Below are 56,854 nucleotides of genomic sequence, written 5' to 3'. Positions count from 1 at the left end.
GCGGCGCCGCGCAGGGTGGCCAGTCGGGCCCGGTACTCGTCGGGGTCGATCTCGCCGCGGGCGAGGCGCTCCGCGAGCAGCTGCTCCGGGGTGGGCCGGGCCGGCGGCGCGGCCGGGGGCGCGGCCGACGGCGCCGGGCTGTACGGGGCCGGCCGGCCGAGGTGCCGGACCAGGGCGATCACACCGAGGACCACCAGTGCCCAGAAGAGCAGCATGCTCACGGTCATCAGACCGATGCCCCAACCGTTCATGCCCCCGTCGTTCCAGTACATCATCGCCGTCTCCTCGGCCGTGGCGGGAGGTCGATCACCTCTACCGTGCGGCCGAGGAGCGGCGTGCCGCTTGGGCCGTTCGGCTCCTTCTCCGGGCCCGCCCGGCCCCGCCGGGGCGTCAGTGCGGGCGCTGGTGCTGCTGCTCGGGTTCGGCGTGGGCGGCGATGACGGCGGCCTGGAGGCGCCGTTCGACACCCAGTTTGGCGAGCAGCCGCGAGACGTGGTTCTTCACGGTCTTCTCGGCGAGGTAGAGCTCCTGGCCGATCTGGCGGTTCGTCCTGCCCTCCCCCACCAGGGCGAGGATCTCCCGCTCGCGCGGGGTGAGACCGGCGAGCGCGGAGTCGGTCGCGTTCTCCTCGTGGTGGCGCAGGCTCTCCAGCAGCTTGCGGGTGGTCGCCGGGTCGAGCATGGACTGGCCGGAGGCCACCGTCCGCACCGCGCCGACCAGTTCGGTGCCCTTGACCTGCTTGAGGACGTAACCGGCCGCGCCGGCCATGATCGCGTCGAGCAGGGCGTCGTCGTCGTCGAAGGAGGTCAGCATCAGGCAGGCCAGCCCGGGCATCCGGTCTCGCAGGTCCCGGCAGACGGTCACCCCGTCGCCGTCCGGGAGCCGTACGTCGAGCACCGCGACGTCCGGGCGCAGCGCCGGTACGCGGGCGAGGGCCTGGGCACAGGTGCCGGCCTCGCCGACGACCTCCATGTCCGGCTCGGCCTCCAGGAGGTCACGGACGCCCCGGCGGACCACCTCGTGGTCGTCGAGCAGGAACACCCGTACGGGCTGGGGCGAGTCCATGGCCTGCTCCTGGGGTGCGCGGGGCACTGACACCACCGATTCTCCGCGCCCGGGCCCGCCCCCGCAGCACGTCAGCGGCTCGAGCCCGTCGGACGTCCGGGACGGCGGCCCGGCGGGCGGCGGCCGGGCTCTCCGGGGAGCTGTCGACAGCAGCGGACACGACCGTCTCCGCGCCTCCGCTCAGGCCGGCGCGCCGAGCCGGAGTTCCACGTCGACCACGCCGGGCACGGAGCGCACCAGCCTCTCCAGGAGGGGCCTGGAGAGGGTGCCCGGCAGTTCGCCCGTCAGGGTGATCCGGCCGTTCTCGGAGCGGATGTCGCTCTCGACGGCGGCGTCCGGGCCGAGGGTGGCGACCAGCTCGAAGCGGACCCGGTCGGCGAGCTCGCGGTCGTCGTCGACGTAGACCTTCAGCAGGTCGCCCCGGCTGACGATGCCGACCAGGTAGTCCTCCTCGTCGACCACCGGGAGCCGTTTGAGGTGGCCGCGGGCCATCGCCCGGGCCGCCTCGTTGAGCGGGCTGCCGGGGTGCACGGTGACCGCCGGGACGGACATCATCCGCCCGGCCGTCAGGGCGTCGGCGCGCACGCCGTCGCGGTCCCGGGCGGTGAGCAGGTCGGCCTCGGAGACCACCCCGATCACCCGGCCGTCGCCGGTCAGCACGGGGACGGCGCTGACCCGCCAGCGCTGGAGGGTGTCGGCGACCTCGCGGAAGTCCGCGTCGCGGCCGACGGCCACCACCGCATGGGTCATGACGTCGGCGACGGTGCTCGGTGTGCGGGTCATGGCGGCCTCCTACGATGCCGCGCGGTAGGCGCGGGGGTGTTCCAGGGACCGGTCGGTGTCGTCCTCGGTCCAGTCCAGGGTGGCGTGGACGGCGACCACACCGTCCACGGCGCGGCAGAGCTGTTCGGCGATCGGGACCAGGCTGCGAAACCTCAGCCGCCCGCTCAGGGTGACCACGCCGTCCTGCACCGCGACCTGGACGTCTCCGGGCGCGACCCAGAGGGCCTGTCCCAGCACGTCGTGGTTGATCTCGTCCCGGATCGCCGCGTCGTGGCGCAGGAAGACCTGCAGCAGGTCCCGGCGGCTGACGATGCCGACCAGGCGGCCGGCCTCGTCGACCACGGGCAGGCGCTTGACCTTGTGCTTGTCCATGGCACGGGCGGCCTCGGGGATCGACCATCCGGGGCGTGCGGTGACGGCGGGACTGGTCATCAGGCCGCCGGCCGTCTCCGCCTCGGCACGGGCACGGTCCTTCTCGGCCAGCCAGCGGCCCGGGTAACGGCCCTCCGGGTCCGGCAGGACGGCCTCCTTTCGGATCAGGTCGGCCTCGGACACCATGCCGATCGGGCGGCCCTGGTCGTCGACGACCGGGATCGCGGTGATGTCGTTGCGGTGGAACAGCGCCGCAACCTCCTTGACCGGCACATCGGGCCGGGCGGTGACGACCTCGTGGGTCATCACGTCGTTGACGCTGCGGTGCTGCATCGTCCTCACTCCTCCTCCGGTGGTCCCGTCTTCACTGTCCGCGCGTCCGGAGCCGCCGGACAGGGCCGGTCGGTCCATGCCGCCGGGCCGCTCCGGCCCAGGACAGCACGGCTGGTCGGCAGGACGATGGGGGGAACCTCAGCACCCCTTGGAGGCAGTCATGACGACGGACACCGGCACACCCCGGCCCGGCCTGCTGACCTTCCTGGGCGGCGTGGGCACCGTCACCGGCAGCAAGTTCCTGGTGGAGACCGACCACGCCCGCCTGATGATCGACTGCGGCCTCTTCCAGGGCCTGGCCGAACTGCGCCGCCGCGACCGCCGCCCACTGCCGCTCGACGCCGCCGACGTACGGGCCGTCGTGCTCACCCATGCCCACCTCGACCACTGCGGCTACCTGCCCCGTCTGGTCCGCGACGGCTTCCGCGGCCCCGTGCTCACCACCCCGGACACGGCCCGGATCGCCGAGCTGATCCTCCGTGACAGCGCCCACCTCCTGCGCGAGGAGGCCGACCACGCCAACGAGCACGGCTGGTCCAAGCACCGCCCCGCCGAACCGCTCTACGACGACGAGGACGTCGAGAACGCCCTGCGGATGTTCGACCCCGTCCCGCTGGACACCGATGTCGAGATCACCACCGGAAATGTCCTCCGGTTGCACCGGGCCGGACACATCCTCGGCTCCGCCTGGGCCCACCTCACCCTGGAGGACGGCCACACCGTCGCCGCCAGCGGCGACCTCGGCCGCCCCGTCCATCCGCTGCTGCGCCCGCCCGAACCGTTCACCGGCGCGGACGTGCTGCTCGTGGAGTCCACGTACGGCCACCGGCACCACGAGGAGACCGCCGCGCGCGAGTGGTTCGCCGCCGCGCTGGAGCGGACCCTGGCGCGCGGCGGCACCGTGGTCGTCCCGTCCTTCGCCGTCGACCGCACCGAGGTCGTCCTGCACCAGCTCACCGAACTGCGCCGGTCCGGCCGGCTGTCGGCCAACGTGCCCGTCTACGTGGACAGTCCGATGGCACTGGCCACCCTGCAGATCTACCGGGAGGCCTTCGCCGCCGGCTCCGACCAGCTGCGGCCCGACGTCCTCTCCCGGGGCTCGACCGCCCTCGACCCGGAGCCGTTCACCCTGATCCACTCGCTCCAGGACTCCCTCGCCCTGGACCACGCCCACGGCCCCGCCGTCATCGTCTCCGCCTCCGGAATGGCCACCGGCGGCCGCGTCGTCCACCACCTGCTCCGGCTGCTGCCCGACGCCCGCAACACCGTCGTCGTGGTCGGCTATGCCGCCGCCGGCACCCGCGCCCGCGACCTGGTGGACGGCGCCCGCGCGCTGAAGATGTACGGCACCTACGTCCCGGTCCGTGCCGAGGTGGTCGACGTCCCCGCGTTCTCGGCGCACGCCGATGCCGCCGAGATCATCGAATGGCTGCGCCCCGCCCCGCAGCCACCGAACGCGGTCTACCTCGTCCACGGCGAACCCGAGGGCTCCCGGGCCCTGCGCGACCGGATCGACCGCGAACTCGGATGGACGGCCGTGGTCCCCCGCTCGGGCGAGCGGGTGCTGATCCGCTGATTCAGGCCTTCGGCGCCGGCCCGGTGTCGTCGAGGATGCTGTGCTTCACGGGGCTCACTTCCCTTCGGCGGCCGCCGGGCGGCGCAGCCGCCGCAGGTAGGGATCGAAGGACGGCCGGCGTTCCAGCCGGACCCGGGCGTCCACGCAGAGCGCGCCGTCGGGGCGGAGGATGACGGGGTTGAGGTCCGCCTCGACGAGCTCGGGGAAGTCGTCGGCGAGGTGGGAGAGCCGGGCGAGGACCGACCTGACCGCCGCGAGGTCCACGGCGGGTGCCCCGGCGCTTCCCGTCAGCAGGGGCGCGCTGCGCAGTTCGGTGACCATGGTGGTCAGGTCGCGCTCGCTCAGCGGGGCGAGCCGGGCCGCCCGGTCGGCCAGCACGTCGGCGGCGGTGCCGCCCGCCCCGAGCACCACGAGGGGCCCGAAGACCCGGTCCTGGACGACACCCGCGAGCAGTTCGACGCCCGGCGCGGCCATCGGCTGGACCACCGCTCCGGCCAGCTCCGGGCCGAATCTCTCCGTGAAGTCCCGGTAGGCGGAGCGTACTTCGGCCTCGGTGCCGAGGCCGGTGCGGACGGCGCCGAGCGCGCTCTTGTGCACCTGCCCGGGCCAGTAGGCCTTCAGGGCCACCTTGCCCTCGTGTCCGAGCGTGCGCAGCCCGTTCGCGGCGGCGACCGCCGTGTGCTCGTCGCGGGCCCACACCGCGGTGGTCAGCGGCAGTCCGTAGGCCTCCAGCAGGTCGGCGGTGGACAGCGGGTCGAGCCAGCCGCCGTCGGGATGGGCGGTGAGGTAGCCGTCGATCAGGCTGCGGGCGGTGCTCCGGTCGCAGTCCGGTGCTTCGGCGGGCGCGGGGGGCGCTTCGGCGAGCCGGCGGGCACGGTCCCGGGCATGGGCGAGGGCCCGGGCGGCGGCGACGGAGTCCGAGTAGGCGGGCATCATGCCGCCGTCGGCGCAGGTGCGGTAGCGGACGGGCACCTGCTGGTCGAGCAGTACGGCGGCGATCGGGAGGCGACGCCGGGCCGGGCCCTCCAGCAGTGCGCGCACCGGATCCTGGGCCGGGGTGGTGCCGAGCGCCGTCGGCACCAGGCACACCAGGATCGCGTCGACGGTCGGCTCGTGTTCCAACGCCCGGAGGAAGAGGGCGAGTTCGGTCGGTCCGATCGCCGCCGTGGTGTCCACGGGGTTGCGGACGGAGGCGCCGGGCGGCAGCAGTCTCCCGAGCTCCGCCGGGAGTTCCGGCAGTTCGAGTCCGGCTTCGGCGCAGGCGTCCGCGGCGAGGACGCCGATGCCTCCGGCGTTGGAGACCACGGCGACCGCACCGCGCGGGGCGGGCAGCGGCTGGGCGCGCAGCAGTGCGGCGGCCTCGACGAGTTCGTCGATGCTGCGGGTGGCCGTGATGCCGGCCTGCCGGAACAGCGCCTCCCGGGTGACGGTCGGGGTGGCCGCAGCCGCGGTGTGCGAGGCCGCGCCGCGGCGGCCGGCCGTCGAGCGGCCGGCGTCGACGGTCAGTACCGGGATGCTCCCGGTCACCCGGCGGGCGGTACGGGCGAAGGCCCGCGGGTTGCCGAAGGACTCCAGGTGGAGCAGCGCGAGGTCGGTCCGGCCGTCCGCCTCCCACCACTGGAGCAGGTCGTTGCCGCTGACGTCGTACTTGTCGCCGAGCGAGACGAAGCTCGACACCCCGATGCCCAGCCAGGCCAGCCGCGACAGCAGCGCGATTCCCACGCCGCCGCTCTGCACGGCCACTCCGGCGGTGCCGGGCCTGGGGAAGGCGCCGCCGAACTCGGCGTCCAGCCGGACGGCCGGATCGGTCTGCGCCATGCCGAGGCTGTTCGGTCCGACCAGCCGCATGCTGTGCCGGCGGCAGGCGCGCATCAGCCCGCGGGCCTCCTGGGGGCCGAGCCCGGAGGTGAGCACCACCAGCGCCCGCACCCCGGCGGCACCGCACTCCTCGGCCACCCCGGGGACGGCGCCGGCGGGCACGGCCAGCACGGCGAGGTCCGGCACGGCGGGCAGTGCGGAGACGGACGGGTGGGCGGGTGTACCGGCGATCTCGTCGGCGTGCGGGTTGACCACCCACAGCGGACCGGCGAAACCTCCCTGCCGGATCTTCGTCAGGACCGTCCGGCCGACCGAGCTCTCCCGCCGGGACGCGCCGACCACCGCGACCGAGGCCGGGCGCAGCAGCGCGGCGAGGCTGGCCACGTCGGCGCTGCGCCCGCGTTCGTCCACCGCCGAGCGGTAGCGCTCGTCCCTCTCGTCCAGTGGCACCCTGATCCTGACCTCGCCCTGCGCGTACCGGCGCTCGACGGGCAGACCGAGGTCTGCGAAGACCTGGTGGACGGCGTGGTTCCCGTGCAGGGTGTCGGCCTCGAAGAAGCGGATGCCGGCGGCCCGTGCCGCGTGCACCAGGTGCTCCAGCAGCAGGGTGGCGACTCCCCGGTGGTGCCAGCGGTCGGCCACCGCGAGGGCCAGTTCGGCGGTCTCCGGCGGGCCGTCCAGCAGTTCGCAGTCCGCCTCGCCGACCAGTTCCTCCCCGGCCCGGGCACCGAGCGCCAGCAGACCCGCGCGCGGCGGCCCGCACAGCCGGTCGGCGGCCTGCCGGGGCGCGTTGCGGCTGACGCCGAAGAACCGCATCCGGCGGCTCTCCTCGGACATCCCGGCGGCGTGCAGTTCGAGCACCGCGCGGTGGTCGTCCGGCCCGAGCGGCCGGAGTTCCACGGTGGTGCCGTCGGCCAGCAGGGCCTCGGCGGTGGCGAGCGGCGGACGGACGGTCGACATGGCACACCTCCGGTCTCCGTCTCCCAGCCTCGGCGCCCGGCCCTGCTCCGGGGAAGGGCCGACCGGCCCCGGCCGGACCGCCGAGCGGCGCGGTGCCGTCGTCCGCAGACTGGAGACAGACCGGTCGCACGGAGGTCACGTCGTGGCAGCAGACCCGCCCGCGGGGAATCCCGACATGCCGGACCCGTGGACCCTCCGCTACCAGGGCTTCGACCCGGCCGAGGAGGGCCTGCGGGAGGCGCTGTGCGCGGTCGGCAACGGCTACCTGGTCAGCCGGGGCGCCGCGCCGGAGTCGGTCGCCGACGGGGTGCACTACCCGGGGACGTACCTGGCCGGCTGCTACGACCGTGCGGAGTCCACGGTCGGCGGGCACGTGGTGTCCAATGAGGACCTGATCAACTGCCCGAACTGGCTGCCGCTGACCTTCCGCCCGGCCGACGGAAGGTGGTTCACCGGCCCGCCCACCGAGCAGACCCTCGAACTTGACCTGCGCCGGGGACTGCTGACCCGCACCGCCCTGGTGGTCGATGAGCGGGACCGGCGCACCAGGCTCGTGCAACGCCGCCTGGCCAGCCAGGCCCAGCCGCACCTGCTCGTCCTGGAGACCACCTTCACCCCGCAGAACTGGTCCGGTCCGTGGGAGGTCCGCTCCGGGTTGGACGGCCGCGTCGCCAACACCGGAGTCGCGCGCTACCGGGGCCTGGCCGAGCGCCACCTCGTCCCGGCCGGGCAGGGGGTGGACGAGGGCGGTCTGCTCCGGCTCGAAGCCGATGCGATCGACTCGCAGCTGCGGATCGCCCTCTGCGCCCGCATCCGCGCCGACCGGGAGCACACCGCGACGACCGAGTGCCGCGAGGGCCGGGTGGCCCACCTCCTCGCCCTGGAGGGCTCGGCGGGCCGGCCCGTCACCGTGACGAAGACCGTCGCCGTGCACACCTCCCGCGACCGGGCGATCGAGACCCCGCTGCTCGCCTCCCGCCTGCTCGCCGCCGAGGCCGGCGACTTCGACCAGCTGCTCGTCGAACAGACCGTGCGCTGGGCGGAGTTGTGGCGCCGCTGCCGGATCGAGGCCGACTTCGACGGCGCCGGCCCGCTGCACCTGAACCTGTTCCACCTGCTCCAGACCTGCTCCGAGCACTCCGTCGACCTGGACGTCGGCATCCCGGCCCGGGGGCTGCACGGGGAGGCGTACCGGGGGCACGTCTTCTGGGACGAGCTGTTCGTGCTGCGGCTGCTCAACCTCCGCTTCCCGGAGCTCGCCCGGGCCGTGCTCCGCTACCGCCACCGCCGCCTCGACGCCGCCCGCCGGCAGGCCCGGGAACTCGGGCTGCGCGGCGCGGTCTACCCGTGGCAGAGCGCCAGGGACGGCCGGGAAGAGTCCCAGCAGCTGCACCTCAACCCGCTGTCCGGACGCTGGCTGCCCGACCACAGCCACCTCCAGCGGCACGTCGGCTCGGCCGTCGCCTACAACATCTGGCAGTACTACCAGTCCACCGGGGACCGGGACTTCCTCGCCACCGCCGGTGCCGAGATGCTGCTGGAGATCGCCCGGTTCTGGTCCTCCGCCGCCGTCCACGACCCGGCCCGCGGCCACTGGTCCGTCCGCGGGGTGCTCGGCCCCGACGAGTACCACGACGGCTACCCCTGGAAGACCCGGCCGGGCCTGGACGACAACGCGTACACCAACGTGCTGGCCTCCTGGGTGCTGGCCCGTGCCCAGGACGCCCTGGACGTCCTGCCCGAGTACCGCCGCGACGAGCTGCGCGAGCGCCTGGAGCTCGACGCAGGAGAGCTGGAGCGCTGGCAGGAGGTCGGACGCCACCTGCACGTCCCGTTCCACGACGGCGTCCTGAGCCAGTTCGACGGCTACGAGCGCCTCGCCGAACTCGACTGGCCGCAGTACCGGCGCCGCTACCCGGACCTGCGCCGGCTCGACCGGATCCTGGAGGCCGAGGGCGACACCGTCAACCGCTACAAGGCCTCCAAGCAGGCCGACGCGCTGATGCTCTGGTACCTGTTCTCCGCCCGCGAGGTCCGCGACCTGCTCCGGCGCCTCGGCCACCCGGCGCACCACGAGCTGCTCCGCCGGACCACCGACTACTACCTGCGGCGCACCGTCCACGGCTCGACGCTCAGCTCCGTGGTGCACGCCTGGGTACTCACCCGCTGCGACCGCCGCGCGTCCTGGCACCATTTCCGCGACGCCCTGGTGGCCGACCTGCGGGACAGCCAGCACGGCACCACGGCCGAGGGCGTCCACCTGGGCGCCATGGCGGGCGCGGTGGACCTGCTGCAACGCTGCTACACCGGCCTGGAGGTCCGCGAGGACGCCCTCTGGCTGGACCCTCGCCTGCCCTCCGCCCTCGGCCGCCTGGAACTGGACCTGCGCTACCGCGGCCACTGGGGCCTCACCCTCGCCGTCGACCGCCGCACCGTCACGGTGAGCCTGCGCCAGGACCGCCAGGAGCCGGTCCGCATCCGGCTGCGCGGCACCGAGACGACGGTCCGGCCCGGCGAGACCCGGCGCTTCCGGCTGTGAGCGGCCCGGGCCTCACCGGCGGCACGGACCACCTCGTCCGGGATCCCGGCGTCCAGCAGCTCCCGACGGATGCGTGCGGGTACCGGGGCGAACGGCCGCGCGACCAGGGCCGGCCGGCCCCTGCCGGAGCCCGCGATCGGTGGTGCCATGGAAGTACGGACGGCCGGGCCGTGTCCCCGGCCCCCCGCACCGAGCCAGGGAGGCCGGCATGAAAGCCGCCGTGGGAGACCGCATCATCGTCCAGGGCACCCGGCCGGGCGCGGCCCGCCGGGACGGCGAGATCGTCGGGCTGCACCACCCGGACGGCAGCCCGCCGTACGACGTCCGCTGGTCCGACGAGGACCGGGTCACCGAGTACTTTCCCGGGCCGGACGCCCGGATCCACCACTTCGACCACGAGCCGTCGCCCACTCGAACCGTCCCGCCGCAACCGCACCTCTTCGCCGACTGACGGGCCTGCGCCGTGACCGTCTCCGCCGACCCGCGGGCCCGCGGACTGACCGGCGCCGAGGCCGCACGACTGCTCGCCGAACACGGCCGCAACGAGGTCGCCGCCGACCGCCGGGTGCCGCTGTGGGCCCGGGTGGCCGCCCAGCTGCGCGACCCCCTGATCACCGTGCTGCTCGCGGCCGTCGCGCTGACGGTGGCGATCGGCGACCATCCGGACGCGGTGGTGATCGCCCTGGTGGTCGTGGTGAACACCACCGTGGGCGTGGTCCAGGAGGTCCGGGCGGAGAGCGCCGTGGCGGCGCTGTCCCGGCTCTCCGCCCCCGCCGCCCGGGTGTGGCGCGACGGGGAGCCGCGCAAGGTGCCCTCGGCCGAGGTCGTCCCGGGCGACGTGGTGGCGCTCGCCGAGGGCGACATCGTGTCCGCCGACGCCCTGCTCCTGGAGGCCGCAGCCCTGCTGCTCGACGAGTCGATGCTGACCGGCGAGTCCCTGCCAGTGGCCAAGGAGGCCGGGAGCGGGCCGGCGGGCAACGGGACGCTGCGGGCGGGCACGGTGGTCCTGCGCGGCCGGGCCCTGGCCCTGGTCACCGCCACCGGCGCGGACAGCGCCCTCGGCCGGATCGCCACACTGCTGCGGCCCCGGCCCGACCCCACCCCGCTCCAACGGCGGCTGGCCGGGCTCGGTCGGGTGCTGGCGGCGGTGGCCGTCGGCCTGTGCGCGGTGGTCTTCGTCCTCGGCCTGCTCCGGCACCAGCCGCCCGGCGAGATGGGCGTGACGGCGATCAGCCTGGCGGTCGCCGCCGTACCGGAGTCGCTGCCCGCCGTCGTCACGCTCGCCCTCGCCCTGGGCGCCCGCCGGATGGCCGCACGCCATGCCGTCGTACGACGGCTGCCGGCCGTGGAGACGCTCGGCTCGGTCACCGTGCTGGCCACCGACAAGACCGGCACCCTCACCGAGGGCCGGATGGTCGTCGAGCGCCTCTGGACCCCGCACTCGACGGCAACCGTCACCGGTCCCGGCTACGGCCCTGCGGGCGGGATCGTGCTCGACGGGCCCGGGGATGACGAGACGGCGGCCCTGCTCACCGCGGCCGTGCTGTGCAACGACGCCGCGCTGCGGGCGCCGGCGGACGACGGCGAGTGGCGCGCGCTCGGCGATCCCACCGAGGCCGCCCTGCTGACGGCCGCCGGCAAGGCGGGCCTGGACCACGAACGGCTGCGGGCGGCGCTCCCCCGGGTCGCCGAGACGCCGTTCGACAGCACCCGCAAGCGGATGAGCACCGTCCACCGCCGCCCCGAGGGCACCCTTCTGGTCTGTCTCAAGGGTGCCCCGGAGGCCGTCCTCGACCCTGCGGTCCTGGCCGAACCGCCGGATCTGCTGGAGCGGGCCCGGCAGGCGGCCGCCGACGCCGCCGCCGAGGGCTTCCGGGTGCTCGCCGTGGCCGAGCGGCGCCTCCACCGGGTGCCCGAACGGCCGGAGGACGCCGAACGCGGACTGCGCCTGCTCGGGCTGACCGCGATGGCCGACCCGCCCAAGCCCTCCGCGGCCGCCACCCTGGCCGCCTGCCGCCGGGCCGGCATCCTCCCCGTCCTGATCACCGGCGACCACCCGGCCACCGCCCGCGCCCTGGCCGTCCGGATCGGGCTGCTGGACGCCTCCGCCGCGCCCGGGGCGGTGGCGACCGGGCGGGACCTCGCCACCGGTGCGGTCACCGACCCGACCGGCCCCCGGGTGTTCGCCCGCACCGACCCGCGACAGAAGCTCGACATCGTCCAGGCCTGGCGCGCCCGGGGCGCCGTCACCGCGATGACCGGCGACGGCGTCAACGACGGCCCGGCCCTGCGGCAGGCGGACATCGGCGTGGCCATGGGCCGGCGCGGCACCGAGGTCGCCCGCCAGGCCGCCGACCTGGTTCTCGCCGACGACGAACTCGCCACCGTGGTCGGCGCGGTGGAGGAGGGCCGCCGGGTCTACGACAACATCCGCCGCTTCCTGGTCTTCGGCCTGGCCGGCGGCGGCGCCGAGATCCTGGTGATGCTGGCCGGCCCGCTGTTCGGCCTGGCACTGCCGCTGCGCGCGGGCCAGATCCTCTGGATCAACCTGCTCACCCACGGCCTCACGGGCGTGGCCATGGGCGCGGAACCCGCCTCGCCCGGCGCGATGACCCGGCCCCCGCGCCCACCGGACCAGCACATCCTCGGTTCCGGCGTGTGGCAGCGGGTCCTGCTGCTCGCCGCGGTGGTCGCGGCCGCCGCCCTCGGCGCGGCGCTCTGGGCCCGCGAGGAGGGCCGGCCCTGGCAGACCGTCCTGTTCCTCGCCCTGCTGGCCGGCCAGCTCGGCACCGTCCTGGGCCTGCGCGAACGACTGCTGACCCGCGCGAACCCGTTCCTCCCGCTGGCCGTCCTCGCCTCCACCGCGCTCGCGGCCGCCGCCCTCTACCTCTTACTCCTGCGCGGCCTGCTCGACACCGTGCCGCTCGGCCGGTCCGACCTGGCCGCGCCCGTCCTCGCCGGAGCCGTCGGCTTCACGACCGCCCGGCTGCTCAAGCACGGGATCTGACGACCGGGCCGGTCGGCCCTCGCGGCGCAAGGCGGAGCTGCCTAGCGTGGGAACAGGGTCCACATCATCGACCTCACCGAAGTCACCGGGACCACCGGACCGAGGAGGACCATCATGAACTCCGCAAGCCCCGACGGCCCCGGCCGTCCCGTCGTCCTCGGCGTCGACGCCCTCGACACCGGCTCGATGCCCGCCGCCTGGGCGGCCGACGAGGCCGCCCGCAGGGGCCTGCCACTGCGGGCGGTGCACGCCGTGCCGTCGTTGTACCGCGAGTTCCGGCCCTTCGACGAGGGCCGCTACCACAAGGCCCTGCGCGAGCGGGCCGACCGGGCGCTGGACCGGGCCGCCACGCTGGCCCGGGAGCGCCACCCCGGACTGGACGTGACCACCGTGGTGGCCGAGGACGTCCCGGCGCCCGCACTGTGCCGGGAGTCCCGCAACGCCGCGCTCGTCGTCCTCGGCTCCCGCCGGCTGAGCCGGGTCGAGGAGGCGCTGAGCACCTACTCGGTGGCCGTCCCGGTCAGCGCCCAGGCGCACTGTCCGGTGGTCGTGGTCCGCGACCCCGAGCACACCACCCAGGACCCGCCGTACGTCGTGCTCGGCGTGGACGGCAGCCCGTCCTCGCAGCCCGCCGTCGACTTCGCCTTCGCGTACGCGGACGAGCGCCGGGCCGCGCTGCGCGTCCTGTGGGTCTGGCAGCGCCCGCCGGTGGGCAACCTGGACGAACCCGCCACCGAGCGGATGCTGCGCCGGATGATCTTCGAGTCCACCGCGGGTCACCACGAACACCACCCCGACGTGACCGTGACCCACGAAATCGTGCACGGCCACCCGGTCGAGGAGCTCGCCCTGGCCTCCGAACACGCCCTCGCGGTGGTCGTCGGCCGCCGCGGCAACGGCGGCTTCACCGGCATGCGCCTCGGCTCCGTACCCCACGGCCTGCTCCGCCGCGCGAACTGCCCCGTCGTGACGGTGCCATCCGCTCCTTCCTGAACCGGGAACCGACGCCCGCTCACGTGCGGACATGCCCGCCCGGCGGTCCGATCCGGGCCGACCGGCCCACGTCCTGACCGCCCGCGCGGCGCGAGCCTGGACGTGACGAAAGGTGGAGACCATGCACACCGTGATCGTGTACGAGAGCATGTACGGCAACACCCGGGAGGTCGCCGAGGCGATCGCCGAAGGTGTCCGCCGGACCGACCCGGGGGCGGCCGTCGACTGCCTCCCGGTGTCCGAGGCGAACGCGGACACCACCCGGTCCGCGGACCTGCTGGTGGTCGGCGGACCGACCCACATGCACGGCATGTCCTCCGGGATCAGCCGCCGGATGGCCGCCTCGGCCGAGGGGCACAAGGAGGGTCACGAGGAGGCCGCCGCCGAAGCGCGGGACACCGCCGAGGGCCCGGGCCTACGGGCCTGGTTCCACGACCTTCCGACCACCGAGTCCGGCACCTACGCCGCCGCGTTCGACACCCGGGTCGACATGCCCAGGTCCGGCGGCGCGGCCAACGGCATCGCCCACCGGCTCTCCCACCACCACTACGACGTGGTCGCCGAACCCGAGGGCTTCATCGTGGAGGGCAACGACGGACCACTGCGCGCCGGCGAACTCGACCGCGCCCGCGCATGGGGCGCCGGCCTGGTCTGAGCACGGGTGGCCGGGACGAGGGCCCGGCGCAGGGCCGGGCCCTGGAGCACCGATCCGATTGCCAGGTCGCCCCGCCCTCGCCCCGGGCACCGAGGCACGTCCGCTGCGGCGGGGCGAGACTGGCCGGGGACCGGGAACAGGAGTGAACGGGATGTCTGACGGTGGAGACGGCGGGTACCCCGCCCTCATCGGCGAGTCGGCCGCCTTGGTGCGACTGGCGCACACCGCTCTGCGCGGCGCGACGGCCGTACTGACCGATCCGGCCGACAGCGGGGCTGGGGTCCCGGTTGCGGAGAAGGCCCTCGCGGAACTGCTGACGCGGATCGAGGAGGACGCCGCCGCGGCTCCCGGCGGACGGGCCGGGGTCGTCCTGGGCGTCCACGTAGGGTGCCAGGTCGAGGCCCTGGCGGACCTGGCGCAACGGCTGCTGGAGGCCGCCTGGGCGCGCCAGGAGAGGCAGCCGTTCATCGAACGGCTACGGGCTCCGCTGCACGGGATCGCCGACGCGGCGCTGGACTCACTCGAACGGTCCGCCCACGCCCTGGAATCCGGCGCCCCCGAGGACGTCGCGGACGTCCTCGCGGAGCTGCACGAGGTCGGCCAACGGCAATGGCTCCTGTACGAGCTGCTGCTCCGTACCGAGCGGACGGATCCGGTGGACGCCACCGACCTTGTGCTGCTCTCCTGCTGCTACCAGCAGTGCGCCGACCGTGCGGGAGCGATCGCCCGCCACGCGGCGCTGTTCCCCCGCCCTGGGCCCTGAAACCGCGCGCGGGCCGGGGTCCGGGATCTCACGGCAGGCCCGCGACGGCGGTCGCCTCCATGAGCAGCCTGCTGGTCGGCTCGTGCCGCACCGCGCCCCGGTCGGTCACCAGCATCGGGGCGAGCACCGGGTCCTCCGTGCCGGGGCCGCCCCGCAGCAGGCGTTCCAGCAGCGCCAGCACGTTGTGGGAGTACGCACGCGAGGCGGTACCGGGCACCTGCGCGGCGAGTTCGCCGGCACCGATCACCGTGATGCCGTCACCGACCAGCGTCGTGGTGTCCGGCAGGACGCCCTCGACGTTGCCGCCCTCCGGGCCCGCCGCCAGGTCCACCAGCACCGAGCCGGGCCGGAGCCGGGCCACCGTCGCCGTGCGGAGCAGGACCGGGGGCGTCCCGTCCGGCCCGGTCAGGGCCGTCACCACGAGGTCGTACCGCACCGAGGCCTCGGCCAGCCCCGCCACCCATGCCGCACGGTCCCGGTCGAGGGACTGCCACAGCTCCCGGTCGTCCACCGCCTGGTGCACACCGGACAGGCACAGCAGGTCGGCTCCCAGCGCGGCGGCAGCCGCACGCTCGCGATGCCGCGGTTCGACCGCGCCGACCGGAGCGCCCAGCCGGCAGGCGGTGTCGATCGCCTGCAGACCGGCATGCCCGGCGCCCACCACGAGTACCCGAAGCGGGTCGAAGAGCCCGTCCGTGGTGCCCCAGGGCGGCAGGCAGCGGTCCAGGCGCTCGGCGGCGAGCAGCACCGCCCGGTACCCCGCCACCCTGGCCTGCGAGGCCCCGGCGTCCAGCGGGTACCCGGCCGGCAGGTCGGGCGCCAGGTCGAGGCCGATCGCGGTCACGCCCCGGTCCGCCCACTGCCGGACCAGGAACGGGATCCGCTGCGGCCGCAGCAAAGCGGCCAGTACCTGCCCCGGGCGCAGTTCGCGCACCGGGTCGGTGCTCGGGGGACGGATGCCGAGCAGCACGTCCGCACGGCGCAACACCTCGTCGCGTCCGGCCAGGACGGCACCCGCAGCCTGGTAGTCGTCGTCGTGGTGACCAGCGAGGAGGCCTGCGCCCGGCTCCGCCAGGACCGTCACGCCGAGGCGGCGGACGGCCGGCACCAGATCGGGCACGAGGGCCACCCGGCGCTCGCCCGGTACGGTCTCCCGCAGCACTCCCACCGCCGTGATCGCCATCGCTACGTCCCGCTCTCTCCGGGATCGGCCTTTCACGCCCAGTATGTTCCGTTTGCCCGCCCGGTTCGCCCGGTCGGATACTCGTGCGCAGGGCCACTCACGCACGGGGCGCCACGCGGGCACGGCGGAGGGAGCCGGTCATGGCAGCCAGGGGCTGGCAGTTCTGGGTGGACCGGGGCGGGACCTTCACCGACGTGGTCGCGCTCGACCCGGACGGCCGGCTGCTCACCCACAAGCTGCTCTCCCACGACCCGGCCCGCTACCGGGACCCGGCCGTGGCCGGAATCCGGGCCCTCCTGCCGCCCGGGGCGACCATCGCTTCCGTACGGATGGGCACCACGGTCGCCACCAATGCCCTGCTGGAACGCACCGGCGAGCCGACCGCACTGGTCATCACCCGTGGCTTCGCGGACGCCCTGCGGATCGGCTACCAGAACCGGCCGCAGATCTTCGCCCGCGAGATCGTGCTGCCCGAGCCGCTCTACACCCGGGTGGTCGAGGTGGACGAGCGGATCACCGCCGACGGCGAGGTACTACGACCGCCCGACCTCGACCGGCTCGCCGAGGACCTGCGCGACTGCCTGAACGACGGCATCCGCTCAGTCGCCGTGGTCTGCCTGCACAGCTACCTGCACCCCGCCCACGAGCGGGAGATCGGCCGGCTCGCCGAGCGGCTCGGCTTCGACCAGGTGTCCCTGTCCAGCGAGGTGAGCCCGCTGATGAAGCTGGTGCCGCGCGGAGACACCGCCGTGGTGGATGCCTACCTCCATCCCGGGCTGCGCCGCTACGTCCGGCAGGTGGCCGACCGGCTCGCCGGTGTCCGGCTGCTGTTCATGCAGTCCAACGGCGGCCTCGCCGAGGCCGGGCACTTCCGGGGCAAGGACGCCATCCTGTCCGGCCCGGCCGGCGGCATCGTCGGCATGGTGCGGATGTCCGCGCTGGCCGGCCACCAGCGGGTGATCGGCTTCGACATGGGCGGCACCTCCACGGACGTCTCGCACTTCGCGGGCACGTACGAGCGGGTGGTCACCACCCAGGTCGCCGGGGTACGGCTGCGGGCACCGATGCTGGCCATCCACACCGTCGCGGCGGGCGGCGGCTCGGTGCTGCGCTTCGACGGCGAACGCCTGCGCGTCGGTCCGGACTCGGCCGGCGCCGACCCCGGACCGGCCTGCTACCGCAGCGGCGGGCCGCTGACCATCACCGACGCCAACCTGCTGCTCGGCCGCATCCAGGCCGAGCACTTCCCGCAGGTCTTCGGCCCGAAGCGCGACCAACCGCTCGACTCCCGGCTGACGCGGCACCGATTCATCGAACTCGCCGAACGGATCGGCGGCCTGTCGGCCGAGGAGGCGGCCGAGGGCTTCCTGCGGATCGCGGTGGGCAACATCGCCAACGCGATCAAGCGCATCTCCGTCCAGCGAGGTCACGACGTCACCCGCTACGCCCTGACCACCTTCGGCGGCGCGGGCGGCCAGGTTGCCTGCCCCGTGGCCGAGGCACTGGGCATCCGCACCGTCCTCGTCCCGCCGATGGCCGGGGTGCTGTCCGCCCTCGGCATCGGTCTGGCCGACACCACCGTCCTGCGCGAGCAGGCGGTCGAACGGCCCCTGGCGGAGGAGGAGATGGAAGCGGTACTGGGGCTCGCCGACGAACTGGCGCACGCCGCCACCGACGAGCTGCGCGATCAGGGCGTCCCGCAGGGACGGATCCAACTGGCCCGCCGGGTCCGGCTGGGCTACCGGGGCACCGACACCACGATCACCGTACCGCTGGGGGAACCGGCCGCCATGCGGGCCGAGTTCGAGGAGCGGCATCGCTCCACCTACTCCTTCCTGATGGACCGCCCCCTGGTGATCGAGGCCCTCGCCGTCGAGGGCACCGGCCTCACCGAGCAGCCCGAACTCGGCACCCTCTCCCCCGCGGCCACTCCGGCCGAGCCCGTCGCCGTCCGGCTGTACGCCGGCGGCCGGTGGCGGCGGGTCCCGCTGCTGGAACGCGAATCGCTGCGCGCGGCCGACACCGTCACCGGACCCGCCGTGATCGCCGAGGCCAACGCCACCACCGTGGTGGACACCGGCTGGAAGGCCACCGTCACCGCCGCCGGACACCTCCTGGTCGAGCAGGTCGGGGCCACCGCCGAGGAGGCCGTCCCGACCGCCGCCGACCCGGTGCTGCTGGAGGTCTTCAACAACCTCTTCATGGCGATCGCCCAACAGATGGGCGCCCGGCTGGAATCCACCGCCCAGTCGGTCAACATCAAGGAGCGGCTCGACTTCTCCTGCGCGCTCTTCGATCCGGACGGCAACCTCGTCGCCAACGCCCCCCACATCCCCGTCCACCTCGGCTCGATGGGCACCACCGTCAAGGAGGTGCTGCGCCGTCTGGGCCCGAAGCTGCGCCCGGGCGACGCCTACGCCGTCAACGACCCGTACCACGGCGGCACCCACCTGCCCGACATCACCGTGGTCACCCCTGTCTTCGACCCGGACGGCGACGAGGTCCTGTTCTTCGTCGCCTCGCGCGGCCACCACGCCGAGATCGGCGGCACCTCTCCCGGCTCGATGCCCGCCGACAGCCGCGAGATCCACCAGGAGGGCGTGCTCTTCGACACCTGGCCGCTGGTGGTGGACGGGCGGCTGCGCGAGGAGGAGACCCTCCGGCTGCTCACCGACGCGCCGTACCCGTCCCGCGACCCGGACACCAACCTCGCCGACCTGCGCGCCCAGATCGCCGCCAACCGCAAGGGCGTCGACGAGGTCGACGCGATGATCGGGCACTTCGGCCTGGACGTCGTCCAGGCCTACATGCGGCACGTCCAGGACAACGCCGAGCAGGCGGTGCGCCGCGCCGTGGACGGGCTGAGCGACGGCTCGTACCGCTACGAGACCGACTCCGGCGCCGTGATCGCCGTCTCCGTGCGCGTCGACCGCCGCGACCGCAGCGCCACCATCGACTTCACCGGCACCTCGCCCCAGCTCGACGGCAATCTCAACGCCCCCTCCGCCGTCGTCACCGCCGCCGTCCTGTACGTCTTCCGCACCCTCGTCGCCGACGACATCCCGCTCAACGACGGCTGCCTGCGCCCGCTGCGGATCGTCGTGCCGCCCGGCTCGATGCTCGCCCCGGAGTACCCGGCCGCCGTCGCCGCCGGGAACGTCGAGACCTCGCAGGCCATCGTCGGCGCGCTCTACGCCGCGCTCGGCGTGCAGGCGGAGGGATCCGGCACGATGAACAACCTGAGCTTCGGCAACGCCGAGCACCAGTACTACGAGACCATCGCCTCCGGTTCCGGTGCCGGCCCCGGCTTCGACGGCGCGGACGCCGTCCAGACCCACATGACCAACTCCCGCCTCACCGACCCGGAGGTCCTGGAGTGGCGGCTCCCGGTCCTGGTCGAGGAGTTCGCCGTCCGCCCGGACAGCGGCGGCAACGGGCGCCGGCACGGCGGCAACGGCGTCCTGCGGCGGCTGCGCTTCCGCGAGCCGATGACGGTCAGCCTGCTCACCAGCCACCGCCGCGTCCCGCCGTACGGCCTCGCCGGCGGCTTCCCGGGCACGCTCGGCGCCAACCGCGTCCTGCGCGCCGACGGCACCGTCGAGGAGCTGCCCGGCTGCGGCAGTACCGAGGTCGCTGCCGGGGACGCCTTGGAGATCCGCACCCCCGGCGGAGGCGGCTGCGGCGGCTCTGCCTGACATGGTCCGGCCGGTCGGCCGTCGACGCCGGCGGCCGACCGGGCCCCGCTGCGGGCGATCGCCGTGTTCAGCAACCGCCACCTGCTCGGCGGCATCGGCTTCTCTCTCGCGTTCGCCGCCGCGGTCGTCTACCTCCCGGTGCTGCGGAGGGTGTTCGGCACCGCGGCCCTCCCCCGGGTTCTCACCGTGGTGCCCTTCCCGTTCCTGGTCTGGGGCACGGACGAGTTGCGCCGCGCGGTCGTCCGCCACCGTACGACCGTGCCCGCGCCCGAGACGCCGCCCGCACCGGTACCCGCCGGGCAGCCGGGTCCGCACCATCCGCTGCCGACCCTCCTCGCCCGGCACGGCTGGAGCGCCCACCGGCTCTCCCACGCCCTGGGTATCGGGGAACAGGCCGCCGCCGGGATCGTCGCGCACGCTCACCGGATCTCCGCGGGCCACGGCCGGCGGACGCGGTGATCCGGCTCGGTTCCCCGGCTCCGTCGCGGCCCTCCACGCCCACCGCCTGGGCCCAACGGCCCCGGTCCGACGGCCGACCGGGCCGAGCCCGCGGGGCGTCCGCCCCTCCAAGCTCCCCGCCCCGGGAGGGGACAGTGGAAGGGACGGAGCCCCCGTCGGGTCCGGCGCAGCCGGGTCCCCTACCAGTGCGCCTGGAGGCAGCCATGCGCCGTGTCATCCCCTTCCGCGACCTCGGCCGGGAGGACGTCGGCCTGGTCGGCGGCAAGAACGCCTCGCTCGGCGAGCTGATCAACGCTCTGGGACCGGCCGGGGTCCGGGTGCCCGACGGCTTCGCCACCACGGCTGACGCCTACCGCGAACTGCTCGACGGCGGCGGCCTGCGCGAGCGGATCGCCGAGCAGGTCGACCGGCTCCACAGCGGGGCTCCGCTGCCCGAGGTCGGCGCCGCCATCCGGTCCGCCGTACTGGCCACCCCACTGCCGCTCGCCCTCGAACGCGAGGTCGACGACGCGTACGGTCGGCTCGCCGGAGAGGCCGGACGGGAGGACCCGGATGTCGCCGTGCGCAGCAGCGCCACCGCCGAGGACCTGCCGGAGGCGAGCTTCGCCGGGCAGCAGGAGACCTTTCTCAACGTCCGGGGGCCCGCCGCCCTGCTGGACGCCTGCCGGCGCTGCTTCGCGTCGCTGTTCACCGACCGGGCGATCGACTACCGGGAGCGGATGGGCTTCGACCACCTCTCCCTCGCGCTGTCGGTCGGCGTGCAGCTGATGGTGCGCTCCGACCTCGCGGGCGCGGGCGTGGTGTTCACCCTGGACACCGAGACCGGGTTCCCACGCGTGGTCGTGATCAGTGCCGCCTGGGGGCTTGGCGAGACGGTGGTCAGCGGCCAGGTGGATCCGGACGAGTACACGGTGTTCAAACCGGTGCTCAAGGACCACCGCCTCGACCCGGTGATCCAGGTCCGGCTCGGTGCGAAGCGCCGCAAGGCCGTGTACGCCGAGGACGGCTCGACGACGGCCGTCGACACCGACGCCCTGGAGCGGTCCCGCCCGGTGCTCGGCGAGGGCGACATCCGCACGCTGGCCGAGTGGGCGGTGGCCGTGGAGGAGCACTACGGCTGCCCGATGGACCTGGAGTGGGCCAAGGACGGCATCACCGGTCGGCTGTACCTCGTCCAGGCCCGGCCGGAGACCGTGCAGTCCCGCCGCCAGGGTGCGGTGCTGCGCCGGTTCCGGCTGACCGGTACGGGCGAACGGCTGGTGGACGGCATCGCCGTGGGTGAGGCGATCGGCGCCGGTCCGGTCCGCGCGCTGGGCGAACCGGTCGGCCTGGAGCGATTCCCGCAGGGCGCCGTCCTGGTCACGGAGATCACCGACCCGGACTGGGAGCCGCTGATGAAGCGGGCCGCTGCGATCGTCACCGACCACGGCGGCCGGACCTCGCACGCGGCGATCGTCAGCCGCGAGCTGGGGGTGCCCGCGCTGGTCGGCACCGGTTCGGCGACCACCGTGCTCACCGACGGGCAGGAGGTCACGGTCTCCTGCGCCGAAGGCGCGGAAGGCCACGTCTACGCGGGTCGGGTCGCGTACGAGGCGACCGAGACCGACCTCGGCGCGCTCCCGACCACCCGCACCAAGGTGATGCTCAACCTGGCCGACCCGGGCGCCGCCTTCCGCTGGTGGCGACTGCCGGCGGACGGCGTGGGCCTGGCCCGGACCGAGTTCGTGGTCGCCCACCAGGTCCGCGTCCACCCGATGGCCCTGGTGCACCCCGAGCGGCTCTCCGGCGAGGACCGGCGGCTGGTCGACGAGCTGACGTACGGATATCCCGACCGGACCGACTACTTCGTGGACCGGTTCGCCCACGGCGTGGCCCGGATCGCCGCCTCCCGCTGGCCGGACCCGGTGGTGGTGCGCACCAGCGACTTCAAGACCAACGAGTACGCCCGGCTGATCGGCGGCACGCCGTTCGAACCGGTCGAGGCCAACCCGATGATCGGCTGGCGCGGCGCGAGCCGCTACTACGATCCCGGCTATCGCGAGGGCTTCGCTCTGGAGTGCCGGGCACTGCGCCGGGCCAGGGACGAACTCGGCCTGACCAACATCGTGGTGATGATCCCGTTCTGCCGCACACCCCAGGAGGCCGACCGGGTGCTGGCCGTCATGGCCGACAACGGGCTCGCCCGGGGCGCCAACGGCCTACGGGTGTACGTCATGGCGGAGATCCCGGCGAACATCCTGCTCGCCGAACAGTTCGCCGAACGCTTCGACGGCTTCTCGATCGGCAGCAACGACCTCACCCAGCTCACCCTCGGCGTCGACCGGGACTCGGGCCTGCTCGCCCATCTCTTCGACGAACGGAATCCGGCCGTCACCCGCAGCATCGAGACCCTGGTCGCCACTGCCCACGCGGCCGGCCGCCACGTCGGACTCTGCGGCCAACGCCCCAGCAACGACGCGGACTTCACCCGCTTCCTGGTGCGGGCGGGGATCGACGCGATCTCCGTCACCCCGGACAGCTTCGCCGCGGTCAAGCACGCGGTCGCGGCTGCGGAGCAGGAGACTTGAACCCGACCCCGCAGGCCGGGCGGCAGGAGCCGGCGATGAGCAGCACGCGACCCCTACCGGAGCGGACCTGGGCCTGGGCGGTGGAGCGCCCCGGGCCGGTCGGCGAGCTCGTGCCCGTCGCCCTCACCGCGCTGGACCGCGGCGGCACGCTCGCCGTGGCCGGCATCCACCTCACCGACATCCCGGCGCTCAACTACCGGCGGCACCTCTTCCAGGAACGCACCCTGCGCAGCGTCACCGCCAACACCCGCGCCGACGGACGCGCCCACCTCACCGAGGCCGCCCGCACCCGCCCGGTCGTCCACGTCACCCGCTACCCCCTGCGGCACGCCGACACCGCACTCACCGACCTCGCCGCGGACAGCGTGACGGGCGTCGCGGCCCGCGGCGGTCGACGGCCTTCCGGGGAACCCCGCGCCACGTCGATACGTCACGGAGGGTTGTCAGTCGAGCTGCCCCAAGACCTGCCGGAAGGCCTGGGCGTGGCCGGCCTCGTCACCGGCGTTGTCGAGGAAGAGTTCGGCCGCTTCGGTGTCGCCCGCTGCCCGAGCGCGGTCGGCGAACATCGGGTACATGACGGTCGCCTCGTAGTTCTCGCCGGCGATGCTCCTCCACAGGTCGGACCGAATGTCCTCTACGAGCCCGAACAGCACGGCCTCGGCGGTGAAGTGCTCATGGAGTTCCACCGCGGCGGTGCCCCGGAAGAGCGCGGCGACCGCCTCGTCACCGGACTGCTCGGCCTGCTCGGCCTGCTCGGCGAAGACGGTGTACCGGGCGAACGCCAGCGCCTCACCGTGCAGCGCGGTGTCGAGGTTGGCCAGGGTGCGGGCCGAACGGACCTGAGCCGGGCCGGCCGGCGCCGCCACCGGGTCGACCTGCGGCGGTGCGGGGACCTGGCCGTGGCCGGTCCGCACCACGTCGAGCGCGGCTTTGAACGCCTCGCTGTGGTGGGCCTCGTCGTCGGCGATCTCCGCGAAGAGGACGGCGGCATTGTGGTCCCCGTCCTCCTCGGCCTCCTGGGCGAACCGTGGATACATCGAGGTCGCCTCGTTGACCTCGCCCGCCACGGAGACCGTCAGGTTCGCGGTCTCGTCACCGATCACCCCGGCGAGCAGCGCCTCCTGGTGGAAGTGCTCGTCGAGTTCCACGGCGGCCGTACGGCGGTAGAGGTTCCCGACGGCGGGCAGGTGCTCCCGGTCCGCCTGGTCCGCGTAGAAGGTGTAGGAGGCGTGCGCGAAGGCTTCGCCGCGCATCGAGGCCTGCAGGTCGGCGAGGGTCTGCGGCTGGATCCGAGAGACCGCTCCGGGATGGGCGGCGGTCGGGGTGGCGACAGCGGCGGCAGAAGTGCCGACGGCCACCAGGCAGGTGGCGGTCGCGAAGAGGATCCGGGCGGAGGGTGGCACGTTCGTCTCCCAGCGGGCAAAGGAATGAGGTTGCTCGCGTGGAAGCAAGCCGATCGAAGACGATCGAGTACCGTGCTCCGTTCGCAGCACCCCCGCGTGTCCCGGGGCGGCCAGGTGGCCGCATCCGCTCACCCGACAGTCGGGCGCCCGGTGCCGTGGGTCATCCGCCGTCCTCCGTCGCCTGTCGGGCCGCCTCCGCAAAGCCGGGGGCCTCGGCGTTGAAGGTGCGGTAGAGCCGGGCCGCGTCCGGGCCCGCCACACCGTCGCGGCGCAGCAGCGGCAGCAGGGCGCGGGTGTTGGGTGTCTCCATCGGTCCGAAGCAGCCGTAGCAGCCCCGCCCGTACGCCGGGCAGATGGCGCCGCAGCCGGCCTGGGTGACCGGGCCGAGGCAGGGCGTGCCGTGGGCGACGGTGACGCAGGTGGTGCCGCGCAGCTTGCACTCGAAGCAGACACTGTGGGTGGGGATGTCGGGCTTGCGGTCGGCGAGATAGGCGGTGATGACCTCCAGCAGCTGCCGCTTGTCGATCGGGCAGCCGCGCAGTTCCAGGTCGACCGGCACGTGGGCGGAGATCGGGGTGGAGTGGTCGAGGCTGTCGATGTACTCGGGCCGGGCGTAGACGACGGCCTGGTACTCGGGCAGGCCCACCAGATTGCGCAGCGCCTGGACCCCGCCGGCGGTGGCGCAGGCGCCGATGGTGACCAGGTGGCGGGACTGCTCCCGGACCCGGCGGACGCGCTCCAGGTCGGAAGGCGTCGCGATGGAGCCCTCGACCAGGGACAGGTCGTAGGGCGGCGGCAGTTCACGACTGGAGGCCTCCGGGAAGTAGCCGATCTCGATCTTTCCTGCGAGTGCGAGGAGTTCGTCCTCGCAGTCGAGGAGGGCGAGTTGGCAGCCGTCGCAGGAGGAGAACTTCCAGACCGCCAGGCGCGGGATTCCCATGGCGCTCACCGCTCAGGGGTGGACAGCAGGCCTTCGGCACGGTCCCAGCCGAAGACCGCACCGTCGCGGCAGACGAGGACGGGGCCGAGCTGGCAGTGCCCGCACCAGGCGGTGGCGCAGCGCATGTTGCGCTCCAGCGAGACCTGGATGCGCTCGGCGGGGACGCCTCGGCGGATGAGGTCCCGGGCGGTCGCGCACATCATCGCCTCCGGGCCGCACAGGTAGGCGGCGCAGTGCCCGGGACGGAAGTCGGCGCCGTCCAGCAGAGCGGTGACCAGGCCGGTGGCGCCGCGCCAGCCGGGCTCGGGGTTGTCCACGGTGGCCTGGACGTACGCGCGGATGTGCCAGCGCGGCAGGTCGTCGAGGAAGAGCTGCCCGCCCGGGTCGCGGTACCCGGCGAGCACCGACACCGTCCCGTACGTCTCCGGGTCGGCGAGGACCTCCTCGATCAGCGGTCGCAGCGGGGCGAGCCCGATGCCGCCGGCGACGACCAGGACGTCACTTCCGGGCGGCGGACTCCCCCAGGCCGTGCCGTACGGGCCGCGGGTGCCGATCCAGTCACCGGGCTCGGCCCGGCAGAGCGCCTCGCTGACCTTGCCGACCGCGCGGACGGTGTGGCTCAGCACGGTGCCGTTGATCCGGCTGGTGGAGAGCGGGATCTCACCGTTGCCGAAGGCGTACAGCATCGCGTACTGCCCGGGGCGGAAGGGGCTCATCGGGGCGGCGGCCGGTGCCAGGTCGAGGGTGACGGTGTCGTCGGTCTCACGCCGGCAGGCCAGCACCCGGTAGGGCACGGGGGTGGTCGCGTGCATCACGGTGCTCCCCCGGCGCTCGTGGCCTCGGCCCGTAGGGCGGTGACCTCCTCGGTGATGTCGATGCCGACCGGGCACCAGGCGATGCAGCGGCCGCAGCCGACGCAGCCGGAGGAGCCGAACTGGTCGTACCAGGTGCCGAGTTTGTGGGTGAGCCACTGCCGGTAGCGGCTGCGCGCGGAGGTGCGGACCGGGCCGGTGCCGTGCAGGTGGGAGAAGTCGAGGTCGAAGCAGGAGTCCCAGCGGCGCCAGCGCTCGGCGTGGTCGCCGGTGAGGTCGGTGACCTCCTCGGTGGTGGTGCAGAAGCAGGTGGGGCAGACCATGGTGCAGTTCCCGCAGGTCAGGCAACGGTCGGCCACCTGGTCCCAGCGCTCGGCGGTCATCGTGCCGGCCATCAGCGCCCGCAGGTCGGTGGGGTCCATGCTCCGGCCCATCCGTCCGGCGGCCTCGGCGACGGCCGTACGGGCGTGCTCGCCGTCGGTGGGGCTGGTGGGGAGTCCGGCGAGGACGGCCTCGCCCTCGGGGCTGCCGGCACGGACCAGGTAGTGCGGGCCGTCCGGTTCGACGGTCTCGGTCAGCGCAAGGTCGTACGACGCATCCCCGGTCAGGCCCGGGCCGGTGCCCATCGAGACACAGAAGCAGACCCCGCTGGGCTCGGTGCACTCGGCCACCACGAGGAATGCGCCGGAGCGCCTCGGACCGTACACCGGGTCCGCGTACGCGCCGCCCGTCAGCACCCGGTCCTGCACAACGATCGCGCGCAGGTCGCAGGGGCGTACGCCGAGGAAGGCGTAGCAGGGTGGCGGTTCGTCGTCCTCCCGCACGGCGACGGTGCCGTCCGGCGCCCGATCGGCCTGCCAGAGCCTGGCCCGTGGCGGGTGCAGGAAGGTCTTCCAGGACTGCGGCCCGGCGGAGTGGGCGAACGCCGCCCGGTCCTCGCGCCGGTGCAGCCGGTAGGTGCCCGGCTCCGCCTCGATGCCCCAGCCGTACGGCAGCTCCTGCGCCGAGTCCAGTTCGGCGAGCACGATCGCGCCGTCCCGGACGGTGGGCCCGATCACGGTGAAGCCCCGCTGCCGCAGGGCCGCGACCAGTGCGGAAAGGCCTGCCTCGTCCAACTCCACGAGCGGTGGCGTCGTCCCCATCACGCCCTCCTCGGGCTGCTCCCCGGCGCCGCCCGGACGGCGGCCCCGTGTCCTTCCGCTCTCGGCCGCCCACCGGCATTCCGCATGGGCCGGTCGGTCCCGCCCCACGGATCGGGGTCCACCGGTGCCGCAGACATGGTCCGACCGGCCCTGCACGGCCCGCTCCGCCGCGGCGGACGAGACCGATGGACGCGCCGGCGTGCTCGGAGGAGGTGGAGGCGGTGTCACCGCCGTGGCGGGAGGCGGGGCGGACGGAACCGACGACGCGAGCGGTGGAGGAGCGGCTGGACGACTGCGTGACCGCCCTGATGGGCGCACGGGGCCGAGCCGGGGCGGGCCCGGTAGATTCACTCCCCCACCACCGACCGAGGGAGCACCCGTGCCCGACCGGCCCAGCCTGCTGTACGTGACCGACCTGGCCTACCCGGCCCGCGGGCGGCGGTACGGCGACGAGGACGTCTTCCTCACCTCCCGGCTGCGGGAGTGGTTCGACCTGGCCCTGTGCCACCCGCTGGACGCCCGGGCGCTGATGGGGCGCTTCGACGCGGTCGTGGTGCGCAACAGCGGTCCGGTGCTGCACTACCGGGAGGAGTACGCCCGGTTTCGCGACCGGGCCCTGGCCGACGGCGTACGGGTCTACAACCCGCTGACCGGGCGGGGCGACATGGCCGGGAAGGGGTACCTGCTGGACCTGACCGAGGCGGGCCGCCCCGTCATCCCCACCGTCGACCGGCCGCAGGACCTCGACCGGCTGCCCGCCGCCGACCGCTACGCGGTCAAGCCCAGGGAGGGCGCGGACAGCATAGGCCTGCGCTTCCTCACCCGCGACGAGCTGGACGGGCTCGACGCGTGGGGCGAGGTGCTGGTCCAGCCGCGGATCGACTTCCGCTACGAGGTCTCCTTCTACTTCGTGGACGACGCCTTCCAGTACGCCCTCCACGCACCGGATCCGGCCCGGCGCTGGGTGCTGGAACCGTACGAGCCGAACGCGGCCGACCTCGCGTTCGCACGGAGCTTCGTCGACTGGAACACGCTCGCCCACGGGATCCAGCGGGTGGACGCCTGCCGCGCGCCGGACGGGAGCCTGCTCCTGGTCGAGCTGGAGGACCTCAACCCGTACCTGTCCCTCGACCTGGTCGCCTCGGAGGTCCGGGACGGTTTCGTCGAGGCCCTGGCGGATTCACTGCACCGCTTCCTGGGCTGACCGGCGGGGCGGAACGACGGACCGCCGCCCCGGGAGGCGTCTCCCGGGCCGGCAGCGGCGTACGCGCCGTCAGCAGATCCGCGGCAGCTGCTCGCCCATCGGCAGGTCGACCACCCGGGTGCCGCCGAAGCCGGTGCGGGCCACGACCATCCCCGGGTGCTCCTCGACGCACTCGCCGATCACCACGGCCTCCGCGCCGAGCGGGTGGGCGCGCATGGCGGCTAGCACGGCGTCCGCCGAGCCGCGCGGGACGAAGGCGACGAGCCGGCCCTCGTTGGCGATGTACATCGGGTCCAGGCCCAGCACCGCGCAGGCGTTGGCCACCGGCTCCGGGACGGGGACGGCGGCCTCGCTGAGCACGACGCCCACCCCGGCGGCGGCCGCGATCTCGTTGAGCGCCGCCGCCAGGCCGCCCCGGGTGGGGTCGCGCAGCACGTGCAGGTCGGCGGTGGCCGCAAGCATCGCCTCGACCAGGCCGCCGAGCGCCGCGCTGTCGCTGCGCACGTCGACGCCGAACTCCAGTCCCTCCCGGACGCTCATGATCGCCACTCCGTGCAGTCCGATCGGCCCGCTGACGATCACCACGTCGCCGGGCCTGGCGCGCTGCGGGCGGATGTCGACCCCGGCCGGGACGATCCCGATGCCCGCGGTGTTCAGGTAGACGCCGTCCCCGTGCCCGGCCTCGACCACCTTGGTGTCCCCGGTGGCGATCTCGACCCCGGCGGTGCGGGCGGCGGCGCCGATCGCCCTGGCGACCCGGTCCACCACGGCCATCTCCACCCCCTCCTCCAGGATGAAGCCGCAGGACAGGTAGGCGGCCCGGGCCCCGCTCATGGCGAGGTCGTTGACCGTGCCGTTGACGGCGAGGTCACCGATGCAGCCGCCGGGGAAGAACAGCGGCCGCACCACGTAGGAGTCGGTGGAGAAGGCGAGTCGGGCCCCGCCGAGCTCCAGCACGGCGGAGTCGCCGAGCCCGGCGAGCACCGGGCCGCCGAAGGCCGGCGCGAAGAGGTTCTGCACCAGTTCCGCGGACAGCGCCCCGCCGCCGCCGTGGCCCATCACCACCCGGGGGTGGTCGCGCAGCGGCAGCGGGCAGCTCCAGCCGGAGAAGTCGGGCCGCCCGGCGTCCGCTTCGGTGAGCGCTTCGGTGAGCGCTTCGGTGAGCGCTTCGGTGAGCAGTTCGGTGTCAGCCAACGCGGCTCGCCTCCTGGGTCTCCTGAAGGTCCTGGCCCCGGACGGACGTCGTGCCCGGCACGCCGAGCCGCCGGTACAGGTAGTACGCCGCGCACGCCCCCTCGCTGGACACCATCGTGGCGCCGAGCGGCGTGCGCGGTGTGCAGACGGTGCCGAAGGCCTCGCACTGGTGGGGCTTCAGCAGGCCCTGCAGCACCTCGCCGCTGCGGCACTCGGCGGGTTCGCGGGTGGTGATCCCCGAGACGTCGAAGCGGTGTTCGGCGTCGTGGTCCCGGTAGCGGGGCGAGAGCCGCCAGCCGCTGCGCGGGATCACCCCGATGCCCCGCCAGGCGCGGTCGGCCACCTCGAAGACGTCCTCCAGCATGGCGCGGGCCGCCGGGTTGCCCTCGGGGCGGACGGCCCGCGGGTAGGCGTTGTCGACGGCGTGCTCCCCGCGCTCCAGCTGCCGTACGGTGCGCCGGATGCCTTCCAGGATGTCCAGGGGTTCGAAGCCGGTGACGACGATCGGCACCCGGTGGCGCTCCGCGAGCGCCGGGTACTCGGCGGTGCCCATCACGCTGCAGACGTGCCCGGCGGCGAGGAAGCCCTGGACCCGGCAGTCCGGCGAGTCCATGACCGCCTCGATCGCGGGGGGCACCCGGACGTGGGAGACCAGCATGCTGAAGTTGCGCAGCCCCTGCTTCCTGGCCAGGTGGACGGCCATGGCGTTGGGCGGGGCGGTGGTCTCGAAGCCGATGCCGAAGAAGACCACCTCCTTGTCCGGGTTCTCCCGGGCGATCCGCAGGGCGTCGAGCGGTGAGTACACCACCCGGACATCGCCGCCCTCACCGCGGACCCGGAACAGGTCCCGGTCGGTGCCGGGCACCCTCAGCATGTCCCCGAAGGAGCAGAAGACCACCCCCGGCCGGGCGGCGATCGCCAGTGCCCGGTCGATCATCTCCAACGGGGTGACGCACACCGGGCAGCCCGGCCCGTGGATCAACTCGACTTCTTCCGGCAGGAGTTGGTCGATGGAGTGCCGGATGATGCTGTGCGTCTGGCCGCCGCAGACCTCCATCAGCGCCCACGGCCGGGTGACCGTCGCCCTGATGTCGGCGAGCAGCCCGGCCGCCAGCTCGGGGTTGCGGAACTCCTCCAGGTACTTCACCGTCCGGCCTCCTCGGTCTCGTCCGCCGCTCCGGCCGCACCCGCCGCCGCCCCGGCGGCCTCCCACGGGTCGCCGAACTCCTCCTGCAACAGCCCGAGTTCCTCGAAGAGGGCGAGGGTGCGCCGGGCCGACTCCTCGTCCAGTCGCTGCAGCGCGAAGCCCACGTGGACGATCGCGTAGTCCCCCACCGCCAGGTCGGGCAGGTACTCCAGGCAGACGTCCTTGATCACGCCGCCGAAGTCCATCACCGCCATCCTGGTCCCGTCCCGCTCCCCGATCTCCTTCACCCTGCCGGGCACCGCCAGGCACATCCGCGCTCACTCCTCCCGGGTGGCCGCCGACCGGGCGGCCACCATCAGCTGGCCCAGCGCCAGCCCTCCGTCGTTGGGCGGCACCCGGCGGTGCCGCAGTACGGTGAAGCCGTCCTCCCCGAGCCCGCTCGCGCAGGCGGAGGAGAGCAGCGCGTTGGCGAAGACCCCGCCGCTGAGGGCCACGGTGGTGGTGCCGTGCCGTTCCCGGACGGCGGCGCAGATCCGCCGGACCAGCTCGGCCACCGCGCCGTGGAAGCGGGCGGCGACCAGCCCCGCGGGCGCACCCGCGGTGACGTCGGCCACCACCGCGGCCAGTACCGGCCCGGGGTCGGCGATCCAGCCGTCCGCCCGCGCCGACAGGCCGAACGCGTAGCCACCCGCCCGCTGCGCCGCCCCGTACACAGGACCGTCCTCGCGGCCGAACTCGCAGGCCGCCGCCTCCAGTTCGATCGCCGCCTGGGCCTCGTACCCGGCCCGCTGGCAGATCCCGGCGAGCGAGGAGACCGCGTCGAACAGCCGGCCCATGCTGGAGGTCGGCGCGCAGTTCAGCCCCCGCTCCAACTGGCGCTCCAACAGCCGCAGTTCCTCGCCCTCGCAGGCCCGGACCGGCGGCAGCTGCGGCAGCCGGGGCAGCCCGGCCGCGCGCAGGTGGGCGAGTGCCGTCCGGTAGGGGCGCTCGACGGCCGCGTCCCCGCCGGGCAGCGGCACGTACCGAAGGTGGGCGAGGCGGCGGAACCCGTCGTAGTCCGCCAGCAGCACCTCGCCGCCCCAGATCGCGCCGTCCTCGCCGTAGCCGGTGCCGTCGAAGGCCACCCCGAGCACCGGCCGGCCGCCGTCCAGGCCGTGTTCGGCCATCACCGCGGCGATGTGGGCGTGGTGGTGCTGGACCCGGTGCACCGGCCGGCCGGCGGCGGTCCGCTCGGCGTGCCGCAGCGAGCGGTAGCCGGGGTGGCGGTCGGCGGCCAGCAGTTCGGGCCGTACGCCGCTGACCGTGCCGAGCTGCTCGACCGCCCGCTCGAAGGCCCGCAGGGTGGCCAGGTCGTTCATGTCGCCGATGTGGCCGGACAGCCAGGCGTAGCCGTCCCGGGCCAGCGCGAAGGTGTTCTTGAGGTCGCCGCCGACGGCCAGGACGGGGCGGACGGGCACCGGCAGCGGGATCGGGAGCGGCGCGTACCCGCGCGAACGGCGCAGCGGCAGCTGTTCGCCGTCCACCACCCGCACCACGGAGTCCTCGCAGGGGACGTGGATCGGCCGGTCGTGGGTGAGCCAGCCGTCGACCAGCGGGGCGAGCCGCTCCAGCGCTTCCCGGTCCTCGGTGACGATCGGCTCGCCGGAGAGGTTGGCGCTGGTCATCACCAGCAGGTCCGGCCCGGGGGCGGCGAGCAGCAGGTGGTGCAGCGGCGTGTACGGGAGCATCACCCCGAGGTCGGGGCTGCCCGGGGCCACCGCCTCGGGCACCGGCAGGCCCGTGCGGCGGAGCAGGACGATCGGCCTCACGGGCCCGGTGAGCAGTTCCCGCTCGACCGGGTCGACGGGCAGCAGGCGTTCGACGGTGGCGAGGTCGCGGGCCATCACGGCGAAGGGCTTGTCGCCGCGCCGCTTGCGCCGGCGCAGCAGGGCGACGGCCGCGGTGTCGCGCGCGTCGCAGGCGAGGTGGTAGCCGCCGATGCCCTTGACGGCGAGGACCGCGCCCTCGGCGAGCAGCCGCCGGGCCTCCGTGAGGGCCTGTTCCCCGGCGAGTTCGGGGCGTCCGGGCACGGTCAGCGCGAGTGCCGGCCCGCAGGCGTGGCAGGCGACGGGCTGGGCGTGGAAGCGGCGGTCGGCGGGGTCGGTGTACTCCCGGGCGCAGTCCGGGCACATCGGGAAGCCGGCCATGGTGGTGTTGGCCCGGTCGTACGGGAGACCGGTGACGATGGTGTGCCGGGGGCCGCAGTTGGTGCAGCTGATGAAGGGGTGCCGGTGGCGGCGGTCGGCCGGGTCGGCGAGTTCGGCCAGGCAGTCGGCGCAGACGGCGGTGTCGGGCGGGATCAGGGTGGTGCGGGGGCCGTCGGGGCTGGACGGGACGATGCGGAAGCCGGTGGCGCCGGTGGTGGCGAGCGGCGCGTGTTCCACCGAGTGCACCTGGGCGAGCGGCGGCGCGTCGCCGGCCAGGCGCCGGCAGAACGCGTCCAGGGCGTCCGGGCTGCCCTCGACCTCGGCCAGGACGCCCTCGCCGGTGTTGGTGACGGTGCCGGCCAGGCCGAGTTCACCGGCCAGCGTGTGGACGAACGGGCGGAAGCCGACCCCCTGCACCAGGCCGCGGACGGCGACCCGCCGCCGCTCGCGGTCGAGCCCGGGGTGACCGGCCGTCACGCGCGCTCCCCCACGGCGGAGCGGCCGTGGTGGTGCCCGTGATCGTGTACGTGATCGTGTCCGTCCCCGTGTTCATCCCCGTCGTCGTGCGCGTGCCCGTGGTCGTGCGGCGCCGCCGACATCACCGGCCGGTGCGGCTCGGCCCCCTCCAGCACGGCCAGCGCCCGGTCCAGCAGCGCCCCGACGCCCTCGCCCGTCCGGGCGGAGGTGTTCAGCACCGTCACCCCGGGGTTGACCCGCTGGACGTTGGCCAGGAACGCCGCCTCGTCGAACTCGGCCGCCGCGGCGAGGTCCGTCTTGGTCACCAGCACCAGGTTGGCCAGCCCGAAGGCCGTCGGGTACTTGAGCGGCTTGTCCTCGCCCTCGGTCACCGAGGCCAGCACCACCCTCAGCGTCTCGCCGAGGTCGTAGGAGGCCGGGCAGACCAGGTTGCCGACGTTCTCCACGAACAGCAGCCGGCATTCGGCCGGCAGCCAGCCGTCCAGGTGCCCGGCGAGCATCCGCGCCTCCAGGTGGCAGAGCCCGTCGGTGAGCACCTGCTTCACCGGGGCGCCCGAGCGGGCCAGCCGGCGCGCGTCGTTCTCGGTGGCGAGGTCGGCGGTCAGCGCGGCGACCTCCACCCCGCGCCGCCGGGCCAGCCCCAGCTCGGCCTCCAGCAGCGCGGTCTTTCCGCTGCCGGGGCTGGACAGCAGGTTCACCGCGACCGTCCCCCGCGCCTCCAGCGCCTCCCGCAGCCGGCGGGCGCTGTCGTCGTTGCGGGCGAGGACCGCCTGACGGAGGTCGACCGTGCGGCACATCGGCATCAGCCTTTCTGTTCGGCCCGGACGTCCCGGACCTCGGCCCGGACGTCCCGGGCTTCGGCCCACTGGACGTCGAGGATCTGCAGCTCACGGCCGGACAGCAGCTCGACGCCGCCGCCGCCGGAGCAGCTCGGGCAGCCGAGGTCCGGCGGCATGCCGACCGCCCACTCGACCGCGCAGGGGGTGCAGCGGGCCCGGGCCGCGACGGATTCGGTGTCCAGCACGGCGCCCGCCACCAGCGTTCCGGTGCAGGCGAGTTCGAAGCAGAAGTCGAGGGCCTCGGGCACCACGCCGGCCAGCTCCCCGACCCGCAGGCGCACCCGCGCCACCCCGGGGGCCCCGTGTTCGCGCGCGGCCGTGTCCACCTGCTCGACGACGGCTTCGGCGATCGACATCTCGTGCATGGGTCCCTTCCCGGAACGGGCGGCAACGCGCCCCATTACAGGGCGCGGTGGCGGCGTCGGCCCGCAGCCGCGCCGCCACCGCACGCGGGGCTGCGCCGTTCGCAGCAATCCGCGCCTCACCTCGGGTCGCATCCGGTCACACCGGCTCACATCCGGGAGATGTGCAGGTACCGCTTGATGTCCGGCAGGCTCTGCCAGACCAGTGCGCCGATGCCCGCCAGCAGGGCGACGCAGAACAGTTTCCTCAGCATGGTGTTCTCTCCTTCTCCGGCTGCGCGGCCTCGTCCACGACCCGCAGGACCACTCGGACCGCCTCCTCCACGGCGGCGGCGACGGGCTCGCTCAGCCCGATGCCCTCCTCCAGCGAGGCCGGCTCGCAGCCGACCACCAGCACCCGTTCCGGCGGCTCGCCGCCGGTGCCGGCGGCGAGCGTGGCCAGCAGCGCCAGCACGGCGTCCGGCCCCATCCGGTGCCCGTCCAGGACGGGCGCCTCCAGCGGCTCTCCGGTGTCCGCCTCGATCAGGTAGACGGTGCCGGGCGCCCCGCCCCGGCAGGTGGCGTCCACCAGGACGGCGGTGCGGTAGCCGTCGAGCAGCCGGTAGGCGAGGTCCACGCCGCGCACGCCGACGTCGGCCAGCTCGACGCCGGCCGGCAGCGGGTGGGCGGACAGCCGCCGGACGGTCTCGACGCCGAAGCCGTCGTCGCCGAGGAAGATGTTGCCCACCCCGGCGACCAGCACCGTCGAGCCCGTCGTCACGATCCCTCCAGCGGTGTGACCTCGTCGGGCTGGAAGTAGCGGAACCGCCCCTGGGCCCGCCACAGGTCGGCGCCCGGGTCGTCCTCCACGGTGACGGCCAGGTGCACCGATCCGTCGAGGTCGTGCAGCACGGCCTCCACGACGCCGGTCCGCCCGTCCAGGAAGAGGTCCTGGGCGTCGGTGCGCCGCCGGCCGGGCCGCAGCAGGACCCGGCTGCCGGCGCCGACCTCGTGGCCGTCGACCAGCACCCGGTCCCGCTCGGGGTCGACCGCCGGGTCGTCGCCCGGGTCCCACCAGGGCTGTTCGCCCCCGTCGACGGCGCCGCCGCCGGTGACCTCGCGCAGCCCGCGGACGGCCCCGTGCAGCCGCTCCAGCACCTCGGGGGGCATGGACTCGGCCAGGTCGATCACCGCGCCGGCCCGCTCGTCGGTGCCGCGGGCCTCCCGCTTCTCCTCCTCGGTCAGGGCGGCCGTCCGCAGCGCCAGGATCTCGTCGATCTCGGTGGCGTCGTACAGCGTGCCGAGGCTCTCCGGGGCGATCCGCGGGTGGTCCTCCAGGATGATCGGCGAGGACAGCACCACCGAGCGGTCGCCGTCCGGCCCGGCCAGCACCGGCCAGGTGCGCTCGTTGCGGCACCGCTCGACGGCCGGGCGGGCCCACTCGGGCGGGTCGGTGACGGACAGGAAGCGTCCGTGCTCCAGCCCGAGCAGCAGGTGGGCGGAGACCAGCGAGTGCGGTAGGGCCTGGTCGCGGGTGGCCCCCTGCGGCGGCCTCCAGGGGGAGGTGTTCTCCACCTCCACGGTCAGCCGCTGCGCCCGGTACGGGCCGGGCAGTTCCTCGGCCCGCAGCCAGACCAGGCCGTCGACCTGTTCGCGCCGTCGCACCACCCGGCCGACGACGGCGCCGTCCTCGTGCACCAGAGCGGTTTCGCCGACGCCCGGCAGCCGGAACGGCCGCTGCACCCCTTCGCCGTCCACCTCCTCGACCGGGACCAGGAGTTCGATCCTTTCCTCGGCGCCCTCGTCCCACTCGACGAGATCCCGGTCGGCCAGCTCCAGGCGCTCCACCGACTCGAAGCCGGCCGCGGTGGCCCGTTCGACGGTGCGCCGCTGGACCCGCAGGAAGCGCAGTTCGACCGCCAGCAGGTCCCCGCCGCGCGCCTCCATCAGGCACTCGGTGCGCTGGTGGGAGTGCTCGCCGCCGACCGCGGTGTACTCGGGCGGCACCAGGACGCCGAACTGCCAGCGCAGCCGGTTCTTGGCCGCCGAGGCGCGGTACGGGTAGAGCACGTAGCCCTCCAGCAGCACCGCGTCGGCGACCTGCCGGGCGGCCGCGAAGCCGTGCTCGATCCGCTCCGGGAAGTCGCTCACCGGACCGTCCCCCCGATCGCGGCCGCCGCGAGCAGCTCGCGCACCGTCGCCTCCCAGGAGGGCAGGGCCCGCCGGGAGCGGTAGGCCAGCAGTTCGTCCATGACGTCCTCCGGCAGCCGCAGCCAGCCGCTGCCGGGGAAGTGCCGGTCGATCGCCTCCTGCCAGACCCGCACCGGCATCCGCACCCGGGCCTCCCGGTCCCAGGGCACCGGGCTGACCTGGAAGCCGCCGGGACCGGAGAAGGCGGTGCCGGAGAAGAGCAGCAGCAGCGGCACCTCGCCGCCGTCCAGCGCCCGGAAGTAGCGGGCCGAGGCGACCTCCTGGTCGTAGGTGCAGGGCACCGAGAGGTCGATCTCCGTGCCGCCGGTGAAGCCGGGCACCAGCAGCGGCACGGTGGCGAACTGGACCGGGTTGAGCGTGGTGGCCCAGCGCTGCCGCTCGCCGAACAGGTCGGTCAGCCGCTCGCCCTCGGCGTCGCCGTACGGCCGGCGGCCCGGTTCGATCCGCAGCTGGCACTGGAGGGCGAGGGCGTGCACCCGGGTGTCGGCCGGGGCCGTGATGCGCAGCCGGAACACCAGGGTCGGCCCGGCCGCGTACGGGTCGGACCGCACGCCGGTGCAGGCGAAGGCGAGGGCCGTCACGCCGTCACCTCCGCGGGCAGCGGGCGGGCCCGGTCGGCCAGCCGCGCGAAGAACGCGTCGAGTTCGGCCCGTGCCTCGGCGCCGCCGTCGAAGCCGTGCCAGCACCGCCGCAGCCGGCCGACCAGCTCGTAGCAGACGTCGATCGGCACCAGGAAGCACGTCACGCGTTCCTCGGTGCGGCGCAGCAGCAGCGCCTCCACGTCCGGTTCCAGGGCGTCGGCCAGCCGGCTGGCGCCGAGGGCGCGCTGCCAGGTCGCCTCGTCCAGCTCGCTCTCGGTGGCGCCGGCCGGGCCGGGGTAGAAGGCGAGCAGCTGGTTCATCACCGTGTTGCGGAACAGGAACGCGGTGCCGACCGGGATGCCCAGCACCGACCAGGCCTGCTGGTCCAACTCGCGGGCCGGGTCGGCGAGGTAGCGGTCCGGCACGGTGCGGTAGCGGCCGCCCGCCGCGCCCGGCTGCTGGAACAGCAGGCTGCAGGCGGTGCAGGCGCAGGCCAGCGCGCGCTCCTCGACGTCCACCAGGTGGCGGTGGCCGGCGGGCAGGTCCCGGCCGCAGAACGCGCACTGCTCGGGGCGCGGCGGGGCCGGTTCGCGCAGCCGGTGCAGCAGGGCGGTCCCGTCGCGGGAGATCCGGCGGGTGTTCACCGGGCCTCCGCGGGCTGCGGCGGGCGGGTGCCGATCTGGAGCAGTTGCGGGGCGCGTTCCAGTTCCACGGCGGTCACCTCGGGCGCGTGGCAGGCGAGCACGGCCTCCACCTCCTGTTCGCCGCAGCCGCAGCCGGTGGCCGTGCGGCGCAGCCGCAGGACGCCGGTGGCCGGGTCGAAGCCGGCCACCTCGACCCGCTCGGACAGCGCGGCCAGCGCCCGGTCGATCCGGGCGGGGAGGTCCTCGGGGTGCAGGTCGTGCAGGAGCAGCAGTCCGGCGACGGCCGGGTCGTCCAGCATCCGCTCCAGTGCGGGCGGGGGGAGCGCCGGGACCATCCTGGCCAGGCCCTGGCCGTAGAACTCCATGAGTTCCCGGACCAGTTGCTCGCCCGCCTGCTCGGCGCCGCTGCCGGCCAGGGCGTCCAGGGCCTCGTGGATCCGCTGCCCGGTCCGCTCGGCCGTCATGCGGTGAGCCCGCTCAGGCCGGTGGGCACGTGCATGGTCTGCACGGTGCGCCCGCCGCCGACGTACATGTGCACGCCGCAGGGCAGACAGGGGTCGAAGCTGCGTACCGCGCGCATGATGTCGATGCCCTTGAAGGTCTCCGGGGGGTTCTCCTCGAAGATCGGGGTGTTCTGCACCGCGTCCTCGTACGGGCCGGGCGTGCCGTAGCTGTCCCGGACGCTGGCGTTCCACGGGGTGGGCGGGTACGGGTGGTAGTTGGCGATCTTGCCGTCGCGGATCACCATGTGGTGCGAGAGCACGCCGCGCACGGCCTCGGTGAAGCCGCAGCCGATCGACTCGTCCGGCACCTCGAAGCGCTCCCAGGTCTGGCTGCGTCCGGCGCGGACCTCGTCGAGCGCCTTCTCGGCGAAGTGCAGGGCGGCGGCGGCCGCGTACGCCTGGAAGTAGGTGCGGGCGCGGTTGCGCTCGATGGCGTTGCTCCACTGCGGGATCTTCCACTCGAAGGTGACCTCGGGCTTGGTCATCGAGCGGGGCAGGTTGATCTGCACGCTGTGTCCGGTGGCCTTGATGTAGCCGATGTCGACCAGCCCGGACAGGGCGGTGGACCACAGGCGGGCGATCGGGCCGCCGCCGGTGTCGAGGGCGAGGTGGTCCTTGCCGTCGAACCAGCGCGGGGACATCACCCAGCTGTACTTGTCGTCGAAGTTCCGCTTCTGCGGGGCGGGGATGGTGTGCTGGTTCCACGGGTGGCGGGGGTCGACGGGGTTGCCCAGCGGGTCGTGGGTGACGAACAGGTCCTTGCCCTGCCAGTCCTCGTAGTAGGAGCTGCCGAGCAGGATGCGGATGCCCAGGTTGATCTGCGTCAGGTCGTTGGTGACGAGCTTGCCGTCCACCACGACGCCGGGGGTGACGAACATCCGCCGGCCCCAGTCCGTCATGTTGCGGTAGGTGAAGTCGCAGTGGTCCGGGTCGTTGAGGCTGCCCCAGCAGCCGAGCAGGACCCGGCGCCGGCCGACCTCCTCGTAGCCGGGCAGGGCCTGGTAGAAGAAGTCGAAGAGGTCGTCGTGCAGCGGCACGACCTTCTTCATGAACTCGACGTAGCGCATCAGCCGGGTCAGGTAGTCGGTGAACAGCTGCACCGTGGCAACGGTGCCGACGCCGCCCGGGTAGAGCGTGGAGGGGTGCACGTGGCGGCCCTCCATCAGGCAGAACATCTCCCGGGTGTAGCGGCTGACCTGGAGCGCCTCGCGGTAGAACTCGCCCTCGATGGGGTTGAGCGAGCGCATGATGTCGGCGATCGTCCGGTAGCCGTGGTCGCCGGCGTGCGGGGCCTCGGTGCGCTCGGCCTGCTCCAGGACGCCGGGGTTGGTCTCGCGGACCATCTTCTCGCAGTAGTCGACCCCGACCAGGTTCTCCTGGAAGATGTTGTGGTCGAACATGTACTCGGCGGCCTCACCGAGGTTGATGATCCACTCGCCCAGGTGCGGGGGCTTCACCCCGTACGCCATGTTCTGCGTGTAGACGGAACAGGTGGCGTGGTTGTCGCCGCAGATCCCGCAGATCCGGCTGGTGATGAAGTGCGCGTCGCGCGGGTCCTTGCCGCGCATGAAGACGCTGTAGCCGCGGAAGACCGAGGAGGTGCTGTAGCACTCCGCGACCCGCTTCTGCTTGAAGTCGATCTTCGTGTGGATGCCCAGGCTGCCCACGATGCGGGTGATCGGGTCCCAGGACATCTCGGTCAGGCCACTGCCGTCGCCGGCCGCCCTGGTGGTCGGTGTTGCCATCGTTGCTGTCGTGTCCTTGTCTCTGGGAGCGGGCCCCGGCGAGCGGGCGGGGGGTCGTCGAGCGGGCGTGGGCCGCCGGCGGCCGCACACCGGTCGGTGTGCGGCCCTGCGGCGGTCACCAGGGCGGGCGGTAGCCCGTGGTCAGGTGGCGGCCGGAGTGACGCCACTTCGGTTCCTTGTCCAGGGTGTTCAGCGTGACCGCGCGCAGCCGGCGGATCAGCGCGCCGTACGCGCTGCTGGCGTTGGAGGAGACCCGTGAGCCGGGGGGCGGGTCCATGAAGGGCATGAACTTGTCCGGGAAGCCCGGCATGGTGCAGGCGATGCAGATGCCGCCCACGTTCGGGCAGCCGCCGATGCCGTTGGTCCAGCCGCGCTTGGCGACGTTGCACTTCACGACCGGGCCCCAGCAGCCGAGCCGCACCAGGCACTCGGGCGTGCCGTAGTCGGTGGCGAACTGCCCCTGCTCGTAGTAGCCGCCGCGGTCGCAGCCCTCGTGCACGGTGGCGCCGAACAGCCAGGCGGGCCGCAGCTTGTCGTCCAGCGGGATCATCGGCGCGGAGCCGGCCAGCTGGTACAGCAGGTAGGTGAGCGTCTCCGCGAAGTTGTCGGGCTGGATCGGGCAGCCCGGCACGCAGACGATGGGCAGTCCGGCCTTGGACTTCCAGTCCCAGCCGAGGTAGTCCGGCACGCCCATGGCACCGGTCGGGTTGCCGGCCATCGCGTGGATGCCGCCGTACGTGGCGCAGGTGCCGATCGCCACCACGGCGGTCGCCTTCGGGGCGAGCCGGTCCAGCCACTCGCTGGTGGTGATGGGCTGACCGGTGGCGGGGTCGTCGCCGAAGCCGCACCAGTAGCCCTCCTTCTTGATCTTCTCGTTGGGGATGGACCCCTCGACGACCAGCACGAACGGCTCGATCTCGCCGCGGTCGGCCTTGAAGAACCACTCGACGAAGTTGTCCGCGCCCTGGACCGGGCCGCACTCGAAGTCGATCAGCGGCCAGTGCACCGCGACCTTGGGCAGGCCGGGCAGTGCGCCGGTGACGATCTCCTCGATGCTGGGCTGCATCGCGGCGGTCAGCGAGACGGAGTCGCCGTCGCAGCTGAGGCCCGCGTTGATCCAGAGAATGTGCACCACGTCGGTGTCGGTGGTTGCAGCTGTTGCAGTCGTTGCAGCTGTTGCAGCACCCATGAGGATGCCTCCTCGGGGATGGGAGCCTGAGGGAATGGCTCGAAGCCAGTCATAGCAACGGTCCGGGCCGGGCGCCGGTCCGCGCGGCGCGCGCCGGGGCCCGGGGAGGCAAGCCGGGCGGGGCCGTTCGGGTCACGGTCGCGTGGCGGGCCCCGTCGGCACAGGGCGCTTGTGGACGAACGCGGAACGCAGCGCGTGATACGGCGATTCGGGTGTGAAGAACTGCCGGTGCATGACCGCGAGCTCCTCCTCCCGGTAGGCGTCGAGCGGTTTCGTCCGCTCGTCGGCCTCGCGCGCGGCCTTCTTCGCCGCGATCCGCTGGTGGGCGGTGGGCGAGGCGGCGAGCAGCCCGGCCAGGCGGGCCGTGGACGGCCCGAACTCCTCCGGCCCGCAGGCGAGCACCCGGTCGACCAGGCCGATCCGCTCGGCGGTGGCCGCGGAGACGGGCAGCGCCTGGCGGGTCAGCCGTTCGGCCGCCGCCGCGCCGAGGCGGCGCGGGAGGCTGTACGTCCAGTACTCCGACCCGTACAGCCCCATCAGCCGGTAGTGCGGGTTGAGGACGGAGCCGCCGCGGCACCACACCTCGTCCGCCGCCAGCGCCAGCATCACCCCGCCGGCCGCCGCGTTGCCCCCGACGGCGGCGACCACCAGCCGGTCGGTGGTGGTGAGCACCGCGTCGACCAGTTCGTCCATCGCGGTGATGTTGTCCCAGGACTCGACGGCCGGGTCCGCCGCGGCCTCGATCACGTTGAGGTGGATGCCGTTGGAGAAGAAGTCCCGGCCGCCGCCGAGCACCAGCACCGAGGTCGGGCGGGCGACGGCGAAGCGGTAGGCCGCCAGCAGGCGGCGGCAGTGGCCGGTGGACATCGCGCCGCCCGGGAAGGAGAAGCGCAGGAAGCCCACCGGGCCGTCCTCCTGGTAGCGGACGTCCGACCAGACGGGGCCGTCCTGCTCGCCCGGCATCAGGGGCGCCGCCAGCTCCGGCAGGGCGGGGAGCAGGCCGCCGAGCGCCGTCACGGCGGGGAGCTTGACTCCCGCGGGGCCGCCGGGGGTGCGGCGGCGCAGTTCGGGGATCCACACGGCACCGTCCGTGGTTGCCCGGCACAGGGCCCCGGCCCGGGTGGCGAGCAGGTCGCCCGGGCAGCCGCGCAGCACCGGTTCGCGGTGCCCGCCGTGCAGGTACCAGGTGCCGCCGCACAGTTCGTCGAGCACCCCGGGCCGGGAGTCCGCGGCGCGGAGCCTGCGCAGCACCGCCTCGGTGCTGTCGGCCGCCCAGTCGATCCGGCGCTCCTCCTGGCGCAGGACGGGCCGGGTGCGCACGGCGCCGCTCCAGCCGGGGCCGGACTGCGGCTGCGGCGCGTACGTGCCCGAGGCGACGCGGTCCACGGCGAGCAGCGCGGCCGCCACCGCCGCGTCGGCGACCTCGTTGCGGTAGAGGTCGCTCTTGCCGTACGCCGGCAGCCGGCAGGGCGCCGAGGCCCAGACCGGCCCGGCGTCCATCTCCGCCTCGGCCTGGAGCACGGTGACGGCCCATTCGGTGCGGCCGTCCTGGATCGCCCGGTCGAGGGAGGAGGGGCCGCGGTCGCCCGGCGGGCCGGGGTGGACGATCAGGCAGGTGAGCTGCGACCAGAGCTCCCGCGGGATCGCGGTGCGCAGTATCGGGGCGAGCACCAGGTCGGGCTTGAGCCGGCGCACCGTGTCGAGCAACTCCTCTTCGTCACCGGCCAGTTGGAGGTCCACGGCGTGGAGCCGGTCGCGCAGTTCGGCGTGCAGCCGCTGGCTGAGGCTGTTGAACGCGCTGGCGAGGAGAAGAATCCGCATGTCCGCCTCCGACGGGGGGTGCTCCGGGAACCCGGTGATCATCGCTTCCGCCCTCGCGGCCCCCCGCCGCGTCCGGCATGTCGCGCCGCGCGTTCACCCGAGCGGCCGGAGCCGGGCGACGGCGCCGAGCGGGTAGCATGTAAGCTATGAATCCAAAGATTGACCCTTACGAGCTTCGCCCCGGCGTGCCCGGCGTCGAGGTCTTCCGCCGTCTGCGCACCGACGCCGGCCTCTCCGACAAGGCCCCGGAAGCGGTCGCGCTCGCCCTCCCCAACACCTGGTACGGCGTGGTCCTCCACCACGAGGGCGAGCCCGTCGGCATGGGGCGGGTCATCGGCGACGGCGGCACCGCGTTCCAGATCACCGACATCTGCGTCCACCCCGCGCACCAGGGCCACGGCCTCGGCAAGCGGATCATGGCGGCTCTCACCGAGGAACTGGAGCGCCGGGCCCCCGCCACCGCGTACGTCTCGCTGATCGCGGACGGGCCCGCGCGCTTCCTCTACGAGAAGTTCGGCTTCGCGGACACCGCCACCCACGACTCGATCGGCATGTACCGGCTGATGGGCGGCCGCTGACGGCCCCTCGGTCCGCGCTGTCGGGGGTCCGGCGTGTACCCCGCGGCCGGAGGCGGTGGGGCCGGTTCGACGGCCCGAGCCCGGCGGCCGACGGGGCGTGTCCCAGGTCGGCCGCCGGGCGGGGGTTCACAGCGGCAGGACCTGCCAGCCCCCGAAGGCGGTGGCCGTCGTGCCCGCGCGGAAGCGGACGCGGCCGTCCGTACCGATGGCGAACACGTGGAGCACCCCGCCGCCGTCGACGATCGCGGTCGGGAAGTCGAGGACGGTGCCGCCGAGGTCCCGCCAGCTGTCGTAGCCGGAGTTCGGGGCGGTCTGCGCGGTGGTGCTCACGCCACCGCCGCCGTTGCGCTCGAACAGGACGACCCGTCCGCCGAGGGTGGCCGCGGCCGGCTCGCCCACTCCCCCGTGTCCGCCGAGGGGGGCCGGCGTCGGGCTCCACGAACCGCCGCCGGGCTGGGTCTGGTAGCTGACCAGCATCGCGCCGGTGCCGGCCTCCCGGTAGGCGAGCTCGATGCGGCCGTCCTGGTCGAGCGCGGCCCTGGGCGGGCTCGCCGGCCGGGCGTTCGGGATCGGGGACGGGCCGTTGATGACGCCGTTCGGGGCGCTCTGCCACCAGCCGAGGATGCCGGTGCGGGTGGCGGCGAACACCTCGATCCTCCCGGCGCCGTTGCGGATCGCGGCGACCGGGTCCTGGAGGTCGGTGCCGCCCAGGTCCGTCCAGTCGCGCGTCCACACGCCGCCCGGGGTGGTCTGCCAGATGGTGCTGAGGCCGCCGCCGCCGTTCTTGACGAAGATCTCCAGCCGCCCGTCCTGGGAGTTGGCGACCACGGGCACGCCGACCTGGGCCTCGTTGCCGAGCCCGGTGTTGGGGTTGCCGTGGTCGGCCCAGGAGTTCCACCACCAGCCGTTGGGCGTGCCCTGCGGCAGCGAGATGATGTGGTGGTCGGTCAGCCGGCGGGCGAAGACCTCCAGCCGGCCGTCGGCGTTGGTGCCGACGGCAATGCCCGGCGCCAGCCGCCCGCCCGGGTCGGCCATCCGGACCGGACCGCCCCAGCTGCCGTCCCCCTGGCGCCAGTAGGTGTAGAGGGCGCCGGCCCGGACGAGGAAGACCTGCGGCCGGCCGTCCTGGTTCAGCCCGGCCCAGGAGGTGCCGCGGGACCAGCGGTAGTACATCCGGGAGAACCAGGCGGTCTCGTAGCTCCCCGAATGGTCGTGGCTGGCGTACTCGGAGACGAACACGCCCTTGGCGCCCGTCGTCGCCGGGTCGAGGTTCACCGGGGAGTCGGTGATGTTGTAGTCCCGGTAGTTCACCTGGACCATCGGGCCGCCGTACAGCAGCGCCGCCTGGCCGGCGAACTTCGCGGCGGCGACGTGGTCCGAGTGGTCGCCCGCGTAGCGGCTGTCCGGGAGTTCGTCCTGGGCCCGGAGGACGGTGGGCTGGTACGTCACCATGATCTGCCGCAGCACCTCGACGACGTCCGCCGCCGTGTACGTCGACGGTCCGGACAGCAGGCTGCCGGTCGGGACGACGGTGGTGTCCGTACCGCCGGCCAGGACGCCGCCGAGCCCGGCGTCGTGCAGGTTGAGGAAGATCAGGTGCACCGGACGGTCCTTGAGGACGTACCGTTCGACCTGCTTGCCCGCGACCGTCCACGCCTCGGCCGTCCAGTGCCCGACCTCGTCGGTCGTCGGGTCGGCGTCGCCGACGCCGGTCATCCGGGAGTAGGCGTTGACGGCGCCCATCTGCCGGTTCCAGGTGCGCAGCGGATCGCCGGCCGGGTCCCCGCAGCCGGAACACGGGTCGCCGGTGATGTTCCCCGCGGTGACGAACACCGTGACGGACGGCGTGCCGTTGGCGAGCGCGTTGGACAGGTCCGGGTTCATGAACAGGATGTCGTCGTCCTCGTGCGCGACGACCTGCAGGGACAGCGGCCCGTTGTCGGCGGCCGCGGCCGCCGTTGTGCCCCCGGCCGTCCCCGTGCCCTCGGCCGCGACCGCGCGGGTCGCGCTCCCCCTGGCCAGGACGGGTGCGGCGAGGGCGGCGAGTGCGACGGAGGTGAGAAGTTGCCGTCGTCCGATTGCCATGCGATTCCCCCCACGTCGAGATCGGCGTGTGATCACGCCCCGAGGAGGCTAACCCATGACCGGGCAGGCGGTGCCATCAGCCGCATTCCGCACATTTGCCCCATGGGCAAGGTGATTGACGGACCGTCAGGCCGACTCGGAGGACGGGCCGCCGAGCAGGTCGGCGACCAGGCGGCGGGCGTGGTCGGGGCCGAGGCCGGCGGGGCGGAAGAGGATCCGGTACATCAGGGGGGCGACGAGGCGGTCCATGGCGGTCTCGACCCCGGGGGCCTCCTCGCCGCGCGCGCGGGCGCGGGCGAGGACCAGGGCGAGCTGGTCGGCGGCGTAGGCCGAGCACTGGCCGGCGTTGCCGCCGTCCGGGTCGCCGAGGAGGGCGTCGCGGACGTAGGCGCGGCCGGAGGCGGAGGCCATCTCGTCGAGGAACTGCTCGGCCCAGGCGGTGAGGTCGGCGCGCAGGCCGCCGCGGTCCGCCGGCTCGGCGTCGGGGCGCAGCCGCTCCACCGCGACGTCGGACAGCAGCTCGGCCAGGTCGCCCCAGCGGCGGTACACCGTGGACGGGGTGACACCGGCCCGCTGGGCGACCACCGGCACGGTGAGCGCCTCGCGGCCCACCTCCGCGAGCAACTCGCGCACCGCGGTGTGCACCGCCTCCTGGACCCGGGCGCTGCGCCCGCCCGGGCGGACCATCTGCCGAGGACTCATACCTCCATCCTAAAGCGCGGCCTTTGCGTTAAGGCGGGGGCGGGCGCGACCCCGGGACTCCGGACCGCTTCAGGGCCCGGCCCGTCTCAAACCACCGGCGCGAGCGCCCGCGCGGGCTGCGTCCGCTCGAAGGCGTGGCCGACCCGCAGCAGCATCCGTTCGCCGAGCGGCCGCCCGAGCAGCTGCAGGCCGATCGGCAGGCCGGCCGCGTCGCGGCCGGCCGGGACGGACAGCGCGGGCACGCCGGTGACGTTGGCCGGGGCGGAGAGCCGGACGTAGGCGTCCGAGACGCTCTCGGTGGTGCCGTCCGGCCAGCCGACCGTCTCCTGGCCGACCCGCACCGCCGTCGTCGGCACGGTCGGGGCGGCGATCACGTCGACCTCCGCCAGGACCCGCGCCCACGCGTCCCGGATCAGCGTCCGGGCGCGCTGGGCGCGCAGGTAGTCGCCCGCGCCGATCAGTTCGCCGGCCTCCAGCAGGACCCTCACATCGGCCTGGTACAGCTCGGGGACGGTGCGCAGCGTGCGCGCGTGGTAGGCGGCGGCCTCGGGCGCCGCCAGGCCCCACAGGGTGGGCACCAGGTAGCGGGCCATCGGGATCTCCACCTCGACGGGCCGGGCGCCGAGCGCCTCCAGCTGCTCGACGGCACGGTGGACGGCGGCGGCGACCTCCTCGTCGACGTGGTCGACGTAGTAGGCGTTCGGCACGCCGACCCGCACGCCGGTCAGGTCCGGCTCCCGCTCGGGCCGGTAGTCGACGGCGGGGGCGGCCAGCGAGGCGGGGTCGCGCGGGTCGTGCCCGGCGAGGGCGGCCAGGACCAGGGCCGCGTCCTCGACCGTGCGGGTGATCGGGCCCACGTGGTCGAGCGACCAGGACAGCGAGGTGACGCCGTGGCGGGGCACCAGCCCGTAGGTGGGCTTGAGGCCGACCACCCCGTTCAGCGCGGCGGGCACCCGGATCGAGCCGCCGGTGTCGGTGCCGAGGGCGAAGGTCGCCGCCCCGGCGGCCACCGCGGCGGCGGACCCGCCGCTGGAGCCTCCGGCGACCCGGTCGCGGTCCCAGGCGTTGCATGTCTGCGGGGTGGTCAGGCCGTAGGCGAACTCGTGGGTGTGGGTCTTGCCGGCCAGGACCGCGCCGGCGGCCCGCAGCCGGGCGGCGACCGCGCTGTCGGCGGTCGCGCGGTGGCCGTCCCGGACCCGGGAACCGGCGCCGGTGGGCGTGCCGGCGACGTCGATCAGGTCCTTGAGTCCGACCGGGATGCCGTGCAGCGGCCCCCGGTACCGGCCCTGGGCGATCTCCCGCTCGGCCCGGCGCGCCGCGTCGCGGGCCTGCTCGGCGGCGACGGTGACGTAGGCGCCGAGGTTCGGCTCCACCCGGTCGATGCGGCCGAGGACGGAGTCGACCAGTTCCACGGGGGACAGCCGCCGCTCCCGGATCCGCGTCGCGGCGGCGGCGAGGCCCAGTTCATACGGCTGCATCGGGCCGCTCCTCCGCATCGAGGCGCTCCGCTTCCGCGCGGTAGGCGGCTCCGGGCGGGGTGTCCCCGAAGTCCAGTTCCCGCAGGACGGCGACGACGGACTGGATGTGTTCGGCGGTGGCCGCCACCGCGGCGTGGCGCTCGGGCGGCAGGTCGAGTCCGGCCCGGGCGGCCCGGTGGGCGGCCTCGGACGGGGTGAGTTCGGCGGAGGACATGGGCGCGCTCCTGATCGTGGGCGGCAGGGCGGGTTCGCGCAGGCGAGGCGCCCCGCACCAAAAGCTAAGGGTTTGCGTTAACGAGACTGTAGGTTCTAGGGTCCCACTAACGCAAACAAATGGCTTTTACAGCGGAGGAGTCGGCCCCATGACCAGTACCCCTACCCCCTCCTGGACGGTCGGCGACGTCACCGTCCACCGCATCGACGAAATCCCGCTGCCGCCCGCGACCGGACAGTGGCTGCTGCCCGACGCCACCCCCGGGACGGTGGCCGGCCAGGCCTGGCTGCACCCCGACTTCGCCGACGCCGACGGCGCGCTGCGCCTGGACAGCCACAGCTTCGCCTTCGACCTGGACGGGCTGCGGGTACTCGTCGACACCGGCATCGGCAACGGCAAGCAGCGCGCCAACCCGGCCTGGCACGACCTGCGCACCGACTACCCGCGGCGCCTCTCCGCCGCCGGATTCCCGCCGGACTCCGTCGACCTGGTGATCCTCACCCACCTGCACGCCGACCACGTCGGCTGGAACACCCGGAAGGTGGACGGCGCCTGGGTGCCCACCTTCCCCCGCGCGCGCTACCTCACCACCCGCGCCGAACGGGAGTTCTGGGCCGGCTACGCCATGGACGAGGCACGCGCCCTGATGTTCCGGGACTCGGTGCTCCCGATCGAGCGGGCCGGCCGGCTGGACCTCGTCGACGTCCCCGCCGAGGGCCTGGCGATCGCCCCGGGCCTGCGCCTGCTCCCCACCCCCGGCCACACCCCGGGGCACGTCGCCGTCGAACTGACCAGCCGGGGCCGCACGGCGGTGATCACCGGGGACTGCCTCCACCACCCGGTCCAGCTCGCCCACCCCGCCATCGGCGCCTGCGTCGACATCGACCCGCAGCGCTCCGAGGCCACCCGCCGCGCACTGCTCGGCTCCCTCGCCGGCACCGACACCCTGCTGCTCGGCACCCACTTCGCCCCGCCCACCGCCGGCCACGTCGTCGCCCACGGGGACGCCTACCGGCTGCGGCCCGTCCCCCCGGCCTGAGCCGGCGGAGCGCGACGGCCGGGGTGCGGGCGCCGGGCGGGAGGTTGCGCCGAAGGTAAGGGGCCCCGTCCCGGCGCGAGCGGTGCCCCGGCCCCCCGGCCCCGCGGCCGCGGCGGTCGCACGTTCGGCCCAGTCCCGGCACCGCTCCCGGCCGTCCGCTCGGGCCCGGCACCGGCTCACGGCGGGCGGCTCGCACCGTGCCGGTCGCGGCGGACGGCTCACCCGGGGCGGCTTCGGCGCGCGGCTTCCGCGTGCGGCTTCCACGTGCGGCTTTCCGGGTGAAGGGGCAGGGTGGTGCCGTACGGACCTGCCCGGACCAGTCGGCGCACCCGCGTGCCCTGGCCACCGGCCGAAGGAGGCGCCATGCGCAGCCGGAAGATCCCCCGTCGGAGCCTGGCGCTGGCCGCGGCCCTCGCCGCCGTGCCGACCGCCCTGCTCACCGCCCCGTCCCAGGCGGCGACCGTCACCCCGACCGCGGCCGGCGCCCCGCCGACCGGCTTCGTCGAGCTGCCCAGCTCCTCGCTGCCGCCCGACCACGCGCAGCGGGTGTTCACCGTCTCCTACCGCAACGACTCCTCGGCCGACCGCACGGTGGCCCCGCAGGTCCTCATCGAGTCCCCCGTGAACGGGCCCTTCCTCGATCCGGCGAGCGTCCGGCTCGAAGTGCTCTCCTCCGACGGCCACTGGCGCACCCTGCCGCTCGCCAGCCAGACCGGCACCCTGTACACCCGGCTCGCCTCGGCCAAGCTCGTCCTGCACGGCCACCACACCCTGACCGAGCGCTACCGGGTCACCGTCGTCGGCACGGCCCCGGCGCAGGGGACGGTCGAGCCGCGGGTGGCGCTCTACGGCTGACTACGGCTGACGCACGGACACCGGGCCGCCGGGCACTGGGCACCGGCGGCCCGGGGCCACGGCCGCCGGGTCACCGGGTCACCGGGTCACCGGGTCACCGGGTCAGGGCAGCTGCACCGGGGTGAAGGTACCGGCCGGCGTACCGGCCAGGGCGCCGTCCATCGCGTCGCGCCAGATCGGGCCGGCCAGGGTGCCGCCGAAGGCCTGGCCGACCACCGTACCGCCGATCCGCTGACCGTCCAGCGGCTCGGGGTTGTCGGTGTCGCTGACCACCGTCGCGCCCGCCATCTCCGGGGTGTAGCCGACGAACCAGACCTGGCGACTGTCGTTGGTGGTGCCGGTCTTGCCCGCGCTGTCCCGGCCGGTGAGGCCGGCCGTCCGACCGGTGCCGTCCTCGACCACGCCCTTGAGCATCGCGCTGACCGTGTCCGCGGTGCCGGCCGACATCGCCGCCGAGCAGTTCGCCTGCGGCACCGCGAGCTGCTTGCCGTCGGGGCCGGTCACCGAGGTGATCGCGGTGGGCGCGCAGTACGTGCCGTGGGCGGCGAAGGCCGCGTAGACGGCCGCCATCCCCAGCGGGGTCAGGTCGTTGCTGCCGAGCGTCATCGACGGGACCACCTGGAGCTTCTCGCCGCCCGCCTGCTGGGTGATGCCCAGCTTGTCGGTCATCTGCGCGACCGAGCACAGGCCGGTGTCGGCCTCCAGCTTCGCGAAGTAGGTGTTGACGGACTGCGCCATGGCCGACGTCATGTCGAACCGGCCGGTGAGGCTCTGGCTGTCGTTGTGCACCTGCCCGGCGGAGGGGAACCGGCCGCCGGAGCAGTCCGTCATGGCCGGCCACGGCATGCTGTAGTCGGTGGTGTAGCTCCGGTCCGCCGGGATGCCGCCCTCCAGGGCCGCCGCCGCGACGATCGGCTTGAAGGTCGAACCGGTCGGGAACCCCAGCCCGCCGCCCATGGCCTTGGGGACGTTGTAGTTGATCTGGGTCTGGTGCTGCTTGTCGTCCACGCCGTACGGCCGGCTCTGGCCCATCGCCAGGATCTCCCCGGTGCCCGGCCGGACGATGCTCATCGCGGTCGCCGCCCGGTCGCCCGCGTCGACGTGGCCGGTGACCGAGGCCTGCAGCGCCGCCTGCGCCCCGGGGTCGAGCGTGGTGCGGATCTGCAGGCCGCCGCGCTTCCACACCGCCTGCCGCTCGGCCGCCGACTTCCCGAAGACCGGGTCCGTGAGGACCACGTCGCGCACGTAGTCGCAGAAGAAGCCCTCGCCCTGCTTGGCCAGGATGCACCCCTGCTGCGGCGCCTGGGCGTTCAGCCCGAGCGGGGAGTCGATCGCCTGCCGGGCCTCCTCCTGGGTGATGTGCCCGTACGCGGCCATCTTGCGCAGCACGGTGTCCCGCCGCTCCTTCGCCGCCGTCGGGTTGACCACCGGGTCGTAGCCCGTCGGCGACTGCACCAGGCCGGCCAGCAGCGCGGCCTGCGGCAGGGTGAGGTCCGCGGCGTGCACACCGAAGTAGCGCCGGGCGGCCGCCTCGACGCCGTACGCCTTCTCGCCGAAGAAGGTGATGTTCAGGTAGTTGGTGAGGATCTGGTCCTTGCTCAGGGTCTCCTCGACCTTGATCGCGTACTTCAGCTCCTGGATCTTGCGGCCCACGGTCTGTCGCTGTGCCTCGGCGACCTTCTGCGGGTCGTCGCCCGCCTCCTCCACGAACACGTTCTTCACGTACTGCTGGGTCAGCGTGGACGCCCCCTGGGCGGTGGTGCCCGAGGAGGCGTTCTTGTCCAGGGCGCGCAGCACGCCCTTGAGGTCGATCGCGCCGTGCTGGTAGAAGCGGTTGTCCTCGATGTCCACCAGCGCGGTCTTCACCAGCGGGGAGATCCGCTCCGCCGGGACGACCGTACGGTCCCGGTCGTACACGGTGGCGATGGTTCCGCCCCGGGCGTCGAGGACGGTCGAGGCCTGGGACAGCGGCGGGGTCCTGAAGTCGTCGGGCAGGCTCTCGAAGTCGTCCGCCGCCGACTGCGCGCCGAGCCCGACCGCCGCCACCGCGGGCAGCACCATCCCCGCCGCCACCACCCCGGCGATCACGCTCACCGCCGCCAGCCGCGTCCCGTGCCCCAGCTTCCCCATGCCCGCCACCACCCGCCGTTGTGCCATGACGGGTGACCGTACGCGGCGCAGATGAGGAACTCCTTGGAGGCGGGCTCCCCCGCCGCACCGGCCGACTGCCGGGTGCGTCGGCCGCACCCGGCAGCCCGGACCGGGCGGGCGGGGGTCAGCAGGGCTTGACGTACCAGACCGGGGCCCAGTTGGCGTTGGGGTCGCCGTAGGGGGCCCCGGGCGTGGTGTAGATCAGGTTCAGGTTCTTGTCGTACATCTTCGCCTTGAGTCCGGCGGACTGGTTGTTGTACCAGGACCCGCCGCTGTTCATGCCGTCGGGGATCTCCCGGATGACGCCACAAGCGCCGTAGTGGAACATGAGTGTCCGGTAGTTGCTGTACAGGTAGCCGCAGATATCGCCCTTGGGGCAGTCGGCCGGTGCGGCCGAGACGGCCGGCTGGGCGTTCGCCGCCGGGGCGAGGAGCGTGGTCACGGCGGCGAAGCCGGCCGCGAGGGCGATGCCGGCCTTGTGGACGAGTCGCATGAGGACCTCCCGAGGAACTGTGACGTCGTGGTGCGGGCGGGTTCGGCGCCCGGTCCTCAGTCTCCGCGGCCGCCGGACCGCCGCTCCAGGAGATTCGGGCTGCTCCGAATCACCGCGGCACCGCTCGGATCCGGATGGAACCGGCCGGAACCGGACGGATCGGGCTGGTCGCCGAGCAGGTCGAGGCCCCGGGCGGTCGGGCTGTGCAGGGCGGCGTTGCGGTACCGGGAGGTGCCGATCAGCCCGGCCTCGCGCAGCACGGTGGCGTGTTCGCTGGCACTGGACGGGGTGATTCCGGCGAGGGCCGCGAGCTCCTTCGTCGAGCAGCCGGGGTGTTCGGCGATCGTCGCCAGGACGGCGGCACGGGTGTGCCCGAGCAGGGCGGAGAGCGCCGCCGTCGATCCGCTCGGAGCCCGGTCGGCTTCGAACAGGGCCGACCGGTCCGCCGGCCCGCTGTCGTCGATCGGGTAGGTGACCACGGGCAGCGGCTGGCCGTGGGTGTCGTCGCTGACCATGGCCCGGGTGGCGAACACCGAGGGGTTCAGCAGGATGCCCTGTCCCCGGAGCCACAGGTCGTACTCGACCGCGCTGCGGACTTCGAGCACCGGCGGATTCCACCGCAGCCACCGGGGGTTGGCGCCGGTCAGCAGGAGCTCGACGCCTCCGCCGAGGAACTGGCGCACCCGCACGGCCCGGTCCGCCGCGTGGCGGTCGACGACCTGCGGCCAGTGGCGGCCGACCAGGTGCTCGTAGAGCAGGCCGAGGCTGTCGACGAGTTCCTCCCGCAGCGCCCCGTCGTCCGCCAGGTGACGGGTCCACCGCGGCACGGGCTGGTGCTCGGCGATCGCGGCCAACTCCGCCTCGACGAGCCGGCGCGGCGTGGCCCGTACCCGGTCCAGCAGCTGTTCGGGGCCTCCTGCCACCGCGGGCATCAGGAAGGTCGGCCCCCAGCCGTCCGCGGGGACCAGGGACAGCGCCAGGCGGGCCCGCTCGGGCAGCCCGGCCAGGGCTCTGCGTCGCCACGGATCCAGTCGCGCCGCGTGGCTGCGCGACTGCAACGCCCTCGCCGCCGCCATGAGTTCGGTCAACGGCATGGGATCGGCCGGCCGGGTCCTGGCCAGGTCCCCCGCCGTGAAGTGGATCCGGTAGACCATCGTTTCCTCCGGTGGCGGGCCGCGTGGTCAGGTGCGTTTGAAGAACTCCACCTCCGAGAGTGCGATGGCGCGGTCGGGGCCGGTGCCGGCGGCCTCCCGGACGGTGAGCTTCACCTGGGTGACGTCGCTGATCCCGGTCTGCACGGTCTGCGGGCCGGGCTGGTCGTTGAGCGGGACCTGCTGGGTGTGGACCGTGCCGTCCTTCTCGGTGACCTCCAGGGCGAGGACGACGGGGCGCGCCTGCTGCCGGAAGTGCTCCGGATCCACCGAGTCGCCGGTGTGGATGATCAGGTCCACCAGCCGGAACGGGGTGCGGAAGGAGAAGGTGACGGAGTCCCCGATCGCGGGTGCGCCCCAGTAGGTGTTGCTCAGGCCGTCGTCGGCCAAGGTGGCCGGATGGCCCTCGACGGCGGCGCTCGCCGAGGTGGCCGCGGGGGTGATCGGCGCGGTCTTGCGGAGCTTGTCCAGCACGTCCTGGAAGGCGACCTTGCCCGCCGGGTAGAGCAGGATCCCGGCGACCACCACGGCGATCAGCACGAGCAGCGCGATGGTGCGGCGCAGCGCGTTGCCCGAGCCGCCGATCCGCACCCGGCGCCGGAACGGCCAGCGGGTGCGCCACCAGGGCAGCTTCGGCGCGGCCTCGGTCGGAGTGAGCGGCGCGGCGCAGCGACGGCAGAACTTCCGCTCGGGCAGGTTCGGCGTGCCGCACCGGGGGCACGGCGGGCCGTCCTGGGTCTCGGCGGTCTCGGTGGGCCGGCTGACGGGGCGCGGTGCGACGGGCTTGGCGGGCTGGACAGCCACCGGGTCGGCCGACGCCCTCGGGGCGGGGGCGGGGGCCGGGGTCTGCGCGGGAGCCGGCCGTACGGGGGCGGTGCTCGGGCGCGGGGGTTCGGCGGCGGGCGGGGGTTGGGTCGCCGGGGGATCGGTCACGGGGGGCTCGGCGGGCCGGGCGGGTGGCTGCTCCGCCCTGGGCTCCTCCTTGCCCTCTGCTTCGGGTTCCGCCTTGCCCTCCGGCTTGGGTTCCGCCTTGGGCTCCGGCTCGGGCTCCGGCTTGGGCTCCGGCTTGGTGCGCGCGGTCCGGCGCGGGGCGCTCCGCCGGGTGGATTCGACGGGCGCGGGCGCGGGTTCCGGGACGGGTACCGGCGCGGGCTCGGGCTCGGCCCGCGCGGGGGCGGGCACCGCGACAGGCGCGGCCGTCGGCGCCGCCGTCGCAGCGGCGCCGCGCGACCAGCCGAGGTAGGCGCCGCAGTTGCCGCAGAAGTCGTCCCCCTCCCCGTTGGCCGTTCCGCATTCGGGGCACACCGGCATCCGTCAGCCCTCCGTTCGCCCGGGTGGGCCGGGCAGGATCTCCACCCGGCAGGTCAGATGGACCGGACAGCCCGCCCTCACGACGGACCGCACCTGGTCCTCGTCCGGCGCCGGTCCGCGCAGCGGCCAGACCCGGACCAGTACGTCGCCGCCCGGCGCGGGCGGCAACGGAGCGTCCGGGTCGGTGGACCAGGAGGCGCCGCCGCCGTCGACGATCTCGGCTCCGGCGCCGAGCACCAGCCGCAGCCGTTCGGTGAGGCCGCGGCGGGTGCCGCGCCAGCGGTGCAGCTCCACGGCGCGCTCGACCACCGCGCGGCGCACCTCCACCGGCCAGGCCGGGTCGACCTCCACCGCGACCCAGGAGGCCAGCCAGTCGAGGAAGTCGGCCGGCGCGAGGCCGGGCCGGAAGTAGGCGGGCAGGTTGTCCAGGGTCGCGAAGACCGGGGCGAGGACGGTGTCCAGGCCGGCCGTGAACCGCTGGGCGAAGTCGTCGTCGGCGAACAGCGCGGGCAGCAGTTCGCCGATCGGGTGCGGGCTGGGCAGTCCGGGGACCGCCGCGCGGCTCATCCGCGCCTCCCGATTCCCGGCGCGCGGTACTCGCTCATGACGTCCCGTCCTCGGCGGCCGCGGTGACCACGACCTGGTGCTGGTGGGAGAAGACCAGGGCGTCCGCCGGGACCTCGACCCGCTCGGCGGGCGCGCCCCGGCGTCCGGTGATCGGGTCGGCCGGGAACAGCCGCACCTCCTCGACGCCCGAGACCGCGGCGACCCGCTGGAGCACCGCGAACACCTCCCCGTACTGCACGGCCCGACCGAACGGCCAGCCCTCGCCGTCGGCGCCTCCGCGCAGCGGGTTGAGGTACCGGTACAGCGCGGCGAGTACCTCCTCGCGGACCCGGTCGGGGTCGGCGGAGCGGGTGGTGAGCCGGGCAACGACCGTCACCCCCTGGTAGGCGGGGGGCTGGACGACCAGCCGGGTGCCGATCAGCCGGCGCTCGTCGAGGGCGGTCGCGACGGCGGCCAGCACCTGCTCGTCGGGGATCAGCTGCTCGAAGCGCAGCCGGTCGCCCTCGTCCGCGACGGCGTCGGGGACCACCAGCACCCGTACCGCCCCCGCCTCCCCGCCGCCGGCGGGCACGCAGCTGATCCGGGCGGCGGACGGCGCGGCCTGCCGGGCGATCAGCTCGAAGTCCCCGGCGGTGACGGCACGTTCCTGCAGGCGCAGCTGGTGCGGGGCACGGGCCTTGGCGTTCTCCACGGTCTCGCCGTCGACCCCGCCGCGCGCCGCCTCCCGGTTGTCGACCCGGGCGATGTACGGGACGGAGCTGCGCAGCACGGTGACGGTGCCGCGGGCGACGTTGCCCGCGATCCCGCCGCCGGTGCGGTAGCGCGGGACGCGCAGCCGGGCGCCCTTGGGCGGCACGGCGCCGAAGGCCCGCAGGCCGCCGTCCGGTTCCCGGACCGCTGGCGGGAAGAGGAACTCGCCGGTGGTCGCGTCCAGCACCACGTGCCGGTCGGCGGGCGAGGACTCGCCGAAGTGCTCGACCAGCGTCCAGCGTTCCCAGCCCTCGCCGGCCGCGACCTCGACCACCGGGGGCTCGCCGTCGAGCAGCACCGGCGGCGGGGCCAGCGGGAAGCGCTGGCCCGCGA

49 protein-coding genes (1 of these 49 cut by a window edge) are annotated in these 56,854 nt (G+C 74.3%); 14 read left to right on the top strand and 35 right to left on the bottom strand.

Translation table 11 applies throughout. The features are described 5' to 3' along the window. The 4 genes from ACWGJO_RS11810 to ACWGJO_RS11795 all read right to left on the bottom strand — a co-directional run. Positions 1–275 carry the 5' portion of an SHOCT domain-containing protein gene (locus tag ACWGJO_RS11810; RefSeq protein ID WP_452183293.1) on the bottom strand. The gene continues 25 nt to the left of window position 1, outside the view, so the window shows 275 of its 300 coding nt (coding positions 1–275); its start codon is at positions 273–275; its stop codon lies off the left edge, out of view. Between the two features lie 115 nt (positions 276–390). Then, complete coding sequence (locus tag ACWGJO_RS11805; RefSeq protein ID WP_452183292.1) at positions 391–1,065, bottom strand: response regulator; 675 nt, start codon at positions 1,063–1,065, stop codon at positions 391–393. 180 nt (positions 1,066–1,245) lie between these two features. Further along, the gene (locus tag ACWGJO_RS11800; protein WP_452183291.1) at positions 1,246–1,848 is read right to left on the bottom strand and encodes a CBS domain-containing protein; all 603 of its coding nucleotides are present in this window, start codon (positions 1,846–1,848) and stop codon (positions 1,246–1,248) included. 9 nt (positions 1,849–1,857) lie between these two features. After that, on the bottom strand, positions 1,858–2,553 hold the full coding sequence (locus ACWGJO_RS11795) for a CBS domain-containing protein (RefSeq protein ID WP_452183290.1): 696 nt from the start codon (positions 2,551–2,553) through the stop codon (positions 1,858–1,860). Between the two features lie 160 nt (positions 2,554–2,713). On the opposite strand from ACWGJO_RS11795, the gene ACWGJO_RS11790 reads away from it, so the two are divergent. Next, positions 2,714–4,129: an MBL fold metallo-hydrolase RNA specificity domain-containing protein gene (locus ACWGJO_RS11790; RefSeq protein ID WP_452183289.1), complete on the top strand. Its 1,416-nt coding sequence runs from the start codon at positions 2,714–2,716 to the stop codon at positions 4,127–4,129. Between the two features lie 54 nt (positions 4,130–4,183). Here ACWGJO_RS11790 and ACWGJO_RS11785 read toward each other — a convergent pair whose 3' ends face one another. After that, positions 4,184–6,907, bottom strand: a complete 2,724-nt coding sequence (locus tag ACWGJO_RS11785; RefSeq protein WP_452183288.1) for a bifunctional acetate--CoA ligase family protein/GNAT family N-acetyltransferase — start codon at positions 6,905–6,907, stop codon at positions 4,184–4,186. A gap of 175 nt (positions 6,908–7,082) precedes the next feature. Here ACWGJO_RS11785 and ACWGJO_RS11780 point away from each other — a divergent pair, with 175 nt between their 5' ends. From ACWGJO_RS11780 to ACWGJO_RS11755, 6 genes are all read left to right on the top strand, one after another. Next, a complete protein-coding gene (locus ACWGJO_RS11780; RefSeq protein ID WP_452183287.1) occupies positions 7,083–9,446 on the top strand; it encodes a glycoside hydrolase family 65 protein in 2,364 nt (787 codons plus the stop codon). Between the two features lie 208 nt (positions 9,447–9,654). Continuing rightward, positions 9,655–9,897, top strand: coding sequence for a DUF1918 domain-containing protein (locus ACWGJO_RS11775; protein WP_401048190.1), 243 nt, complete (start codon positions 9,655–9,657; stop codon positions 9,895–9,897). Positions 9,898–9,909: 12 nt separating this feature from the next. After that, positions 9,910–12,453: a cation-translocating P-type ATPase gene (locus tag ACWGJO_RS11770; protein ID WP_452183286.1), complete on the top strand. Its 2,544-nt coding sequence runs from the start codon at positions 9,910–9,912 to the stop codon at positions 12,451–12,453. 114 nt (positions 12,454–12,567) lie between these two features. Then, entirely contained in the window at positions 12,568–13,446 is an 879-nt protein-coding gene (locus tag ACWGJO_RS11765) for a universal stress protein (protein ID WP_452183285.1), read from the top strand. Between the two features lie 121 nt (positions 13,447–13,567). Further along, complete coding sequence (locus ACWGJO_RS11760; RefSeq protein WP_452183284.1) at positions 13,568–14,101, top strand: flavodoxin family protein; 534 nt, start codon at positions 13,568–13,570, stop codon at positions 14,099–14,101. 151 nt (positions 14,102–14,252) lie between these two features. Then, positions 14,253–14,864 carry a hypothetical protein gene (locus ACWGJO_RS11755; protein ID WP_452183283.1) on the top strand — a complete coding sequence of 204 codons (612 nt, stop codon included), beginning with the start codon at positions 14,253–14,255 and terminating at the stop codon, positions 14,862–14,864. A gap of 28 nt (positions 14,865–14,892) precedes the next feature. On the opposite strand, the gene ACWGJO_RS11750 is transcribed toward ACWGJO_RS11755, so the two are convergent. Then, positions 14,893–16,047 (bottom strand): NAD(P) transhydrogenase subunit alpha, encoded by a 1,155-nt coding sequence (locus ACWGJO_RS11750; RefSeq protein ID WP_452183282.1) that lies wholly within the window; start codon positions 16,045–16,047, stop codon positions 14,893–14,895. A 140-nt stretch (positions 16,048–16,187) separates the two neighbouring features. Here ACWGJO_RS11750 and ACWGJO_RS11745 point away from each other — a divergent pair, with 140 nt between their 5' ends. The 3 genes from ACWGJO_RS11745 (at position 16,188) to ppsA (ending at position 22,768) form a co-directional block, all read left to right on the top strand. Beyond that, positions 16,188–19,742: a hydantoinase B/oxoprolinase family protein gene (locus ACWGJO_RS11745; protein ID WP_452183281.1), complete on the top strand. Its 3,555-nt coding sequence runs from the start codon at positions 16,188–16,190 to the stop codon at positions 19,740–19,742. 63 nt (positions 19,743–19,805) lie between these two features. Beyond that, the gene (locus ACWGJO_RS11740) at positions 19,806–20,201 is read left to right on the top strand and encodes a cation transporting ATPase C-terminal domain-containing protein (RefSeq protein ID WP_452183280.1); all 396 of its coding nucleotides are present in this window, start codon (positions 19,806–19,808) and stop codon (positions 20,199–20,201) included. Between the two features lie 203 nt (positions 20,202–20,404). Beyond that, positions 20,405–22,768 (top strand): phosphoenolpyruvate synthase, encoded by a 2,364-nt coding sequence (ppsA, locus tag ACWGJO_RS11735; RefSeq protein ID WP_452183279.1) that lies wholly within the window; start codon positions 20,405–20,407, stop codon positions 22,766–22,768. 443 nt (positions 22,769–23,211) lie between these two features. Here the strand turns inward: ppsA and ACWGJO_RS11730 are convergent, their stop codons facing one another. The 4 genes from ACWGJO_RS11730 to ACWGJO_RS11715 all read right to left on the bottom strand — a co-directional run bounded on the left by ACWGJO_RS11730 (position 23,212) and on the right by ACWGJO_RS11715 (position 27,065). After that, entirely contained in the window at positions 23,212–24,171 is a 960-nt protein-coding gene (locus ACWGJO_RS11730) for a ferritin family protein (protein WP_452183278.1), read from the bottom strand. A 160-nt stretch (positions 24,172–24,331) separates the two neighbouring features. After that, positions 24,332–25,111 (bottom strand): NADH-quinone oxidoreductase subunit B family protein, encoded by a 780-nt coding sequence (locus ACWGJO_RS11725; protein WP_452183277.1) that lies wholly within the window; start codon positions 25,109–25,111, stop codon positions 24,332–24,334. 5 nt (positions 25,112–25,116) lie between these two features. Then, a complete protein-coding gene (locus ACWGJO_RS11720) occupies positions 25,117–25,923 on the bottom strand; it encodes an FAD/NAD(P)-binding protein (RefSeq protein ID WP_452183276.1) in 807 nt (268 codons plus the stop codon). After that, complete coding sequence (locus ACWGJO_RS11715; RefSeq protein ID WP_452183275.1) at positions 25,923–27,065, bottom strand: 4Fe-4S dicluster domain-containing protein; 1,143 nt, start codon at positions 27,063–27,065, stop codon at positions 25,923–25,925. Before ACWGJO_RS11715 ends, ACWGJO_RS11720 begins: the two co-directional genes overlap by 1 nt. A gap of 379 nt (positions 27,066–27,444) precedes the next feature. Here ACWGJO_RS11715 and ACWGJO_RS11710 point away from each other — a divergent pair, with 379 nt between their 5' ends. Further along, entirely contained in the window at positions 27,445–28,269 is an 825-nt protein-coding gene (locus tag ACWGJO_RS11710) for a hypothetical protein (protein ID WP_452183274.1), read from the top strand. A gap of 69 nt (positions 28,270–28,338) precedes the next feature. Here the strand turns inward: ACWGJO_RS11710 and hypE are convergent, their stop codons facing one another. The 15 genes from hypE to ACWGJO_RS11635 all read right to left on the bottom strand — a co-directional run bounded on the left by hypE (position 28,339) and on the right by ACWGJO_RS11635 (position 43,147). After that, positions 28,339–29,358, bottom strand: coding sequence for a hydrogenase expression/formation protein HypE (hypE, locus tag ACWGJO_RS11705; RefSeq protein WP_452183321.1), 1,020 nt, complete (start codon positions 29,356–29,358; stop codon positions 28,339–28,341). 97 nt (positions 29,359–29,455) lie between these two features. Beyond that, positions 29,456–30,610: a hydrogenase formation protein HypD gene (gene hypD / locus ACWGJO_RS11700; RefSeq protein ID WP_452183273.1), complete on the bottom strand. Its 1,155-nt coding sequence runs from the start codon at positions 30,608–30,610 to the stop codon at positions 29,456–29,458. Beyond that, positions 30,607–30,921 (bottom strand): HypC/HybG/HupF family hydrogenase formation chaperone, encoded by a 315-nt coding sequence (locus tag ACWGJO_RS11695; protein ID WP_452183272.1) that lies wholly within the window; start codon positions 30,919–30,921, stop codon positions 30,607–30,609. Before ACWGJO_RS11695 ends, hypD begins: the two co-directional genes overlap by 4 nt. Before the next feature lie 6 nt (positions 30,922–30,927). Further along, complete coding sequence (gene hypF / locus ACWGJO_RS11690; protein ID WP_452183271.1) at positions 30,928–33,273, bottom strand: carbamoyltransferase HypF; 2,346 nt, start codon at positions 33,271–33,273, stop codon at positions 30,928–30,930. Further along, on the bottom strand, positions 33,270–34,070 hold the full coding sequence (hypB, locus tag ACWGJO_RS11685; protein WP_452183270.1) for a hydrogenase nickel incorporation protein HypB: 801 nt from the start codon (positions 34,068–34,070) through the stop codon (positions 33,270–33,272). Before hypB ends, hypF begins: the two co-directional genes overlap by 4 nt. Positions 34,071–34,075: 5 nt before the next feature. Beyond that, positions 34,076–34,477, bottom strand: coding sequence for a hydrogenase maturation nickel metallochaperone HypA/HybF (locus ACWGJO_RS11680; RefSeq protein ID WP_380542572.1), 402 nt, complete (start codon positions 34,475–34,477; stop codon positions 34,076–34,078). Between the two features lie 146 nt (positions 34,478–34,623). Continuing rightward, positions 34,624–34,728 carry a DUF6893 family small protein gene (locus ACWGJO_RS11675; protein WP_380354177.1) on the bottom strand — a complete coding sequence of 35 codons (105 nt, stop codon included), beginning with the start codon at positions 34,726–34,728 and terminating at the stop codon, positions 34,624–34,626. After that, positions 34,722–35,234, bottom strand: a complete 513-nt coding sequence (locus ACWGJO_RS11670; protein ID WP_452183269.1) for a hydrogenase maturation protease — start codon at positions 35,232–35,234, stop codon at positions 34,722–34,724. Before ACWGJO_RS11670 ends, ACWGJO_RS11675 begins: the two co-directional genes overlap by 7 nt. Then, entirely contained in the window at positions 35,231–36,604 is a 1,374-nt protein-coding gene (locus ACWGJO_RS11665) for a hypothetical protein (protein ID WP_452183268.1), read from the bottom strand. Before ACWGJO_RS11665 ends, ACWGJO_RS11670 begins: the two co-directional genes overlap by 4 nt. Next, positions 36,601–37,245 (bottom strand): DUF6084 family protein, encoded by a 645-nt coding sequence (locus ACWGJO_RS11660; protein ID WP_401049151.1) that lies wholly within the window; start codon positions 37,243–37,245, stop codon positions 36,601–36,603. The genes ACWGJO_RS11665 and ACWGJO_RS11660 overlap by 4 nt, the downstream gene beginning before the upstream one ends. Further along, positions 37,242–37,889, bottom strand: coding sequence for a DUF5947 family protein (locus tag ACWGJO_RS11655; RefSeq protein WP_452183267.1), 648 nt, complete (start codon positions 37,887–37,889; stop codon positions 37,242–37,244). Before ACWGJO_RS11655 ends, ACWGJO_RS11660 begins: the two co-directional genes overlap by 4 nt. Beyond that, a complete protein-coding gene (locus ACWGJO_RS11650; RefSeq protein ID WP_387684319.1) occupies positions 37,886–38,353 on the bottom strand; it encodes a thioredoxin in 468 nt (155 codons plus the stop codon). The genes ACWGJO_RS11655 and ACWGJO_RS11650 overlap by 4 nt, the downstream gene beginning before the upstream one ends. Beyond that, the gene (locus tag ACWGJO_RS11645) at positions 38,350–40,137 is read right to left on the bottom strand and encodes a nickel-dependent hydrogenase large subunit (RefSeq protein ID WP_452183266.1); all 1,788 of its coding nucleotides are present in this window, start codon (positions 40,135–40,137) and stop codon (positions 38,350–38,352) included. The genes ACWGJO_RS11650 and ACWGJO_RS11645 overlap by 4 nt, the downstream gene beginning before the upstream one ends. Positions 40,138–40,252: 115 nt before the next feature. Further along, positions 40,253–41,326 carry an NADH-quinone oxidoreductase subunit B family protein gene (locus tag ACWGJO_RS11640; protein WP_387684323.1) on the bottom strand — a complete coding sequence of 358 codons (1,074 nt, stop codon included), beginning with the start codon at positions 41,324–41,326 and terminating at the stop codon, positions 40,253–40,255. Between the two features lie 132 nt (positions 41,327–41,458). Beyond that, on the bottom strand, positions 41,459–43,147 hold the full coding sequence (locus ACWGJO_RS11635) for an enoyl-CoA hydratase-related protein (RefSeq protein ID WP_452183265.1): 1,689 nt from the start codon (positions 43,145–43,147) through the stop codon (positions 41,459–41,461). Between the two features lie 146 nt (positions 43,148–43,293). Here ACWGJO_RS11635 and ACWGJO_RS11630 point away from each other — a divergent pair, with 146 nt between their 5' ends. Beyond that, positions 43,294–43,725: a GNAT family N-acetyltransferase gene (locus tag ACWGJO_RS11630; RefSeq protein ID WP_452183264.1), complete on the top strand. Its 432-nt coding sequence runs from the start codon at positions 43,294–43,296 to the stop codon at positions 43,723–43,725. A 126-nt stretch (positions 43,726–43,851) separates the two neighbouring features. Here the strand turns inward: ACWGJO_RS11630 and ACWGJO_RS11625 are convergent, their stop codons facing one another. The 4 genes from ACWGJO_RS11625 to ACWGJO_RS11610 all read right to left on the bottom strand — a co-directional run bounded on the left by ACWGJO_RS11625 (position 43,852) and on the right by ACWGJO_RS11610 (position 48,204). Continuing rightward, positions 43,852–45,810, bottom strand: a complete 1,959-nt coding sequence (locus tag ACWGJO_RS11625) for a PIG-L family deacetylase (RefSeq protein ID WP_452183263.1) — start codon at positions 45,808–45,810, stop codon at positions 43,852–43,854. A gap of 126 nt (positions 45,811–45,936) precedes the next feature. Further along, positions 45,937–46,512 (bottom strand): TetR/AcrR family transcriptional regulator, encoded by a 576-nt coding sequence (locus ACWGJO_RS11620; protein ID WP_452183262.1) that lies wholly within the window; start codon positions 46,510–46,512, stop codon positions 45,937–45,939. Between the two features lie 86 nt (positions 46,513–46,598). Beyond that, positions 46,599–47,990, bottom strand: a complete 1,392-nt coding sequence (locus ACWGJO_RS11615) for an amidase (protein ID WP_452183261.1) — start codon at positions 47,988–47,990, stop codon at positions 46,599–46,601. Then, a complete protein-coding gene (locus ACWGJO_RS11610; protein ID WP_452183260.1) occupies positions 47,977–48,204 on the bottom strand; it encodes a hypothetical protein in 228 nt (75 codons plus the stop codon). Before ACWGJO_RS11610 ends, ACWGJO_RS11615 begins: the two co-directional genes overlap by 14 nt. A gap of 148 nt (positions 48,205–48,352) precedes the next feature. Here ACWGJO_RS11610 and ACWGJO_RS11605 point away from each other — a divergent pair, with 148 nt between their 5' ends. Both ACWGJO_RS11605 and ACWGJO_RS11600 read left to right on the top strand, forming a co-directional pair. Then, the gene (locus tag ACWGJO_RS11605) at positions 48,353–49,243 is read left to right on the top strand and encodes an MBL fold metallo-hydrolase (RefSeq protein ID WP_452183259.1); all 891 of its coding nucleotides are present in this window, start codon (positions 48,353–48,355) and stop codon (positions 49,241–49,243) included. A 363-nt stretch (positions 49,244–49,606) separates the two neighbouring features. After that, a complete protein-coding gene (locus tag ACWGJO_RS11600) occupies positions 49,607–50,098 on the top strand; it encodes a signal peptide protein (RefSeq protein ID WP_452183258.1) in 492 nt (163 codons plus the stop codon). A gap of 102 nt (positions 50,099–50,200) precedes the next feature. Here the strand turns inward: ACWGJO_RS11600 and ACWGJO_RS11595 are convergent, their stop codons facing one another. The 6 genes from ACWGJO_RS11595 to ACWGJO_RS11570 form a co-directional block, all read right to left on the bottom strand. Further along, on the bottom strand, positions 50,201–52,255 hold the full coding sequence (locus tag ACWGJO_RS11595; protein ID WP_452183257.1) for a transglycosylase domain-containing protein: 2,055 nt from the start codon (positions 52,253–52,255) through the stop codon (positions 50,201–50,203). 118 nt (positions 52,256–52,373) lie between these two features. Beyond that, positions 52,374–52,742, bottom strand: coding sequence for a hypothetical protein (locus tag ACWGJO_RS11590; RefSeq protein ID WP_452183256.1), 369 nt, complete (start codon positions 52,740–52,742; stop codon positions 52,374–52,376). 56 nt (positions 52,743–52,798) lie between these two features. Then, on the bottom strand, positions 52,799–53,896 hold the full coding sequence (locus ACWGJO_RS11585; protein ID WP_452183255.1) for an ArsR/SmtB family transcription factor: 1,098 nt from the start codon (positions 53,894–53,896) through the stop codon (positions 52,799–52,801). A gap of 27 nt (positions 53,897–53,923) precedes the next feature. Further along, a complete protein-coding gene (locus tag ACWGJO_RS11580) occupies positions 53,924–55,204 on the bottom strand; it encodes an NADase-type glycan-binding domain-containing protein (RefSeq protein WP_452183254.1) in 1,281 nt (426 codons plus the stop codon). Positions 55,205–55,207: 3 nt separating this feature from the next. Continuing rightward, positions 55,208–55,771 carry a phage tail protein gene (locus ACWGJO_RS11575; protein ID WP_387729091.1) on the bottom strand — a complete coding sequence of 188 codons (564 nt, stop codon included), beginning with the start codon at positions 55,769–55,771 and terminating at the stop codon, positions 55,208–55,210. 34 nt (positions 55,772–55,805) lie between these two features. After that, positions 55,806–56,854 (bottom strand): putative baseplate assembly protein (locus ACWGJO_RS11570; RefSeq protein WP_452183253.1); only part of this gene is annotated, 1,049 nt, incomplete at its 5' end.

Source organism: Kitasatospora sp. NPDC054795, from assembly GCF_053611565.1.
Note: the sequence above shows the minus strand (reverse complement) of the source record. Positions and strands in the feature narration are given on the sequence as shown.

Coding starts and splice junctions, on each gene's coding strand:
- ACWGJO_RS11680 (WP_380542572.1), bottom strand. CDS start 34,477: ATGCACGAGATGTCGATCGCCGAAGCCGTCGTCGAGCAGGTGGACACG.
- ACWGJO_RS11790 (WP_452183289.1), top strand. CDS start 2,714: ATGACGACGGACACCGGCACACCCCGGCCCGGCCTGCTGACCTTCCTG.
- ACWGJO_RS11775 (WP_401048190.1), top strand. CDS start 9,655: ATGAAAGCCGCCGTGGGAGACCGCATCATCGTCCAGGGCACCCGGCCG.
- ACWGJO_RS11625 (WP_452183263.1), bottom strand. CDS start 45,810: ATGGCAATCGGACGACGGCAACTTCTCACCTCCGTCGCACTCGCCGCC.
- ACWGJO_RS11750 (WP_452183282.1), bottom strand. CDS start 16,047: ATGGCGATCACGGCGGTGGGAGTGCTGCGGGAGACCGTACCGGGCGAG.
- ACWGJO_RS11805 (WP_452183292.1), bottom strand. CDS start 1,065: ATGGACTCGCCCCAGCCCGTACGGGTGTTCCTGCTCGACGACCACGAG.
- ACWGJO_RS11640 (WP_387684323.1), bottom strand. CDS start 41,326: ATGGGTGCTGCAACAGCTGCAACGACTGCAACAGCTGCAACCACCGAC.
- ACWGJO_RS11635 (WP_452183265.1), bottom strand. CDS start 43,147: ATGCGGATTCTTCTCCTCGCCAGCGCGTTCAACAGCCTCAGCCAGCGG.
- ACWGJO_RS11675 (WP_380354177.1), bottom strand. CDS start 34,728: ATGCTGAGGAAACTGTTCTGCGTCGCCCTGCTGGCGGGCATCGGCGCA.
- ACWGJO_RS11590 (WP_452183256.1), bottom strand. CDS start 52,742: ATGCGACTCGTCCACAAGGCCGGCATCGCCCTCGCGGCCGGCTTCGCC.
- ACWGJO_RS11605 (WP_452183259.1), top strand. CDS start 48,353: ATGACCAGTACCCCTACCCCCTCCTGGACGGTCGGCGACGTCACCGTC.
- ACWGJO_RS11725 (WP_452183277.1), bottom strand. CDS start 25,111: ATGGGAATCCCGCGCCTGGCGGTCTGGAAGTTCTCCTCCTGCGACGGC.
- ACWGJO_RS11575 (WP_387729091.1), bottom strand. CDS start 55,771: ATGAGCCGCGCGGCGGTCCCCGGACTGCCCAGCCCGCACCCGATCGGC.
- ACWGJO_RS11615 (WP_452183261.1), bottom strand. CDS start 47,990: ATGCAGCCGTATGAACTGGGCCTCGCCGCCGCCGCGACGCGGATCCGG.
- ACWGJO_RS11595 (WP_452183257.1), bottom strand. CDS start 52,255: ATGGCACAACGGCGGGTGGTGGCGGGCATGGGGAAGCTGGGGCACGGG.
- ACWGJO_RS11745 (WP_452183281.1), top strand. CDS start 16,188: ATGGCAGCCAGGGGCTGGCAGTTCTGGGTGGACCGGGGCGGGACCTTC.
- ACWGJO_RS11755 (WP_452183283.1), top strand. CDS start 14,253: ATGTCTGACGGTGGAGACGGCGGGTACCCCGCCCTCATCGGCGAGTCG.
- ACWGJO_RS11600 (WP_452183258.1), top strand. CDS start 49,607: ATGCGCAGCCGGAAGATCCCCCGTCGGAGCCTGGCGCTGGCCGCGGCC.
- ACWGJO_RS11620 (WP_452183262.1), bottom strand. CDS start 46,512: ATGAGTCCTCGGCAGATGGTCCGCCCGGGCGGGCGCAGCGCCCGGGTC.
- ACWGJO_RS11765 (WP_452183285.1), top strand. CDS start 12,568: ATGAACTCCGCAAGCCCCGACGGCCCCGGCCGTCCCGTCGTCCTCGGC.
- ACWGJO_RS11720 (WP_452183276.1), bottom strand. CDS start 25,923: ATGCACGCGACCACCCCCGTGCCCTACCGGGTGCTGGCCTGCCGGCGT.
- ACWGJO_RS11780 (WP_452183287.1), top strand. CDS start 7,083: ATGCCGGACCCGTGGACCCTCCGCTACCAGGGCTTCGACCCGGCCGAG.
- ACWGJO_RS11610 (WP_452183260.1), bottom strand. CDS start 48,204: ATGTCCTCCGCCGAACTCACCCCGTCCGAGGCCGCCCACCGGGCCGCC.
- ACWGJO_RS11800 (WP_452183291.1), bottom strand. CDS start 1,848: ATGACCCGCACACCGAGCACCGTCGCCGACGTCATGACCCATGCGGTG.
- ACWGJO_RS11580 (WP_452183254.1), bottom strand. CDS start 55,204: ATGCCGGTGTGCCCCGAATGCGGAACGGCCAACGGGGAGGGGGACGAC.
- ACWGJO_RS11760 (WP_452183284.1), top strand. CDS start 13,568: ATGCACACCGTGATCGTGTACGAGAGCATGTACGGCAACACCCGGGAG.
- ACWGJO_RS11630 (WP_452183264.1), top strand. CDS start 43,294: ATGAATCCAAAGATTGACCCTTACGAGCTTCGCCCCGGCGTGCCCGGC.
- ppsA (WP_452183279.1), top strand. CDS start 20,405: ATGCGCCGTGTCATCCCCTTCCGCGACCTCGGCCGGGAGGACGTCGGC.
- hypB (WP_452183270.1), bottom strand. CDS start 34,070: ATGTGCCGCACGGTCGACCTCCGTCAGGCGGTCCTCGCCCGCAACGAC.
- ACWGJO_RS11585 (WP_452183255.1), bottom strand. CDS start 53,896: ATGGTCTACCGGATCCACTTCACGGCGGGGGACCTGGCCAGGACCCGG.
- ACWGJO_RS11645 (WP_452183266.1), bottom strand. CDS start 40,137: ATGGCAACACCGACCACCAGGGCGGCCGGCGACGGCAGTGGCCTGACC.
- ACWGJO_RS11785 (WP_452183288.1), bottom strand. CDS start 6,907: ATGTCGACCGTCCGTCCGCCGCTCGCCACCGCCGAGGCCCTGCTGGCC.
- ACWGJO_RS11795 (WP_452183290.1), bottom strand. CDS start 2,553: ATGCAGCACCGCAGCGTCAACGACGTGATGACCCACGAGGTCGTCACC.
- ACWGJO_RS11695 (WP_452183272.1), bottom strand. CDS start 30,921: ATGTGCCTGGCGGTGCCCGGCAGGGTGAAGGAGATCGGGGAGCGGGAC.
- ACWGJO_RS11650 (WP_387684319.1), bottom strand. CDS start 38,353: ATGACGGCCGAGCGGACCGGGCAGCGGATCCACGAGGCCCTGGACGCC.
- ACWGJO_RS11715 (WP_452183275.1), bottom strand. CDS start 27,065: ATGGGGACGACGCCACCGCTCGTGGAGTTGGACGAGGCAGGCCTTTCC.